At 30.3% G+C, this 57,671-nt stretch carries 56 protein-coding genes and 3 pseudogenes (2 of these 59 running past the window's edge); 31 read left to right on the forward strand and 28 right to left on the reverse strand.

Going from position 1 to position 57,671, the window contains the following annotated elements; translation table 11 throughout:
* The 12 genes in view from AJN64_RS03445 to sstT are tightly spaced (at most 10 nt apart) and all read right to left on the reverse strand, a layout consistent with a single transcriptional unit that may run on beyond the window.
* Positions 1-1,568: the 5' portion of an AAA family ATPase gene (locus AJN64_RS03445; protein ID WP_070261237.1), read on the reverse strand. Its footprint begins 562 nt before the window's first position; the window shows 1,568 of its 2,130 coding nt (coding positions 1-1,568); it begins with the start codon at positions 1,566-1,568; the stop codon falls past the left edge of the window.
* Entirely contained in the window at positions 1,565-1,855 is a 291-nt protein-coding gene (locus tag AJN64_RS03450; RefSeq protein WP_002856038.1) for an ATP-dependent Clp protease adaptor ClpS, read from the reverse strand. The genes AJN64_RS03445 and AJN64_RS03450 overlap by 4 nt, the downstream gene beginning before the upstream one ends.
* Positions 1,855-2,457 (reverse strand): TlpA disulfide reductase family protein, encoded by a 603-nt coding sequence (locus AJN64_RS03455; protein WP_002856169.1) that lies wholly within the window; start codon positions 2,455-2,457, stop codon positions 1,855-1,857. Before AJN64_RS03455 ends, AJN64_RS03450 begins: the two co-directional genes overlap by 1 nt.
* Positions 2,458-2,467: 10 nt before the next feature.
* The gene (gene smpB / locus AJN64_RS03460) at positions 2,468-2,920 is read right to left on the reverse strand and encodes an SsrA-binding protein SmpB (RefSeq protein ID WP_070292685.1); all 453 of its coding nucleotides are present in this window, start codon (positions 2,918-2,920) and stop codon (positions 2,468-2,470) included.
* On the reverse strand, positions 2,920-3,684 hold the full coding sequence (locus AJN64_RS03465) for a 4-(cytidine 5'-diphospho)-2-C-methyl-D-erythritol kinase (RefSeq protein WP_070277533.1): 765 nt from the start codon (positions 3,682-3,684) through the stop codon (positions 2,920-2,922). The genes smpB and AJN64_RS03465 overlap by 1 nt, the downstream gene beginning before the upstream one ends.
* Complete coding sequence (gene csrA, locus AJN64_RS03470; RefSeq protein WP_002852854.1) at positions 3,681-3,908, reverse strand: carbon storage regulator CsrA; 228 nt, start codon at positions 3,906-3,908, stop codon at positions 3,681-3,683. Before csrA ends, AJN64_RS03465 begins: the two co-directional genes overlap by 4 nt.
* Positions 3,902-4,720 (reverse strand): tRNA pseudouridine(55) synthase TruB, encoded by an 819-nt coding sequence (gene truB, locus AJN64_RS03475; RefSeq protein WP_002899493.1) that lies wholly within the window; start codon positions 4,718-4,720, stop codon positions 3,902-3,904. The genes csrA and truB overlap by 7 nt, the downstream gene beginning before the upstream one ends.
* A complete protein-coding gene (locus tag AJN64_RS03480) occupies positions 4,717-6,792 on the reverse strand; it encodes an ATP-dependent helicase (protein WP_070292686.1) in 2,076 nt (691 codons plus the stop codon). Before AJN64_RS03480 ends, truB begins: the two co-directional genes overlap by 4 nt.
* On the reverse strand, positions 6,789-7,226 hold the full coding sequence (locus tag AJN64_RS03485; protein ID WP_070292687.1) for a hypothetical protein: 438 nt from the start codon (positions 7,224-7,226) through the stop codon (positions 6,789-6,791). The genes AJN64_RS03480 and AJN64_RS03485 overlap by 4 nt, the downstream gene beginning before the upstream one ends.
* On the reverse strand, positions 7,220-8,941 hold the full coding sequence (locus tag AJN64_RS03490; protein ID WP_070292688.1) for a M3 family oligoendopeptidase: 1,722 nt from the start codon (positions 8,939-8,941) through the stop codon (positions 7,220-7,222). Before AJN64_RS03490 ends, AJN64_RS03485 begins: the two co-directional genes overlap by 7 nt.
* 3 nt (positions 8,942-8,944) lie before the next feature.
* Complete coding sequence (locus tag AJN64_RS03495) at positions 8,945-9,832, reverse strand: aspartate carbamoyltransferase catalytic subunit (protein ID WP_070292689.1); 888 nt, start codon at positions 9,830-9,832, stop codon at positions 8,945-8,947.
* 9 nt (positions 9,833-9,841) lie between these two features.
* Positions 9,842-11,065 (reverse strand): serine/threonine transporter SstT, encoded by a 1,224-nt coding sequence (sstT, locus tag AJN64_RS03500; protein ID WP_044780199.1) that lies wholly within the window; start codon positions 11,063-11,065, stop codon positions 9,842-9,844.
* 139 nt (positions 11,066-11,204) lie between these two features.
* On the opposite strand from sstT, the gene metK reads away from it, so the two are divergent.
* On the forward strand, positions 11,205-12,401 hold the full coding sequence (gene metK / locus AJN64_RS03505; RefSeq protein ID WP_002861817.1) for a methionine adenosyltransferase: 1,197 nt from the start codon (positions 11,205-11,207) through the stop codon (positions 12,399-12,401).
* Positions 12,402-12,637: 236 nt separating this feature from the next.
* Here metK and AJN64_RS03510 read toward each other — a convergent pair.
* A pseudogene (locus tag AJN64_RS03510) lies at positions 12,638-13,964 on the reverse strand (apolipoprotein N-acyltransferase).
* On the opposite strand from AJN64_RS03510, the gene yajC reads away from it, so the two are divergent.
* The 15 genes and pseudogenes from yajC (at position 13,937) to AJN64_RS03585 (ending at position 29,872) form a co-directional block, all read left to right on the forward strand.
* Positions 13,937-14,209 (forward strand): preprotein translocase subunit YajC, encoded by a 273-nt coding sequence (gene yajC, locus AJN64_RS03515; protein WP_002786346.1) that lies wholly within the window; start codon positions 13,937-13,939, stop codon positions 14,207-14,209. The pseudogene AJN64_RS03510 and the gene yajC overlap by 28 nt on opposite strands.
* The gene (gene secD / locus AJN64_RS03520) at positions 14,202-15,782 is read left to right on the forward strand and encodes a protein translocase subunit SecD (protein WP_002880810.1); all 1,581 of its coding nucleotides are present in this window, start codon (positions 14,202-14,204) and stop codon (positions 15,780-15,782) included. Before yajC ends, secD begins: the two co-directional genes overlap by 8 nt.
* On the forward strand, positions 15,782-16,753 hold the full coding sequence (gene secF, locus AJN64_RS03525; RefSeq protein ID WP_070292690.1) for a protein translocase subunit SecF: 972 nt from the start codon (positions 15,782-15,784) through the stop codon (positions 16,751-16,753). The genes secD and secF overlap by 1 nt, the downstream gene beginning before the upstream one ends.
* Before the next feature lie 9 nt (positions 16,754-16,762).
* Positions 16,763-19,192, forward strand: a complete 2,430-nt coding sequence (gene leuS / locus AJN64_RS03530; protein ID WP_053872430.1) for a leucine--tRNA ligase — start codon at positions 16,763-16,765, stop codon at positions 19,190-19,192.
* Positions 19,189-19,701: an LPS assembly lipoprotein LptE gene (gene lptE / locus AJN64_RS03535; RefSeq protein ID WP_053872429.1), complete on the forward strand. Its 513-nt coding sequence runs from the start codon at positions 19,189-19,191 to the stop codon at positions 19,699-19,701. The genes leuS and lptE overlap by 4 nt, the downstream gene beginning before the upstream one ends.
* On the forward strand, positions 19,685-21,082 hold the full coding sequence (locus tag AJN64_RS03540; protein ID WP_070292691.1) for a hypothetical protein: 1,398 nt from the start codon (positions 19,685-19,687) through the stop codon (positions 21,080-21,082). The genes lptE and AJN64_RS03540 overlap by 17 nt, the downstream gene beginning before the upstream one ends.
* Positions 21,072-22,232, forward strand: a complete 1,161-nt coding sequence (locus AJN64_RS03545; protein ID WP_070292692.1) for a folylpolyglutamate synthase/dihydrofolate synthase family protein — start codon at positions 21,072-21,074, stop codon at positions 22,230-22,232. Before AJN64_RS03540 ends, AJN64_RS03545 begins: the two co-directional genes overlap by 11 nt.
* Positions 22,219-23,121, forward strand: coding sequence for a M23 family metallopeptidase (locus AJN64_RS03550; RefSeq protein ID WP_002861810.1), 903 nt, complete (start codon positions 22,219-22,221; stop codon positions 23,119-23,121). The genes AJN64_RS03545 and AJN64_RS03550 overlap by 14 nt, the downstream gene beginning before the upstream one ends.
* The gene (locus tag AJN64_RS03555) at positions 23,058-23,453 is read left to right on the forward strand and encodes a polymer-forming cytoskeletal protein (protein ID WP_002861809.1); all 396 of its coding nucleotides are present in this window, start codon (positions 23,058-23,060) and stop codon (positions 23,451-23,453) included. The genes AJN64_RS03550 and AJN64_RS03555 overlap by 64 nt, the downstream gene beginning before the upstream one ends.
* Complete coding sequence (locus AJN64_RS03560; RefSeq protein WP_070292693.1) at positions 23,453-26,389, forward strand: DEAD/DEAH box helicase; 2,937 nt, start codon at positions 23,453-23,455, stop codon at positions 26,387-26,389. Before AJN64_RS03555 ends, AJN64_RS03560 begins: the two co-directional genes overlap by 1 nt.
* Position 26,390: 1 nt before the next feature.
* Positions 26,391-27,151: pseudogene (locus AJN64_RS03565) on the forward strand (ATP-binding protein).
* Positions 27,148-27,834 (forward strand): endonuclease III domain-containing protein, encoded by a 687-nt coding sequence (locus tag AJN64_RS03570; RefSeq protein WP_070292694.1) that lies wholly within the window; start codon positions 27,148-27,150, stop codon positions 27,832-27,834. Before AJN64_RS03565 ends, AJN64_RS03570 begins: the two are co-directional and overlap by 4 nt.
* Positions 27,831-28,643: a bifunctional hydroxymethylpyrimidine kinase/phosphomethylpyrimidine kinase gene (gene thiD, locus AJN64_RS03575; protein ID WP_002861805.1), complete on the forward strand. Its 813-nt coding sequence runs from the start codon at positions 27,831-27,833 to the stop codon at positions 28,641-28,643. Before AJN64_RS03570 ends, thiD begins: the two co-directional genes overlap by 4 nt.
* Complete coding sequence (thiE, locus tag AJN64_RS03580; RefSeq protein ID WP_002861804.1) at positions 28,633-29,265, forward strand: thiamine phosphate synthase; 633 nt, start codon at positions 28,633-28,635, stop codon at positions 29,263-29,265. Before thiD ends, thiE begins: the two co-directional genes overlap by 11 nt.
* Entirely contained in the window at positions 29,243-29,872 is a 630-nt protein-coding gene (locus tag AJN64_RS03585; protein WP_070292695.1) for a uroporphyrinogen-III synthase, read from the forward strand. The genes thiE and AJN64_RS03585 overlap by 23 nt, the downstream gene beginning before the upstream one ends.
* Here AJN64_RS03585 and AJN64_RS03590 read toward each other — a convergent pair.
* From AJN64_RS03590 to fliW, 5 genes are read right to left on the reverse strand one after another with little or no spacing between them, the layout of a single operon-like run.
* On the reverse strand, positions 29,869-30,321 hold the full coding sequence (locus tag AJN64_RS03590) for a hypothetical protein (protein ID WP_002870542.1): 453 nt from the start codon (positions 30,319-30,321) through the stop codon (positions 29,869-29,871). The two genes, AJN64_RS03585 and AJN64_RS03590, sit on opposite strands and share 4 nt — an antisense overlap.
* Positions 30,318-30,980, reverse strand: coding sequence for a hypothetical protein (locus tag AJN64_RS03595; protein WP_070292696.1), 663 nt, complete (start codon positions 30,978-30,980; stop codon positions 30,318-30,320). Before AJN64_RS03595 ends, AJN64_RS03590 begins: the two co-directional genes overlap by 4 nt.
* The gene (locus tag AJN64_RS03600; RefSeq protein ID WP_002861801.1) at positions 30,977-31,279 is read right to left on the reverse strand and encodes a hypothetical protein; all 303 of its coding nucleotides are present in this window, start codon (positions 31,277-31,279) and stop codon (positions 30,977-30,979) included. Before AJN64_RS03600 ends, AJN64_RS03595 begins: the two co-directional genes overlap by 4 nt.
* Positions 31,276-32,007 carry a pyrroline-5-carboxylate reductase gene (locus AJN64_RS03605; RefSeq protein ID WP_044779160.1) on the reverse strand — a complete coding sequence of 244 codons (732 nt, stop codon included), beginning with the start codon at positions 32,005-32,007 and terminating at the stop codon, positions 31,276-31,278. The genes AJN64_RS03600 and AJN64_RS03605 overlap by 4 nt, the downstream gene beginning before the upstream one ends.
* Positions 32,007-32,396 (reverse strand): flagellar assembly protein FliW, encoded by a 390-nt coding sequence (gene fliW, locus AJN64_RS03610; protein ID WP_002852982.1) that lies wholly within the window; start codon positions 32,394-32,396, stop codon positions 32,007-32,009. Before fliW ends, AJN64_RS03605 begins: the two co-directional genes overlap by 1 nt.
* Positions 32,397-32,557: 161 nt before the next feature.
* On the opposite strand from fliW, the gene bamD reads away from it, so the two are divergent.
* On the forward strand, positions 32,558-33,205 hold the full coding sequence (gene bamD, locus AJN64_RS03615; protein WP_002861799.1) for an outer membrane protein assembly factor BamD: 648 nt from the start codon (positions 32,558-32,560) through the stop codon (positions 33,203-33,205).
* Positions 33,206-33,221: 16 nt separating this feature from the next.
* Positions 33,222-35,597 carry an endopeptidase La gene (lon, locus tag AJN64_RS03620; RefSeq protein WP_070292697.1) on the forward strand — a complete coding sequence of 792 codons (2,376 nt, stop codon included), beginning with the start codon at positions 33,222-33,224 and terminating at the stop codon, positions 35,595-35,597.
* A gap of 60 nt (positions 35,598-35,657) precedes the next feature.
* On the opposite strand, the gene rpsR is transcribed toward lon, so the two are convergent.
* From rpsR to rpsF, 3 genes are read right to left on the reverse strand one after another with little or no spacing between them, the layout of a single operon-like run.
* On the reverse strand, positions 35,658-35,918 hold the full coding sequence (rpsR, locus tag AJN64_RS03625; protein ID WP_002853032.1) for a 30S ribosomal protein S18: 261 nt from the start codon (positions 35,916-35,918) through the stop codon (positions 35,658-35,660).
* 10 nt (positions 35,919-35,928) lie between these two features.
* Positions 35,929-36,480, reverse strand: a complete 552-nt coding sequence (locus tag AJN64_RS03630; RefSeq protein ID WP_002921394.1) for a single-stranded DNA-binding protein — start codon at positions 36,478-36,480, stop codon at positions 35,929-35,931.
* 8 nt (positions 36,481-36,488) lie between these two features.
* Complete coding sequence (gene rpsF, locus AJN64_RS03635) at positions 36,489-36,866, reverse strand: 30S ribosomal protein S6 (RefSeq protein ID WP_002812868.1); 378 nt, start codon at positions 36,864-36,866, stop codon at positions 36,489-36,491.
* Positions 36,867-37,080: 214 nt separating this feature from the next.
* Between rpsF and AJN64_RS03640 the strand changes: the two are divergent.
* Positions 37,081-38,354, forward strand: a pseudogene (locus AJN64_RS03640) (MFS transporter).
* Complete coding sequence (locus AJN64_RS03645) at positions 38,351-39,352, forward strand: sugar phosphate isomerase/epimerase family protein (RefSeq protein WP_070292698.1); 1,002 nt, start codon at positions 38,351-38,353, stop codon at positions 39,350-39,352. The pseudogene AJN64_RS03640 and the gene AJN64_RS03645 overlap by 4 nt, the downstream one beginning before the upstream one ends.
* On the opposite strand, the gene AJN64_RS03650 is transcribed toward AJN64_RS03645, so the two are convergent.
* The 7 genes from AJN64_RS03650 to AJN64_RS03680 form a co-directional block, all read right to left on the reverse strand.
* Positions 39,345-40,205 carry a VirK family antimicrobial peptide resistance protein gene (locus AJN64_RS03650; protein WP_002921400.1) on the reverse strand — a complete coding sequence of 287 codons (861 nt, stop codon included), beginning with the start codon at positions 40,203-40,205 and terminating at the stop codon, positions 39,345-39,347. The genes AJN64_RS03645 and AJN64_RS03650 overlap by 8 nt on opposite strands.
* Positions 40,198-41,304, reverse strand: coding sequence for an RIP metalloprotease RseP (rseP, locus tag AJN64_RS03655; protein ID WP_070292699.1), 1,107 nt, complete (start codon positions 41,302-41,304; stop codon positions 40,198-40,200). The genes AJN64_RS03650 and rseP overlap by 8 nt, the downstream gene beginning before the upstream one ends.
* Positions 41,301-41,837 (reverse strand): CDP-diacylglycerol--glycerol-3-phosphate 3-phosphatidyltransferase, encoded by a 537-nt coding sequence (gene pgsA / locus AJN64_RS03660; protein WP_002921409.1) that lies wholly within the window; start codon positions 41,835-41,837, stop codon positions 41,301-41,303. The genes rseP and pgsA overlap by 4 nt, the downstream gene beginning before the upstream one ends.
* A gap of 124 nt (positions 41,838-41,961) precedes the next feature.
* Positions 41,962-42,567 carry an NAD(P)H-dependent oxidoreductase gene (locus tag AJN64_RS03665; protein WP_002921411.1) on the reverse strand — a complete coding sequence of 202 codons (606 nt, stop codon included), beginning with the start codon at positions 42,565-42,567 and terminating at the stop codon, positions 41,962-41,964.
* Positions 42,567-43,187: an NAD(P)H-dependent oxidoreductase gene (locus tag AJN64_RS03670; protein WP_070292700.1), complete on the reverse strand. Its 621-nt coding sequence runs from the start codon at positions 43,185-43,187 to the stop codon at positions 42,567-42,569. The genes AJN64_RS03665 and AJN64_RS03670 overlap by 1 nt, the downstream gene beginning before the upstream one ends.
* A gap of 64 nt (positions 43,188-43,251) precedes the next feature.
* On the reverse strand, positions 43,252-43,677 hold the full coding sequence (locus tag AJN64_RS03675; protein ID WP_002921415.1) for a GNAT family N-acetyltransferase: 426 nt from the start codon (positions 43,675-43,677) through the stop codon (positions 43,252-43,254).
* Between the two features lie 12 nt (positions 43,678-43,689).
* Positions 43,690-44,778 (reverse strand): CinA family protein, encoded by a 1,089-nt coding sequence (locus AJN64_RS03680; protein ID WP_002861788.1) that lies wholly within the window; start codon positions 44,776-44,778, stop codon positions 43,690-43,692.
* A gap of 98 nt (positions 44,779-44,876) precedes the next feature.
* Here AJN64_RS03680 and ileS point away from each other — a divergent pair, with 98 nt between their 5' ends.
* The 11 genes from ileS to AJN64_RS03735 all read left to right on the forward strand — a co-directional run.
* Positions 44,877-47,630 carry an isoleucine--tRNA ligase gene (gene ileS, locus AJN64_RS03685; protein ID WP_070292701.1) on the forward strand — a complete coding sequence of 918 codons (2,754 nt, stop codon included), beginning with the start codon at positions 44,877-44,879 and terminating at the stop codon, positions 47,628-47,630.
* On the forward strand, positions 47,624-47,734 hold the full coding sequence (locus AJN64_RS03690) for a membrane protein (RefSeq protein WP_002869114.1): 111 nt from the start codon (positions 47,624-47,626) through the stop codon (positions 47,732-47,734). Before ileS ends, AJN64_RS03690 begins: the two co-directional genes overlap by 7 nt.
* Entirely contained in the window at positions 47,731-49,092 is a 1,362-nt protein-coding gene (gene gatA / locus AJN64_RS03695; protein WP_070292702.1) for an Asp-tRNA(Asn)/Glu-tRNA(Gln) amidotransferase subunit GatA, read from the forward strand. The genes AJN64_RS03690 and gatA overlap by 4 nt, the downstream gene beginning before the upstream one ends.
* A 9-nt stretch (positions 49,093-49,101) precedes the next feature.
* Entirely contained in the window at positions 49,102-50,559 is a 1,458-nt protein-coding gene (gene guaB, locus AJN64_RS03700; RefSeq protein ID WP_002921420.1) for an IMP dehydrogenase, read from the forward strand.
* Positions 50,556-50,729: an exodeoxyribonuclease VII small subunit gene (gene xseB, locus AJN64_RS03705; RefSeq protein ID WP_002853034.1), complete on the forward strand. Its 174-nt coding sequence runs from the start codon at positions 50,556-50,558 to the stop codon at positions 50,727-50,729. Before guaB ends, xseB begins: the two co-directional genes overlap by 4 nt.
* Positions 50,722-51,498: a carbon-nitrogen hydrolase family protein gene (locus tag AJN64_RS03710; protein ID WP_070292703.1), complete on the forward strand. Its 777-nt coding sequence runs from the start codon at positions 50,722-50,724 to the stop codon at positions 51,496-51,498. Before xseB ends, AJN64_RS03710 begins: the two co-directional genes overlap by 8 nt.
* Positions 51,499-51,509: 11 nt before the next feature.
* Positions 51,510-53,483, forward strand: a complete 1,974-nt coding sequence (locus AJN64_RS03715) for an LTA synthase family protein (RefSeq protein ID WP_070288233.1) — start codon at positions 51,510-51,512, stop codon at positions 53,481-53,483.
* Between the two features lie 63 nt (positions 53,484-53,546).
* Positions 53,547-54,845, forward strand: coding sequence for a UDP-N-acetylmuramate--L-alanine ligase (gene murC, locus AJN64_RS03720; RefSeq protein WP_079264292.1), 1,299 nt, complete (start codon positions 53,547-53,549; stop codon positions 54,843-54,845).
* Positions 54,838-55,188, forward strand: a complete 351-nt coding sequence (locus AJN64_RS03725; RefSeq protein ID WP_002869116.1) for a membrane protein — start codon at positions 54,838-54,840, stop codon at positions 55,186-55,188. Before murC ends, AJN64_RS03725 begins: the two co-directional genes overlap by 8 nt.
* Positions 55,178-57,388 carry an endonuclease MutS2 gene (locus AJN64_RS03730; protein WP_083271912.1) on the forward strand — a complete coding sequence of 737 codons (2,211 nt, stop codon included), beginning with the start codon at positions 55,178-55,180 and terminating at the stop codon, positions 57,386-57,388. Before AJN64_RS03725 ends, AJN64_RS03730 begins: the two co-directional genes overlap by 11 nt.
* On the forward strand, positions 57,385-57,671 hold the 5' portion of the coding sequence (locus AJN64_RS03735; protein WP_002921448.1) for an SIR2 family NAD-dependent protein deacylase. 415 nt of this gene lie beyond the right edge of the window; 287 of the gene's 702 nt are visible here — the first part of the coding sequence; the start codon lies at positions 57,385-57,387; the stop codon falls past the right edge of the window. Before AJN64_RS03730 ends, AJN64_RS03735 begins: the two co-directional genes overlap by 4 nt.

The following is a 57,671-nucleotide window of genomic DNA, read 5'->3' on the forward strand; positions in this document are numbered from 1 at the left end:
CGGATAGCATTGCTTAAAAGTCCACCCTCTTCAAAACCTATATATCCAGCTGGAGATCCTATTAGTTTACTTATAGCATGTTTTTCTGCATATTCACTCATATCAAAGCGTTCTAAATTTAAACCTAAAAATTCAGCTAAAGCTTTGCAAAGTTCTGTTTTTCCAACTCCACTTGATCCAGTAAACAAAAACACTCCGCGTGGTGTATTGGAATTTTTAAATCCTGCGAAACTTTGCTTAAGTGATGAAACAAGGCTATCTATAACTTCATCTTGGCCAAAAATTTTTGCTTTTAAATTTGCTTTTAAATTCATTAAAGCTTTATTTTGATCGAATTCAAACATTTTGTGATGGTGGGTCATTTTTGCTAAAACATTTTCTAAATCTTTTAAATTGGCATTTTTTTTAGCTTTTGGATTTAAAGCAAAAGAAGCACCAAGTTCATCGACCAGATCTATAGCACAATCAGGTAAAAATTTATCATTAAAAAATTTTTTACCCCAAATTACAGCATATTGAAGAATTTCATCGTTTAATTTTATATGATGAAATTCTTCATATTTGTTTTTTAATCCTTTCAGAATTTGCAAGCTTTCTTCTTGGCTTGGTTCATCTACATTTATTTTAGCAAAACGGCGACTTAGGGGTTTATTTTTATCAAAAGTATTTTTATATTCCATAAAAGTTGTTGCACCTATGCATTTTAAAGTTCCATTGCTTAGAGCTGGTTTTAAAAGATTGGAAAAATCAGTATGAGATTCTCCTGTACTTCCAGCTCCTACTATAGTGTGAATTTCATCAATAAATAAAATAGCATTAGGTATTTTCTCAAGTTCATTTAAAATTTCTTTAATTCTTTTCTCAAAATCTCCACGGTATTTTGTTCCCGCAAGTATACTAGCCATATCAAGACTAAAAATTTTTGCATTTTGTAAGTTTTTAGGCACCTTTTTTTCCGCAATAGCCAATGCTAATCCTTCTACAATGGCCGTTTTGCCAACTCCTGCTTCTCCTACTAAAATAGGATTATTTTTCTTGCGACGTGAAAGAATTTGCATCATTCTTTCAAGTTCAAATTTTCTTCCTATTAAAGGATCAATCTTGCCATTTTGAGCTAAAAGTGTTAAATCACTTGTGTGGTTGCTTAAATTTTGTATATTTTCATGATTTTGAAGTTCTTGAATTTTGTTAAGATTTATGTTGTGTTTTTTTAAGAGATAGCTAGAATAACTTCTTGAATCGTGTATGAGCTTTTCTAAAAAATCTATAATTTTAATTTCATTATTTTTATTTTTAGATGAAAGTAAGATTTCATCTAAAACAACAGATATTGTAGGTTCTATTTCTTGTTTAATAACTTGATTGTTTTGAGAAATGTAATTTTTTAATTCAGTTTCTAGAAGTTCAAGATCTCCATCTGAAAATTCTTCAAATATATCCTTAAAATCAGTGCTTAGTTTTAGTAATGCAAACAGCACATGCTCACAGGTGACAAATTCATGGTGGTTTATTAAGCTTAGATTTTTGGCATTATCAAGATATTTTTGTAAATTTTCTTGGTATTTCATTCTTCTTCTACCTTTGCTTGTAGCGGAAAATTAGCAAGTTTAGCCGCATCTATAACTTTTTTTTGTTTTGAAAGAGCTATTTCTTGAGTGTAAATGCCACAAATTCCAGAACCATTGTGATGAATTTCTAACATTGTTTGACTTGCTTTTTCAAGGTTTTGATGAAAAATATTCATCAAAATTTCTATGACAAAATCCATGGTTGTTACATCATCATTTAAGAGTATAACTTTATACATTTTTGGTTCACTAAGTTTTGTCTGCTCTAGAGTCTGGGTTTTTGGCATTATTTTCCTTTGTAGATTTTATTTAAATCTTCTTGCATGAGTTCTGTTGGAATTTTGCCAAGATAAAAATTTGTTGGAGCATTATTATTCCAGTAATCGCTTATTTTTTGATAAATTCCATTTTTTAAAACAACTTTAAAAGGAAGTTGCTCCATATTTTGATAGTCTATATCTTTTAAAATTTGAGCAATAATACGATCATTAGAACCACCATTGCTTAGAAAATAGTAAGCACCATAATCATCCGCGAATTTTTTAACTGTTTCATCGCTAACATCTTCAAAATGTGTAAGTCCTATAATGATAAATTTGCTAGAATTATTTTTCCAAAGTTTGCTAAGATCTAAAGCTTCTTCTTTGCATGGGGTGCAAAAAGTACCAAAAAAATCAAACATTAGAACTTTTCCTTCCTCTCCTTCTACCACAAAACCTTTATCTGTTCTTATTAAAGTTTTGCTTCCACCATTTACACTATTTAATACTATTTTATCTCCTTTGTGATACTCTTCAAACATAAAATCATTTTGAATTTCTTCTTCTTTGGAGCAAGCATTAAGAAAAAATGCTAAACTTATTAAAAATAGGGTTAAAATTTTTTTCATTTAATTTCCTTTATTTATAATTTTTCATAGCAGCTCTAGCTTCTAAATCGGCTTGCTTTTTCTTTAAAGTTTCACGCTTGTCGTGCAAATTTTTCCCTTTAGCTAAAGCAAGAGTGGCTTTTACTTTATTTTTTGTGTTAAAATAAAGATCTAATGCAACGATAGTATATCCTTCTATACTTACTTTACCTAATAATTTATCAATTTGCTTTCTATGTATTAAAAGCTTTCTAGCGCCTCTTTCTTCGTGTTTATAGAAAGAATGTGTAGTATGAAGCAATGAAATATGAGAATTAAGTAAAAAAATCTCATTTTTTATAATGCGAACAAAAGAGTCTTTAAGATTTGCTCTTCCTGCCCTTAAGGCTACAACTTCACTTCCCTTAAGGACAATTCCGGCTTCAAAGCGTTCTATAATGCTATAATCAAATAAAGCTTTTTTATTTCTTGCAATAATTTTCATCAATCAACCTTAAAAACACTACTACCGCTACCGCTTAGAAAAAAATCTTCTTGTAAGTAAGACTTCATTTTAGGATATAAAGTTGCACAAGAAGTAAATAAATCATTTAATTCTTTGTTTTTAAAATTTTGTAACAACTCTTTTGTGCTGAGTTTTTTGTAGATTTGCGCTTGATTATTGTTTTTTTGAAAGTCAAATATTCCTCTATCAAATTCATCATAAACAGCTTTAGTTTGGCAAGATATTTGTGGAAAAGTCCATTTTAAATTAGGTATGTCATCTTCAAATTCTTTTATAATTTCACCACAGCCACTTACATCAGCAGAGTGAAAGCCACTTAAAAAAAAGGCAATATCACTTCCTAGTTGCATGCTTAAATTTATAAGTTCTTGTAGGTTTAATTTTAAATTTAGGGTTTCATTCATTAGCAGTAAAAAACTCGCACAATCGCTACTTCCACCGCCAAGTCCAGCACATACTGGGATATTTTTTGTGAGTTTTAGGCTTTTTTTGCTAAATAATTCTTTTAATTCATTATTATATCTTTTAGAAAGTAGTAAATAAGCCTTTTGAATAATATTATTTTCGCATTTAAAATTACTAATGATTTCAAATTCTTTTTTAGAATCTGATTCTTTATCAACAAGCTCAAGCTCATCAAAAAGATCTTTTAAAAGTATAAATCGTGATTCTAAAAGATGATATTTTCTTGAGTCAAAACCGGTAAGTTTTAAAAAAATATTTGCTTTAGCGTAAGCTTTCATTTGATTAGTTTTTTGCTTAAGTCATCAAGTTTAATATCATTCTGAACAACAGAATGCAAATTTTCATCCTTTACTTGTTGAACAAGTTCTTTTCTAAGTATCATAAGGGATTTTGGAGCTTCTATGCCTATTTTGGCATATCCTTTCCCTGTTTGAACGACTTTGATTTCTATACCTTCTCCGATAATTATACTTTCATTTTCTTTTCTTGATAATATTAACATTTTTCAACCTTATTCAGAAGATATTTTACTGTATTTTCTTTAATATTAATTATGCTAAAATATTTTTCTGTTTCAATATAATAATCTCCTTCATCATGAAATTCTAATTCTTCGACAAAAATTTTAGCACCATTTTCGAGTTTATTTAAATCCTTGATAAAATTTGGCTTTAGGTTAATGTATTTTAACACATTTAAGCTTTTCTCATTATTATAAACAAATTTGCCTTCTTTAATGCGCTCTAAAGAGCTTAAAGTCGCATTAATACCTAGTTTTCTAGCAAAAAGTTCACAATAAGATCTTATATAAGCACCTTCACTGACTGTGATTTCGATATTTAAAAAAGGATGATTATAGCTTAAAATCTTGCAATCAAATACTTCCATTTGACAAGGTTTTAAATTTACTTCTATACCTTTTTTTGCAAGTTCATAGGCGCGAGTTCCATTGATTCTTTTGGCGCTAAATTGCGGTGGTGTATAGGAGATAATTCCTTGCATTTGATCAATGATTTGTTTTAAATTTGTAAGATCAAATTCTTTTATATTTTTAATTTCTTTTATATTTTGATCATCAAGACTTAAGGAGTAAACTCCAAGCCATAAAGTAGCTTTATAGGTTTTTGGAGTTTTTTTTAAAAAACGGAAAAGTTTTGTGTATTGTCCAAATGCAACGATTAAAACCCCTTTGGCGAAAGGATCAAGAGTGCCAGAATATCCTGCTTTTTTATTTTTATATTTTTTCTTTAAAGTGCTTAAAAAGGCGTTAGAGCTCAAACCCCTTGGTTTAAAGGCTGCAAAGATCTTGTTCATACTGCTTTTTCCACAAAGCTTGCCATGATTACACGCATTATGCCACTAAAATTAATATTAAGCTTTTCCTCTTTTCCGCTTTTATTAACTTCAACAACCCTGCCAATGCCAAAAATTTTATGTTTAACTAGATCTCCTTTGCAAAAACTAGTTTTTTGTATATTTTGATTTTTTGATTTTTCATTGATTAATTTACTTTCTTCTAAGAAGCGGCTAGGATTGATGTTTGCTCTTGAACCATGATAAAAACGAGAATTTGCAACACTTATTGTGAGAAATTTCTTGGCGCGAGTGATGGCAACATAAGCAAGACGGCGTTCTTCTTCGAGATTTTCTTCGCTATTTAAAGGAAAAAATCCTTCATCAAAGCCTATTATAAAAACATAATCAAATTCCAAACCTTTGCTAGCATGAATACTCATCAAGCAAACACATTCTTCATCTAAATTATCTTGATCACTTAATAAAGAAATTTCACTAAGTAGATCTTCTAAAGAAGCTTCGGGATCTTCTTTGAGTTTTTCTCTTAGATTAGCATAAAACTCATCAAGATTTCTGATTCTTTCATCTCCATCATCTTGCTCTGAAAAATAATCTTTGATTTTAAATAATTCTTCTATATTGTCAAAAACTTTTTTTGCATTATCGTAGCTTTTTAGAGTGTGAATATTTTGTATAAAAATATTTGCTTCATTTTGTGCTTTTTTTGTTGTTAAAATTCCTACACCGCCATCGCTTTCACATAAGGCATCAAAAAGTGAAATTTGACGTTTTTTTGCATATTCTTCTAAATTTTTTAAGGCTTTTTCTCCTATGGATCTTTTAGGGCGATTAATAATACGCCTAAATGACAAATCATCGTTTGGATTTAAGATAAGTCTAAGATACGAGATTAAATCTTTTATTTCTAATCTCTCATAAAAACGCATACCGCTAAGCAGTTTATAAGAAATTTTTTCCTTCATAAATGCTTCTTCTATTGCTCTTGATAGTGCATTAACTCGAAATAAAACGGCGATCTCTTTAGCTTCTACTCCGGAATTTAGCAATTTTTTTACTTCTTGAGCGATATATAAACCTTCATCTTTTTCGTTTTCGTTTTTTAATATTTTAATATTTTCCCCAGTATCTTTAGTGCAGATTAAAGTTTTTCCAAGTCGTTGCTCATTGTGAGATATGAGATTATTTGCTGCTTGTAAAATAGTCCCTACTGAACGATAGTTTTGTTCAAGTTTTACAAGTTTAACATTTTTAAAATCGTTTTGAAAATTTAAAATATTTTCAATTTTTGCTCCACGCCAACTATAAATACTTTGATCATCATCGCCAACAACTGTGATATTTTCATGCATACAACATAGATTTTTTAGAATTTTATATTGCAAGGTATTAGTATCTTGATACTCATCAACTGTAATGTAATTATAAAGTAAGCTTTGTTCTTTGGCAAAATTTATATCATTTTCTAAAATGAGATTGCTTAGCAATAAAAGATCATCAAAATCTACAAAATTTTGCTTTAATAAGTATTCTTCATAAGCACGGTAATAGTTGGCAAATTTGTATTCATTTTGATATTTTTCAAAATTATGTTCTTTTAGTAAATTTAAATCTTCAAAGACATTGCTTACTCTTTTGCCTTCATTTTTGCAATAAGATATGTATTTGATAATATTATAGACATTATCTTTGTTTTTATCATGGATTAAGTCTTTAATTATTTTTTTTGTATCATCTGTATCGATAACAATAAAACTATTTTTACGCTCCAATCTTTCAAAATGGAGTTTTAAAAATAAAAGTCCAAATTTATGAAAGGTGCAAAGCAAAGGATTGTGATTGCCTTGTAGAAAATTTAATGCTCTATGACGCATAACACTAGCTGCTTTATTTGTAAAAGTAAGAGTAAGAGTGTTATGCGAGGGGATGCCTACTTCACCGATAAGATAAGCAAGACGAGTGGTGATAGTTTTGGTTTTTCCACTACCTGCACCCGCTAGGATAAGCATAGCTCCATCAATGTGACTTACCGCTTGTTTTTGACTATCATTTAAATCTTCAAATAGATTCATTTTTTGAAAATATCTTTATTTTTTGGATTATTTAAAAATATATTTTTAGATTTTTGTAAATTTTTACTATCTTCGCGTTTATAAAGGCTAAAATTAACAAATAAAATGCTATTTTCTATTTGAATTTGCGTGATAGCTCCTAAATCAACCTTTACAAAACTATCAAAATCATCATTTCCAAAACCTGCGTGAAATTGAATGAAATCTTTATTTAGTTGTATGGATTCAAAGGTGTATCCTCCAAGAGCAAAAAGAGCATAAGGATTTTGTTTAACATCAAGCTCTTTGGGAAGTTCAGGGTTAAAATCTATGAAATTTGTATTTGCAACTATGGAAAATTCTATATTTTCTTCTATAAGGTGTGAAATAACTTCATAGCAATGCTTTTGCATGGTATAGATAAAATTTTCATTTTTTAAGATTGTTTCTAGCATGATTGTAACTCCATAAATTCATTGATGAGTTTTTGAATTTCTTTTATGCCTATTTCCCAAAAATTTTCATCTTCTATATCAAAGCCAAACATTCCTACTAGTTCTTTTGGACTCACGCTTCCACCTAAAGAAAGCATTTTGATATAAAGTTCTTTAAAATTTTCACATTTTTTACTTTTGTAAAGCCCATAAAGAGCTAAAACTAAAAGTTGCGCATAAGCATAAGCATAGCAGTAAAAAGGAGAATGGATAAAATGAGGAATATAACTCCACCAAGAAGCATAATTTTTTGTAAGTTTTACGCTGTCTTGAAACATCTTTTGAGATTCTTCCATCCAAATTTTATTGATTTCTTCGGTGCTAAGTTCATTTTCTTGAGCATGTAAGCGTCTTTCAAAACAAGTAAAATTAATTTGTCTATAAAAAGTTGCAAAAATATCTTCGATTTTATTTGCATATAAAGATAGGAGTTCTTCTTTTTTTAACTTATCTTTAATAAAATCAAATACGAGCATTTCAGCAAAAACTGAAGCTGTTTCTGCGGTGGTTAAAGGCGTGTTTTGATTTAAATAGCTTACATTATAAGAAAGTTTTTGATGGATGGTGTGTCCTAATTCATGTGCAAGTGTAAAAAGATCACGCCTTTTATCGGTGTAGTTTAATAAAACAAAAGGATGTGCATCAGAAGTTGCAGAATGTGAAAAAGCACCCCCTTGTTTATTTTCTTGTGGATAAACATCAATCCAGCCTTGATTAAAAGCATTTTTTGCTATATCATAAAATTGCGGAGAAAAAGCTTGAAATGCCTCTAAAACAATATTTTTACTTGTTTTAAAATCAAAACTTGCTTCTTTTCCTATGGGTGCATATCTATCATAGTCTTTAAGCTCATCATAGCCCAAAATTTGTTTTTTTCTTTTGTAAAATTGCGATACTAAGTTAAAATGTTTTTGCGCACTTGTTATCAAGGAATCAACGCTTTTTTGCGAAATTTGATTGCTGATATGTCTTGAAATTTCAGCATTTTCATAACCTCTTAATAAGCTTATATTTTTTCTTTCTGTTTTTATCATATTGATAATAAAACTTAAAAGTCTGCTATTTTTTTGCAAAACTTTACTGAATTTTTTAGCAGCTTTTTTGCGTATTTTTCTATCTTCGTCATACATTTTGCTTAGAATTTCTTCTTCGCTAAGTTTTTTACCTTCAAAAGGGATTTTTAAAGCACTCATACTTTCATCAAAAAGCCTACTAAAAGCATTTGCACCTGTATTTGAAAGATAGAGCATAATGCGTTCTTCGTTTTTGCTAAGATTATAGCGTTTGTTTTGCAATAAATTAGAAAGATAAAAATCATAATCTTTACAAAAAGTTGTAAATTCTTGACTTTTTTCAGGAGTTAACTCACAAAATTCAAGCTCGAAAAAGAGTAAATTTTCTTCTATTTTTTTGCATTCTTCTTCGTATTGTGCGTAAAAAGAACCATTTTGAGTGTTTTTAGCAAAAAGCAAATAAGCATAAGTCATGATTTTACCAAGAGCTTGATTTAAATTTTCATAATCTTTTAAAGCTTGCAAAAACTCATTAGTATTTAATGTATAAAGTTTATTTTCATAGTTTTTTTTGAAATTTAAACTTTGTTGGATTTGATCTTGTGTAAAATTTTGTAATGTTTCTTTATCGTGAAATAAAGCGCTTAAATCCCATTCTAACATTTTTTATCCTTCATTTTCTAGTATGAGTTTTTTAAGAACAGCCATTCTAATAGCCACTCCATTTTTAACTTGTTTTAAAACTAAAGTTCTTTCATCACTCATCATTTCATCACTTATGTCAATATTGCGATTTACAGGGCCTGGATGTAGTAAAATAAGCTTTTTATCTTTTACTAAGCTTTTTTGAATGCAAAAATCATTTGCGTAGTCTTTAAGTGAAGCATAAACGGTTTTATTATGTCTTTCTGTTTGTGTTCTAAGACTCATAATAATATCTGAATTTGCTATGATATTCTCATCAAGCTTATAATGTTTTTTAAGATGAGTATTGGGCATAAAATGTGGTGGAGCTACTAGGGTAATATCAAGATTAAATCTGCTTAAAAGTTCTATATTGGACGCTGCAACACGGGAATTTTTAATATCACCTACGATGCAAATTTTCTTACCTTTGACATCGCCTTGAAAATGATTATAAATAGTGAATAAATCTAGCAAAGCTTGGGTAGGATGGGCGTGTTTTCCATCTCCTCCATTAACAACTGGACAATGCATATGCTTTGCCAATATCAAAGGAGCTCCTGAGTTTGCGTGTCTTATAACAATAGCATTAGGACTCATGGCATCTAAATTAGCAGCAGTATCATAAAGAGTTTCTCCTTTGCTAGAGCTTGATCTTGAAACATCAAGGCGTAAAACCCTAGCACCTAATCTTCTTGCAGCGCTTTCAAAAGATGAAAGGGTGCGTGTAGAGTTTTCAAAAAAAATTGTCGTGATACTTTTTCCTTTAAGAAAAGTTCTAGGTTTTTCATCTAAGAAATCACTTGCTTCTTTAAAAAGCTCCATAATTTCGACTTTATTAAAATCCTTTGTAGTGATGAGATGACGCATGCTTTTACCTTATTTGATATTATAATTTAATTCATTTTTAGAACAAATTGCTGTAAAAAGAACATCTGTAGAACTATTTAAAGCAGTTTCAACACTATCTTGAATAACCCCTATAATAAAACCTATGGCAACTACCTTCATAGCAATATCATAGTCTATATTAAATAAAGAACAAGCCAAAGGTATAAGCAGTAAGGATCCACCCGCAACTCCGCTAGCCCCGCAAGCTGCAAAGGTGGCAATAATGCTTAATAAAAGGGCTTGCAAAAGACTGATTTCTATACCAACGGTATTGGCTGTAGTAAGACTTAAAATAGCTATAGTAACTGCCGCTCCTGCCATGTTGATAGTAGCTCCTAAAGGTATAGAAATGCCATAAAATTCTTTATCTATGCCAAGTTTGGCGCAAAGTGCCATATTAACAGGGATATTTGCCGCTGAACTTCTTGTGAAAAAAGCAAAAAATGCACTGTGTCTTAAGCAGATAAAAATCAAAGGAAAAGGATTTTTTCTTGTATAAAAAAAAACTATTAAGGCATTGATAACAAAAGTAACAAAAAGCATAGTAGCTACAAGTAAAAATAAAAGTTTTATATAGCTTAGTAAGCCTTGTGCTCCTGTTTGTGCTACAGAATTAGCCACAAGTCCAAAAATTCCAAAAGGAGCAAGTTTTACTACAAATTTAACAATTTTCAAAACCCCTTCATTGATATCTATAAAAACTTGTTTTACTTCGTTAGAGCAGTGTTTTAATGCTATGCCTCCAGCTATTGCCCAGGTTAAAATTCCTAAATAATTCCCACTTGAAAGAGCATTTATAGGATTATCGACAATTTTAAATAAAAGATCTTTAAAAATCTCACTCATGTGGGTTGGAGATGAGTTTGTAGCGGTTTGAATTCCATCTAAAACAAGCTTTACAGGAAAGAAAAAATTAGCAAGAACCGCACAAGCTGAAGCAAGAAAGGTGCCTACTATATATAAAATGATAATATTTTTGATCTTAGCACCACTTTGAGAAAAATCTTTAGTGCAAATTGAAGTTAAAATCAAAACAAAAACAAGCATAGGAGCGATAGCTTTTAAGGCACTTGTAAAAAGTATTCCGAGTAAATTTGCAATTTCAGATATTTCTTTAGAACTAATGCCTATAAGTATTCCTAGTACTATACCTATGCAAATTTGAACTATGAGGTTGCCTTTAGCGTAGCTTTGAATGATTTTAGAAAACATAAAAACCTTTTAAATATTTTTTATATCAGAAGTTGATTTTAGCTAATTTTTGCTTAATTTTAGAGAATTTTTAATTTATCAAGCTTTGATAAGTTTATTTGGATACAATTGTGGTTCATTTTAAATGAAAGGACTTTTTATGTATCTATTCACTTCAGAAGTCGTAAGTGCAGGTCATCCAGACAAGTGCGCTGATATAATCGCTGATACGATAGTGGATATACTCTTGAAAAATGACAAAAATTCAAGGGTGGCGAGTGAGGTTTTTGTCGCAGGAAATAAGGTTGTGATAGGAGGCGAAGTTAAGTCAAATCACAAACTTAGTAAAGCTGATTACGATAATTTAGTTAAAGATGTTTTAAAAAACATTGGTTATGATGGGGCAGGGCATTTTAACAAAGAGCAGTGTTTGCATCCTGATGAAGTTGATGTTATGGTGTTTTTAAATGAACAAAGCCCTGATATTAATCAAGGTGTTGATCAAGAAGATGGCGAAACAGGGGCAGGTGATCAAGGCATTATGTTTGGTTTTGCAAGTTGTGAGGCTGAAGAATACATGCCAGCAGCCATTAGCTATGCAAGAATGCTATGTGATAAAGTCTACGCTTATGCAAAAGCAAATCCACACGAACTTGGCGTGGATATTAAAACTCAAGTAACTATTGATTATGGCACTAAGGCGAATTTTGAAAATTGCAAACCGCAAAGTATTCATACTATAGTAGTTTCTGCGCCTTGTGTTGAAAGTATGAAAATAGAAGATTTAAGATCTTTGGTGATGAAACTTATCTTAGATAGTAATTTACCAAAAGAACTTTTTGACCCTAATAAGACTAGAATTTTAATCAATCCAACTGGTAAATATATTAATCATTCTTCTTTACATGATAGTGGTTTAACAGGAAGAAAACTTATAGTAGATAGTTTTGGAGGTTATTCTCCAATAGGTGGTGGCGCACAATCGAGCAAAGATTATACTAAAGTTGATAGAAGTGGACTTTATGCAGGTAGATGGCTAGCTAAAAATATAGTTGCAGCAGGGCTTGCTAAAAAATGTATTGTTCAACTTAGTTATGCTATAGGTGTTGCAAAACCTACTTCGGTAAGTGTGGATTGTATGGGCACAAATACCAGTGTAAATGATGATGTTTTAAGTGATTTTGTTATGCAAAACTTCTCTTTAACGCCAAATTGGATCCGTGATAAATTTCATCTGGATAAACCAAGTAAAGAAACTTTTCTTTATGCGGATGTAGCGGCTCGTGGGCAAGTAGGACAAAAGGACTATCCTTGGGAACAACTTGATGCTCTAGAACAGTTTAAAAAGCTGCTTTAAAAAATTAACAATATTATACAAGCTTAAATAAGGCTTGTATAATTATAAAGAATTAATGAAGTTGTATTAATTTTTGACTTAGAGGGATATTTTTCAATATCCCCCATAAATATAAAAGTTAGGAAGGAAGCTAAATTAATTTAGCTTTGGGGTAAAAACCCCTCTAAGTCAAAATATTATTTGACAGAATTATAATATAAAATAACTTAAATTACTTTAAAATTAAAATTTTAATATTATTTTTTATCATTAAATATTTCTTTGGATAAATTTTTTCCAATCTTTACTTAAAAGCTTTTTAGGGAGTATAACTATATTCTCTTTACCATTTGTAGCATGATAAACACTAACTCCATATTTACTTGCATAAAATTTCATTAAGAGTTGTTGGAGTTTGTATTCGCTGCTATTATTAAACCAAGCATTGTTGCTTAGAGCTATAATAATTTGTGAATTTTGATAGTTTTGTTCTTTGGTAGCTTCATAACAAATTGCATTTGTAATAATTTGATTGTCTAATTTATATTTGCTTTGTATAGGACCTTGGGAAAATTCTTCAATATTTTTAAGAAAATATTTTTTTATTAAGTCTTTAAAAAATGGAATTTTTTCACCAAAGGGAACTAAAAAATGCTTATTTAAAATATAGACATTGCCTTTTTTAAAGATATACGTGCTATTGTAAGTATGCTCTTTTTCAGTATAAAATGCTCCCGTAATAATGGTAATTTTATAAGATAATTCTTTAAGCATAAGTTCATATTTGGTATTTTTTAAATCAAAAGCAAAAGCGGTTTCAGGCAAGATTACAAGTTCTTTTTTTTCATTTATAGCTTGAAATATATCTTGAATTAGGATATCAGAATTTGATTTTAAATTTTCTTGTAAAAATTTTTGATCTTGAGAGATATTAGTATTGATGAGTTTGTAGTTTAAATTAAGAGTTTGAGCTTGTTTTTCATTATATTGAAATCCACTAAAGAATAAAACAAGAACAATTGCTATTTTATAATATCTTGATATATAACCCTCATAGATGAAATATGCTATTAAAAATATGCAAATAATACCACGATAACTTGGGTCAAAAAAACCATAAACTGTAAAAATTCCCCAATTAAGCCAATCAAATCCTAAAGGATGGATAAAACTTATGCAAAAAATTCCACAAAGTCTTAAAAAATCAAATTTTAATAAATAACATAATCTAAAAAGTAGTCCATAAATAAAACCAATGATAATTGGTATAATTGGTACTAAATAGTTTAGATTAAAATAAATTGAAGATAAACCAATCCACCAAAACCAAAGAATCCCTACAAAAAAACCTATCCAAAAATATTGTTTAGAATTTTTACTTTTTAGAAGTAAAACTAACCCGTAAATAGCTAAAAATGGGCTAATGGTTTGTGTAAAAATATTTTCAAAAAATGATAGATAAATAGAATTTGAAAGTAAAATTGCAATAAAAAAGACTTTTATTATTTTAAAAATGATAGAATTAGTGTTTAATTTTTTTGGAATAAAGGAAAAATATGGCAGAAAATTCAATTTTAACTTCATTATTACCTCTTGTAGTGTTATTTGCAATTTTTTATTTCTTGGTGATCAGACCGCAACAAAAACAAGCAAAAGCACATAAACAAATGCTTGAGTCTTTGCAAAAAGGAGATAAAATCATCACTAATGGCGGACTTATTTGTGAAGTCGTAAAACCAGAGGAGGATTTTATCAAAGTTAAGCTTAATGAAGACAATGTTACTGCAAAAATTTCAAGAGAATTTATAGCAAAGAAAATTGATGCGTAATTCTAAAATCAATTATCGCTTGATTATTTTTATAGCGGTATTTATTTTTGGAGTGGCTTTTTCACTCCCTTCTTTTTTGCAGTCAGAACGTGGTGCGAAGATTAATTTAGGGCTTGATTTGCAAGGTGGGCTTTATATGCTCTTAGGTGTAGATAATGAAGAAGCTGTAAAATCTAAAATAAAATCAATTGCATCTTCATTGAGTTATTCTTTTAATAAAGAAAATATTTTAAATGACGGCTTAAATACCCATGATGATATTTTAGAATTTACTTTGCTTGATAATGCGGATATTGCAAAAGTTGAAAATTTGCTTAAAGAAATAAAAGGAATTAATATACAAAGTGAAAATATGCACTATAAAATTTCTTTTACCTCAGAAGAAGTAAAAAATATAGAAAATTTTGCACTTTTGCAAGCAGTTGAAACCATAAGAAATAGGCTTGATCAATTTGGTTTAGCAGAGCCAACAGTTGCTAAACAAGGTAATGATAAGATTTTGGTTGAACTTGCAGGGATTAAAACCAAAGAAGATGAACTAAGAGCAAAAGAACGCATCACAAAAGCAGCACATTTACAACTTATGGAAGTTGATGATTCTAAAATGGGTCAAGCTTCCACAATGAGCGACGCTGAGGCTGCGAGTTATGGACTGATTTTAGTGCCTGATTCTAGAAATCCAAATTTAAAATATACCTTAAAAAGTATACCTATTTTAGATGGATCTATGCTTACTGATGCTAGAGTAGGGATTAGTGATAAGAGTAATTATCCTGTGATTAATTTTACTTTAAATGCCGAGGGTTCTAAAAAATTTGCTGATTATACAGGAGCAAATGTTGGAAAGCGTCTTGCTATTGTACTTGATAATAAAGTATATTCTGCTCCATCTATCAATGAACGCATAGGCGGAGGTAGTGGGCAAATCAGTGGAGCTTTTACTCAAGAAGAAGCACGCGATGTGGCGGTAGCTTTAAGAAGTGGAGCTTTGCTTGCGCCTGTAAAATTACTTGAACAAAGAAGCATAGGACCATCTTTAGGTGCTGATAGTATTAAAATGAGTATGATAGCCTTAATCGGTGCATCGGTTTTTATTGTAGTATTTATGATGATGTATTACGGTGTGGCAGGAATTTTTGCAAATATTGCAATGCTAGTTAATGTTTTGGTAGTAGTTGCTGTTATGGCTATGTTTGGAGCAACTTTAACTTTACCAGGGATGGCAGGACTTGTTTTAACTGTGGGTATGGCAGTAGATGCAAATGTGATTATCAATGAGCGTATACGAGAACTCTTGCGAGATGGAGTAAATATAAGAGTTAGTATAGAACAAGGTTATAAAAATGCTATGAGTGCGATTATAGATTCAAATATCACTTCTTTAGTTACTTCGGTAGCACTTTATGCCTATGGAACAGGAGCAGTTAAAGGTTTTGCTGTGACTTTGGGAATTGGTATCGTTGTTTCTATGATTACAGCTATTTTAGGAACTCACGGAATGTTTGATTATTTTATGCAACGCATAGAAAAAAATAATAATACAAGATTTTGGTTTGGCTATAGGAGAAGATAATGCAGTTTTTTAGCGAAAAGAAAATTTATGATTTTATGAGAATGCGTTTTGCTGCTATTTCCCTTTCTTTTATTTTGTTTTTTGGTTCTATTTATTTACTTTGGGATAGGGGTTTACAATATGGCATTGATTTTAGCGGAGGAACTTTAGTTCAGCTTAAATATGAAAATGCAGCTCCTATAACGCAAATTCGAGAAATTTTAGAAAATCAAGGAACTTTTCAAAATTTATCTGTAACTGAGTTTGGAAGCAATGAAGAAATAACTATACGCTTTTTAGGAAGTAATGATAATGTAAGCAATGATATAGGCGAGCATATAAGCACTCTTTTAAAGGATACGGGAAAATTTGAGGTGCGTCGTGCTGATGTGGTAGGACCAAAAGTAGGTGATGAACTTAGAAATAAAGGACTTATGGCTATAGCTGTATCTTTGATAGCAATTTTAATTTATATAGCGTTGCGTTTTGAGTGGCGTTTTGCTCTTGCGGCTATAATCAGTGAAATTCATGATGTTGTGATTACTTTAGGAGCAATTTCTTTATTTAAAATTGATGTCAATTTAGATACTTTGGCTGCTGTTTTAACTGTGCTTGGATACTCTTTGAATGATACAATTATTATTTTTGATAGAATCAGAGAAGGTATTAAAACAAGTAAAAAAACCGAACTTGCACCTATTATTAATGAAAGTGTTTCAGCAACTTTATCAAGAACGGTTTTAACTTCAGGGTTGACTTTAGCAACCGTTGTGATACTTTATTTCTTTGGCGGGGAAATGATACAAGGATTTTCTTTGGCTTTAATTGTAGGTATTATAGCGGGAACTTTAAGCTCTATCTTTGTTGCAAGTCCGACATTATTATGGTTTAAATTTAGTGTGCTTGAGTTTAGAAATAAAGAAATTGAAAAAGCAAAAAGAAAACAAGATAAAGAACGCAATCGTGCAATGTATGAAAAAGGAACTGTGTAAGGAGAATTTATGGCTTATGAAGCAAGTTTAATAGAAAAAAAATGGCAAAAAATTTGGGATGAAAATGAATATTTTGAGCCAAAAGATGACTTAAATTTGCCTAAAAAATATATTTTATCGATGTTTCCTTATCCTAGTGGACGCATTCATATGGGGCATGTAAGAAATTATACTATAGGTGATGCTTTGGCAAGATATTATCGCAAGATAGGTTTTAATGTTTTGCATCCTATAGGTTTTGATAGTTTTGGCATGCCTGCTGAAAATGCAGCTATTAAACATAAAATTCATCCTAAGTCATGGACTTATGAAAATATAGCTTATATGAAAAAAGAACTTTTTTCTTTAGGTTTTTCTTTTTCTAAAAAAAGAATGCTTGCTACTTCAGATCCACTTTATACAAAATTTGAGCAAGAATTTTTTATTAAGATGTTTGAAAAAGGTTTGATTTACACTAAAGAAGCAAATGTAAATTGGTGTGAACAAGATCAAACGGTTTTGGCTAATGAGCAAGTTGAAGACGGAAAATGTTGGCGTTGTGGTCATGAAGTGGTGCAGAAAAAAATGCCAGGTTATTATGTAAAAATCACTGCTTATGCTGAGGAACTTTTAAAAGATTTAGAAGAATTAAAAGATAAATGGCCTAATCAAGTTTTAACTATGCAAGAAAATTGGATTGGTAAAAGCGAAGGTTTGGAATTTTCTTTAAATTTAGACGAAGAAAGCAAGCAAAAAACCAAAGAAAGTTCTTTAGAAGTTTTTACTACAAGAGCAGATACAATTTATGGAGTTTCGTATATCGCTTTAGCTCCAGAACATAAAATTGTTCAAAATTTGCTTTCGCAAAATTTATTAAATCAAGATGTATTAAATAAAATCAAAACTATTCAAAATCAAAGCCCAAGAGAAAGACAAAGTTCTGAAAAAGAAGGTTATTTTCTAGGAATTTATGCCATTCATCCTTTAAGCGGAGAAAAAATTCCTTTGTGGGTGGCTAATTTTGTCTTGGCTGATTATGGTAGTGGAGCGGTTATGGCTGTTCCAGCTCATGATGAAAGAGATTTTGAATTTGCAACAAAATATAATCTTGCCATCAAACAAGTTATTCAAACTCAAGAAAATTTACCTTATACGCAAAAATTAGGAAAATTAATTAATAGTCAAGAATTTGATAATCTTGATTGTAATGAGGCAAGATTAAAAATCATTTCTCAGTTTGAAGCTAAAAATATAGGAAAAAGGGTTGTAAATTTTAAAATTCGTGATTGGGGTGTTTCACGCCAAAGATATTGGGGTGCGCCTATTCCTATGATTAAATGTCAAATTTGTGGTATAGTGCCTCAAAAACTAGAAAATTTACCTATTACCCTACCTGAAGATGTGCAAATTACAGGTGAGGGTAATCCACTTGATAAACATCCAACTTGGAAAAATTGTATTTGTCCCAAATGTGGCAAAGAGGCTCAAAAAGAAAGTGATACTTTAGATACTTTTTTTGAAAGTTCTTGGTATTTTGCACGTTTTGCAAGTGATGAGAGAACTTGGCAGGAAAAAGCTTTAGATGAAAAAAGTGTAAAGTATTGGATGAGTGTGGATCAATATATAGGTGGTATTGAACATGCAATCTTGCATTTACTTTATGCGAGATTTTTCCAAAAAGCTTTAAGAGACTTGGGTTATTTAACACAAAATGAACCTTTTGATAGACTTTTAACTCAGGGTATGGTGTTAAAAGATGGTGCTAAAATGTCAAAATCAAAAGGCAATGTTGTAGATCCTGATGAGATTATAGAAAAATACGGTGCTGATACCGCAAGACTTTTTATACTTTTTGCCGCACCTCCGGCTAAAGAGCTTGAATGGAATGATGATGCGGTTGAAGGGGCTTATAGATTTATTTGTAAACTCTATGATAGGGCGCAAAATATTAAAAAAGGTGAGCTTGTAGAATTAAAACAAGAAAATTTAAATAAAGAAGAAAAATATGCAAGATTAAAGGTATATGAAGCTTTGAAAAAATCCTTTGAAGTTTATCATCAAAGTTTTGCTTTCAATACTTTAATTGCAGCTTGTATGGAGGCTTTAAATGCTTTAGCGCTTTGTAAAAATGAAGCTTTGGAGCAAGAGGCTTTTTATATTATTTTAAATATCTTAGAGCCTATCATTCCTCATGTTTGTTTTGAGCTTAGCGAGGAGCTTTTTAAATGTAAAAATTTCAAAAAATTAGAACTCAAAGAAGAGGTTTTTGTAAAAGATACTTTAAATTTAGCTGTAAGTATTAATGGTAAAAAAAGGGCTGAATTTGAAATTTCAAGTAGTGCGAGTAAAGAAGAAATTTTAGCTTTTGCAAAAGAAAATACTGCTAAATGGCTTGAAGGTAAGAGTATAGTTAAAGAAATTTATGTGGAAGGAAAGCTAGTTAATCTAGTGATTAAATGAAAAAGATTTTAATTTTTTGTATAGGTTTATTTTTAGGTGCTTGTGGATATGTTCCTACATCAAAAATCGCTAATAATATTTTCGATGAGAAAGTTTATGTTAATGTTGAATTAAGTCAACAAGACCCAAAAAATAGTATCTATGTTGCCGATACTTTAAAAGAAATGGTAATTTCAAAATTAGGGCGCAAGCTTGCTTTAAAACACGAGGCAGATGATGTAATTAATGTTAAAATGAATAATTTAGAATTTATTCCTTTAGCTTATGATAAAAATGGCTATGTCATTAGTTATAAAGCTAAATTAAATTTAGATTTTAATGTTGTCTTTAAAGATGGTTCAAGTCAGGCTTTTAGTACAAGTGGAAGTTATAATTTTGAAATTTCTCCAAATAGTATTATTAGTGATTCTGCAAGGTATGAGGCTATTCGAGCAGCTTCAAGCGAGGCATTTGATGAGTTTATTTTCGTAATTGCTATTAAAGGGCAAAAACGTGATTCCAAATACTAATGAAATAGCAAAGCAAACTTTAATTGCATTAAAAGAAAGAAAACTAAAACCAACTCCTGAAAATTATACGGAAATTTTTGAAGAACTATCTTTAAAATATGGTATCACAAGCTCAAATAAAGCTAAACTTGACAAATACAAAACCTTACTTTTACCGATTTATCAACAAGAATTAAATTCTAAAACTATAAGAAGTTTAGAAGAACTAATTAGTTTTTTAATTTCTGTTTTAAATAGACAAAGCGGAAAACAATTTAGTGAATTTTTTGATTTTTTATATACCATATCTAAAACTTTGCAAATAAGTAAGGATAAAAAGATAAGAGATTTGGCTAAGGTGACTTCGATTAGAATTTCTAAAACTATGGATAGTGAAAGTATTTACTTGCTTACCAAAAAATGGAAAGAGCTTGAAAGAAATTATGATGAAAATAATTTAGAAGAACAAGCTCGTAAATATGGCATTAGTAAATATGATGATTATGATAGCGTGATTAAAAAACTCTTAGTTAAACTTGAAGAGCGTAGTTATGAGCACTTTAGTGAATTATTATGCTTGGGTTTAAATCCTTCATTGGTGGAAGATTTAAAAATTCAAGGTTTTATACAAAATTTAACACAAAAGCCTTTTGTAATAGGCGAAGAAAATTTTAAGAACGAATTAATGGAATTTATCAATCATCGCATAATGGTTGATAATATGTATGTCCAAAAAAATTTAAATTTTTTTAATGATAATCTAAAAAAAATCTATGAATTGCTTGTTTTGCTTAATAAATCGAATGAACAAAACATGGATTTTATTAATACCTTAAAACCAGATGAAAATGGGGAAGTAAAACTTAGTTTTGAGGATTTAAAACTAAAATTTAAACAACTTGGAGAAAAAATTACATCTTTAAATAATCAAATTGAATTCACGCAAAGTTTGGAGGAGAGAGAGGCTTGGAGTGTTCTTAAAGAGCTTGATAAAATGGATGAAAATTTTAATAAGTATAAAGTTAATTATTCTTTAGCTTTATTTTCTATAGTAAATTACCGTTTCATTATGGAAAAATATGGTATGGGAAGTTTGAATGAAATTTTTGTTCGATTTAAAAAAATTTTAAAAGATTCTTGTAGCGAATTTGATGAACTGTGGATGATAGATGAAAAGAGTTATTTGATTGTTTCGCCAGGAAAAAGTAAAGATGAAATTACACAGCTTGTAAATACAAATCTTAAAACTATAGAAAATTTTAGATTTATTTATAAGCAAGATATTATAACTCCTAAAATTCAAGTGGCTTATCTTGATAAGCAAAGTAAGCCAAGTATTAATATTTTAGACGAGTTAATAAAGCAAATTACAGCGGTTAATGAGCAATATAATGAAAGTTGAGAATTTTTTAGCCCAAAAAAGTATAAATTACGATAAAATTGACCGTTTTTTGATGTTTAGAATGTATGAAAAATATAAGAAATGTTTTAAAAATATTCCTATAATCCAACTTATAGGCACAAACGGTAAAGGTAGCACGGGCAGATATTTAACTCAACTTTTAGAAAATTTAAATTATAAAATAGGGCATTATACTAGCCCGCACATTTTCAGTTTTAATGAAAGATTTTATCTTGATGGTAAGATTGCAAATGATGAAGAATTAGATCAAGCGCATATAAGACTTGAAGAAATTTTTAAACAAGACTTGCAAAAATTAAGTTATTTCGAATATGCTACTTTTTTAGCTATGATTTTATTTCAAAAATGCGATTTCATTGTTTTAGAAGCAGGGGTGGGTGGAGAATATGATGCTACTTCTGTTTTTGAAAGAAGAATGAATATTTTTACAAGAATTGGATTTGACCATGTTCAAATTTTGGGTAATTCTTTAGAAGATATTGCAAGAACCAAGCTTAAAATTATGGCACCTATAGCACTTATAAGTGATGAGCAAGAGCAAAATGTTTTAAACTTAGCAAAAAAAATTGCTTTTTTAAAAAAAGCTGATTTGCAAGTTTCTTCCTTAAATCCTTTTTTGAAAGAAAATTTTGAGATTTATTGTAAAAAGTTTGTTTTACCTTGTTTTTTAAAGCATAATTTAAAGCTTGCATTAAAGGCTTGTGAAATTTTAACTTCGCAAGAAAAAACCTTAGAAGCTTTAAAAAAGTTACAAGAGTTAAATTTACAAGGAAGATGCCAAGAAATTTCTCCAAATTTTTTTGTTGATGTGGGTCATAATCCCATGGCTGCTAAGGCTATGCTTGATAAATTTCAAGGAGAAAAAATAAATCTTATTTATAATACTTATTTGGATAAGGATATTTTTCAAATTTTAAATGTATTAAAGCCTATTATTGATACAATACAAATATATAAATATAAAAGTTCAGAACGAAAGCTGGCTGATGATGAAATTTATAGTATTGCATCAAAGCTAGGCATACAATGTAAAGAATTTGTAAAATTAGAAGAAAATAAAAAAAATCTAGTTTTTGGCTCTTTTATGCTGGTAGAAAATTTTTTAAAGGAGTGGTGTGGTAAAAAATAAATTCACTATTACCATTACAGATATTAACGGTTCAAGACATTTTTATTTAAATCAAATAATCAAAAAAATAGTTTTTTATACTATTGCTTTTATTGTTTTATTTTTAGTTTTTAGTGGTTTTTATATCAAATATCTCGATAGCAAACTTAGTGATATCAGCGAAAAGCGTGAGGAGCTTTTGAAAAAAAGCAAAGAATTGGAATTATCTAATTCGCAAATGCAAAAAAGCATAGAAGAAAAAACTCAGCAGTATGCAGCTATAGAAGATAAAATAGCTTCTTTTGAAGAGGCTTTGGGCTTAGAAGCAGAAAATAATCTTACAATTAGTGCAAGACTTGATAATCTTCAGCTTACCAATGAGCAGCAGCTTGGAATTTTGGGGCAAATTCCTAATGGATGGCCTATTGAAAATAAAGGCATTACAGGAAATTTTGGCTGGAGAGAGCATCCGCTTTTAAAAAGAAGGGAATTTCATCCTGGTATTGATTTAAGAGCAGAAATTGGTACTCCTATTTATGCACCAGCAAGTGGAGTAGTGGAATTTTCAGGTTATAGTGATAATGGCTATGGCTATAATGTAATTTTATTGCATAATTTTGGTTTTAAAACAGTATTTGCTCATATGATGCGCAAAGAAGTAGTCAAAGCAGGTCAATTTGTTAGCAAGGGGCAGTTGATAGGTTATAGTGGCAATACAGGTCTTTCTACGGGACCGCATTTGCACTATGAGGTAAGGTTTATTAATAAAACTTTAGAACCTTTGTATTTTTTAAATTTGCAAAGAAAAAATATGAATGATTTTTTTAATCAAGAAAGGAGAGTTCCATGGCAATCTTTAATAAAGGCGGTATCAGCCCAACATCCAGTCCTAGCTCAGAAACAACAGTAATTTCTTCAGGTGCGAGAATTGAGGGTAAATTTTATTTTGCTTCTATGCTTCATGTCGATGGAGAGTTAAGTGGTATTATTCATTCTGAAAGCATTGTAGTTATCGGAAAAAATGGAAATTTAAAAGGTGAATTACAAGCAGATAAAATTGTAGTAAATGGGTATTTTGAAGGGCAACTTGAGGCCAATAGTTTAGAAATTTTAGCGGGCGGAGTTGTTAATGGCGATATTTCAACGCAAAAAATTTCTATAGAAAATGGCGGTCGCTTTAATGGAACTAGTAAAATTAAAGAAGATACTATCAAACTTATTGAAAATAACAACGAAGAATAATGCAAGCTTCATTTTATGAATACCTACAAAATCCAAAAATTTGTGAACTTTTGCTTTGTAAAGATGAAAAACAAGCAGATTTGCTCGCTCAAGTTTCACGATTTAAGGGTTTAAAAACCTTTGTTTTACCTGATTTTAGAGCGCAGTTTGGAGATGATTTAAGGGCTTTTTCCAAAGAACTTTTTGATCTTTGCAAGATTTTAAATGCTTATCATAAAGAAGAAGAAAAAAAAATCCTTATTTCTCCTTTAAATACTGTTTTAAAAAAACTTCCTTCAAAAAAACATTTGCAAAATTATTATATCGATAAAAAACAAAATTTTGATTTGAAATGTTTTGAAGATGAAATTTCAAGATTGGGATACGAATTTGTAGATATAGTTCAGGATAAAGGTGAAATTTCAATTCGTGCGGATATTATTGATATTTTTTGTATCAATGAAGAAAATCCTATTAGAATTTTACTTTTTGGCGAAGAGATTGAAAGCATAAGATATTTTGATTTGCAAAGTCAAAAGTCTATTCCTAATGAACTAGAACATTTTGAAATTTGTCCTTTTTTAAAATATTTTGACAAAGAAAATTATGAAATTTTTAAGGACAAATTAGAAGATTTTCAAAGCGATACTTTAATACATGATATCAATTCTTTAGGGTTTTGGTGTATTGATGATTTTTTTGATTATTTAGAACTTGATTTTTTAGCTTGTGAAAAGTTTGATATTAATGAATATGAAAAAGATATAAGTTTTGTGAATGCAAAAATTTTACCTCAAGCTAAAAAATTTAAAGAATTGCAAAGTTCTTACAATAAAGATTTTTTTGAATTTCATAAAAATAAAAAAATCACACTTTTAGCTAAAAATGAAGCTTTGTTTAAAGCTTTGGAGCTTGAAGATACTCAAAATATCCATTTTGTAAAAAGTGATTTAAGGCTTAATCTTATTAGTCCTGAAGAGCTAATCATTTCTTTAAATCAAAAAGAAAAACAAAAAACAAGAAAAAAAGCTAGTTTGATTATAGATGAGCTTAAAAATGGGGATTATATAGTACACGAAGATTATGGGGTAGGTAAATTTTTAGGTCTTGAGATGATAGTGATAAGCGGAGCAAAAAAAGAGTTTGTTGCTATAGAGTATCAAAATTCTGATAAGCTTTTATTGCCAGTGGAAAATCTTTATTTAATTGATAAATATTTGGGCGTGAGTGGATCTATTCCAAGTTTAGACAAACTAGGTAAAACAAGCTTTATTAAACTTAAAGAAAAATTAAAAACTAAACTTTTAGCCATAGCTTCTGAAATTGTTATTATGGCAGCTAAAAGATCTTTGGTGCAAGCAAAAAAAATCACAGTGGATTTAAATAGACAAGCTGATTTTATAACTAGTGCGGGTTTTATTTATACAAGCGATCAAGAGAAAGCTTGTCATGAAATTTTGCAAGATTTTCAAAGTGGAAAAGTCATGGATAGGCTTTTAAGCGGTGATGTGGGTTTTGGAAAAACTGAAGTTGCCATGAATGCTATTTATCCAGTGGTTAAAAGTGGATTTTGCGCATTTTTATTTGCGCCTACAACTTTGCTTTCTCATCAGCATTATAAAACCTTAAAAAAGCGTTTTGATCCTTTTGGTATAAAGGTTTTTAAACTTGATCGCTTTACAAGTAGTGCAGAAAAAAAACAAGTTTTACAAAATTTAAAAGAAAATAAAGCTTGTGTAGTTGTAGGAACTCATGCGCTTTTAAGTGTAGAATGTGAAAATTTAGCTCTTGTTATTATTGATGAAGAGCATAAATTTGGAGTGAAGCAAAAAGAAAAGCTTAAGGAAATCACTCAAAATTCACATATTTTATCTATGTCAGCAACTCCTATACCAAGAAGCTTAAATCAAGCTTTAAGCTCTATAAAATCTTATAGTGTTTTGCAAACTCCACCAGAAGATAGGATGGATGTAAGAACCTTTGTTAAAGAAAATGATGACGCGCTTTTAAAAGAAGTTATAGCAAGAGAGTTAAGACGTGGTGGGCAAATTTTTTATATTCATAATCATATTGCAAGTATAGAGCAATGCAAAAAACATTTATTAGAACTTTTTTCTACTTTGCGTATTTTGATTTTACATTCTAAAATCGATGCCAAGGTGCAAGAAGAAGAAATGTTGAAATTTGAAAACAAAGAATATGATTTGCTTTTAAGCACCTCTATCGTAGAAAGTGGGATTGATTTACCTAATGCAAATACTATCATAGTAGAAAAAAGCGATCGTTTTGGTATGGCTGATTTGCATCAATTGCGTGGGCGTGTAGGAAGAAGTGATAAGCAAGGTTATTGTTATTTTTTAATCGAAGATAAAAATGCTATCACAAAAGATGCTTTAAAGCGTCTAGTTTCTTTAGAAAGCAATTCTTTTTTAGGCGCAGGTTCTGTTTTGGCTTATCATGATCTTGAAATTCGTGGCGGTGGAAATTTATTAGGCGTAGATCAAAGTGGACATATCGAGCAAATTGGATATAGTTTATATCTTAAAATGTTAGAAGATGAACTTAATGCTTTAAGTAAAAATGAAGTGGATCAAAAAGAAAATAAACTTGATTTAAAACTCAATGTTAATGCCTTTTTAAATAGTGAGCTTATCAGCGAAGATCGCCTAAGATTAGAACTTTATAGAAGACTTAGCAAGTGTGAGCAAGTTCATGAGGTTTATGAGATCGAAGGTGAAATTGAAGATCGCTTTGGAAAACTTGATGTTTATACTAAGCAATTTTTATCTTTGATTATTATTAAAATTTTAGCTTTAAATAAATTTAAAAGTATTAGCAACTATGAGCAAAATATTCAATTTACTGCTTTAAATGATGAAAAAGAACTCATCAAAGCAAAAAGCAAAGACGATGATGATATTTTAGAGGCAATTTTAACGCATTTAAGAAAGGCTTAAAATGGATTGGAATAAAACTTATGCAGCAATTTATAGGGCAAGAAAAGACTATTTAAAGCCTATTTTTGAAATCGATCCTATCACTTTAAAAGATTTAGTAGGTATGGAAAGTCAAAAAAAAGCACTTTATGAAAATACTTTAAATTTTATTCAAAATAAAGGGGCAAATCACGCACTTTTATGGGGATCTAAGGGCACTGGAAAATCAAGTTTAATTAAAGCTACATTTAATGAATTTAAAGAACAGGGCTTAAGACTTGTCGAATTAAATAAAGAAGATTTATTTGCCTTAGTAGATATCATCGATGAAATCAGATTAGAAAATTTTAAATTCATACTTTTTTGTGATGATTTTTCTTTTGAGAAGGGAGATGATAGTTATAAATTTTTAAAACCTTTACTTGAGGGAAGCATAGAAAAAGCCCCAAATAATATAATTATTTATGCAAGTTCAAATCGTAGGCATTTATTAAGTGAAAGCATTATTGATAATCTTAATACGCAAATTGCACATACAGAACTTCATTTAAGCGATGCTGCTGAAGAAAGATTAAGCTTGAGTGATAGATTTGGTTTGTGGTTAAGTTTTTATCAGGGAAATTTAGAAGAGTATTTAAAGATGATAGATTTTATTTTAAAGATTATTCTTGTGATAAAGAGCTTTTACACGCTAAAGCTAAAGAATTTGCTACTCTAAGAGCAAGTAGAAGTGGTCGTACTGCAAAGCAATTTTATTTGGCTTTTAAGGAGAATTTTAAATGACTGGAGCGCAAATTTTTACCAAGCTTTTAAATTTGGATTTAAATTATCATGATTTTGATTGGCTTGAAAATCAAGGATTGAGTGAATTTGAGCTTTTAATTTCTGTGATTTTAACTCAAAATACAAATTGGAAAAATGTCTTAAAAGCTTTAGAAAATTTAAAAAAAGAAAATATTACAAGTTTAGAACAAATCAATACTTTATCCAATTTAGAACTTGCAACTTTAATTAAGCCTAGCGGATTTTATAATACCAAAGCCAAGCGTTTAAAAGGCTTAGTAGAAAGTATCATAAACACTTATGAAAATTTAGAAAATTTTAAAACAAATGTAAGCAGAGAGTGGCTTTTAAATATCAAAGGTTTGGGTTTTGAAAGTGTTGATGGTATTTTAAATTATCTTTGTAAAAGAGAGATTTTGGTTGTAGATAATTATAGTTTGCGTTTGGCTTTTCACTTAGGCTATGAGTTTGAAAATTATGAAGAATTAAGAGAATTTTTTCAAAGTGGTATAGAGAGTGAGCAAGAAAATTTGTGTAAAATTTTAGGGAGAAAATGCGAACTTTACGAACTTTATCAAATTTTTCATGCTTTGATTGTAGCTTTTGCAAAACAGAGTTTTAAAGGACAAAAATTAAGCCCTAAGGGTGAAGAATGGATCAAAATTTTAAAGGAAGATTTATGAAAGCAAAAGGAAGCGAACTTATACCTGTTTTAACTATAGCAGGGAGTGATTGTAGTGGTGGAGCAGGGATACAAGCCGATCTTAAAACCTTTAGTGCGCACAATCTTTTTGGTATGAGTGTGGTTTTAAGTGTGGTAGCTGAAAATACCGCAAGGGTGATTTCTGTACACGATATACCTACTCAAAGCGTAGATGAACAAATGCTTGCCGTATTTGAAGATATAGTGCCAAAGGCAACTAAAATCGGAATGATAGGTTCTTGTGAATTAATGAGCTGTGTAGCTAAAAATTTAAGCGAGTTTAAACCTCAAAATGTAGTGATCGATCCTGTAATGTTTGCTAAAAATGGCTATGCTTTAATGCCGCAAGAAAATTGTGATTTTTTCAAGCAAACCATAGTAAAATTTGCAGACATTCTTACGCCTAATATTCCTGAAGCAGAGTTTTTATGCGGTTTTAAGATCGCTAATGAAGAGCAGATGATAAAAGCAGCTAAACATTTATGCAGCTTGGGGGCTAAGGCGGTTTTACTTAAAGGCGGACATAGTGAAGAAAATGCCAATGATGTGCTTTATGATGGAAAAGAAATTTATATTTTAAAAGGCGAACGCATAGAAACTAAAAATACTCACGGTACAGGTTGTACGCTTTCTTCGGCTATTGCTGGTAATTTGGCTAAAGGCAAGGATTTATTTCACGCCGTTAGTGAAGCTAAAGAATATGTAAGAAATGCGATTTATTATTCACTCAATCTTGGAAAAGGTTGTGGTCCTACAAATCATTTTTTCAAGTTTTTAGATGAAAAATAAATTAGATCTTAGTCTTTATCTAGTTGCTTCTCAGGGAAATAAAAGCGAGGAGTGTTTTTTAAATACTTTAGAAAATGCTATAAAAGGCGGAGTAAGTATCATACAACTTCGTGAAAAAGAGCTTAATGCAAGAGAATTTTATAAACTAGGCTTAAAGGTGCAAAAACTTTGCAAGGCTTATAAAATACCTTTTTTGATTAACGATAGAGTGGACATAGCTTTAGCCTTAGATGCTGATGGGGTGCATTTAGGGCAGGAAGATTTAGAAGTAAAACTAGCTAGAAAGCTTTTAGGAGATGAAAAAATCATAGGCTTAAGCCTTAAAAAGCTAGAACAACTTGAGTTTATACAAGGAGCAAATTATCTAGGTTGTGGAGCCATTAAGGCAACACCTACTAAAGAAAGTTCGCTTTTAAGCCTTGAGCTTTTAAGCCAAATTTGTGATAAAAGTCCTATAGGGGTTGTAGCCATAGGAGGGATTGATAAAGAAGCACTTATTGAGTTAAAGGGTATAAATTTAAGCGGCGTGGCTGTGGTTAGGGCGATCATGGATGCTAAAGATGCTTTTTTGGCAGCTAAAGAGTTAAAGTGTAAAATCTATGAAAATTTATCTCTTGAATGAAACTCCTTTTAAAGGGGTGGAAAATCTTATTTTAAATGAGATTATTTTTTACGATTTTAGTGTGGATTTAAGTTTATATGATGCTTTAATCTGTACTTCAAAAAATGCTTTAAAAGCTTTACAACATGCAAAAATCACTTTAAATTTTAAACTCAATTTATACGCTGTAGGACAAAGTACAGCTCAATACGCTAAAAATTTAGGTTTTAAAAAGATTAAAATTCCATCAAAGGCTTATGGAAAAGATCTTTTTCTTGAATTTAAAGAGGAATTAAAAACGCAAAAATGTTTATATTTAAGGGCTAAAAATATTGTTTCAACTTTAAATTTGGATCTTAAAAATGTAGGTGTGGATTTAGATGAAATGATTGTTTATGAAAATGTTTTTAAAAAAGGCGACAAAAAACTTACTCATCCTGCTATTTTTATATTTACCTCTCCTTTAAGTGTAGAAAATTTTTTAAAATTTTATAGCTTAAAAGAAGAAGATAAGGTTGTAGTTATAGGGCAAAGCACAGCAAAGAAGCTTTTAAATTTTAAAAATCTTTATATATGTGAAAACCAAAGTCTTTTAGAGTGTGTTAAGCTTGCTAAGACTTTGGTTTAATTTTTTAAATTCCAAAAATTTTCTTTGGGATAAATGATAATGCTTTTTGTAAGTAAAATTTCATCATTGACATTTTTATCACGATTTAAAGCAATGCTAATGTGGGCTATAATAACACCATCTTTGCTTAAATTTGCATCGGGATTAAAGTTGGAAAATTTAAAATTAACACATTGTGCAATAGGATAAAAGTATTTTATTTTAATCAAAGCTTTTGCGTAATTAAAATATATATTATCTAAACATTCTTTATTTTCTTGCTTTGCTTGATATAAAAAATATTTAGAAAATTGTGTTGCATTATGACTTAAAATTTGAGCTTGAAGGTAGTAATAACTATCTTGGATTATTTTTGGAGTGTAGCTAGATATGTTTAAGGTCAAGCTCATCCATAGACTTATTAGTAATATTAAAAAAATTGTCCAAATTAAAACATAAGCTTTTTTCATAGTAAAATTCTTTTTTCAAGGCAATATGTTGTTTGTCTTTTTAGGCAAATTTTTAATTTATTGTTTTGCAGGTTAAATGAGCTTATGTTTTTAGAAATTAATCCTTGTTGGTTTAATTGTTCATTAAATTTTGGCTTTATTTCATATATAAGTCCTTCATTTTGCAATTTGATAACTAATTGAGCTTGCAAAGGAATAAAACTACCTGTAAAATTTGCAGATATACCATTTTCCAAGATGGATATTTTTTCAATCTTATTAATTTTATAAGCATAGCTAATATGCTCATTGTCGTTATATAAATCTTTTCTGTTTTGGAGTTGTGTTTTAAAATCAGAATGAGGTGAATAAAGTGTATGATTATTTTCTAAAATAAGAGCAGAATTAATAAGATAAAGTTTATTATCTTTTAGGCTAATTAACTCATCTTTTAAAAGACATTTTAATGTATTTTGTGAAAATGTAATATTAATACAATTTTGTATTAATTTTTCTATTTTAAGCAAGTTTAAATGTGTTTGAGTGATAAGATTGTTTGTATGTAAAGCAGTGAAATTTAAATGATAAAAATCCATTAAAGGTTTTGAAAGTAAGCTAGCTATAAAAGTAAAAAGTATTAGCGATAATATAAGTTCAAAAAGTGTAAAAGCTTTGCTCATTCTTTAAAATAAACACTATAATTTTGATCTTGAAAATATAATTTTTGAAATTGAAATATACCATCATTAACAAACTGTTCTTGTAAAATTATAGGTTTTAAGGCTGAAGTTTGAAGTATGATGGTTTTAAAAATGGGCTTTTCATATAATTCTTCTTGAAGTTTATAGAGTCTTTCAAAAATATTTAAATTTTCATAGTTTTTGTAAAGTTGAGTATAATAATAAAAAATGCCAATGAAAATTAAAGATATGATCGTTATAGCACTAATACTTTCTATAAGTATGAAAGCCTTTTTCATTTAGCGCTGCTAGCATTTATGGCTTCAAAAAAACTTCCGCGAATTGCTTTTTGTTCGAGTATTTTTATGCCTTTTATTGTAACTCCGCCAGGAGAGCAAATATTTTCTTTGATAATAGCTGGATGTTCATGTTCTAGTAAAGCACTAGAGCTTTTAAATAAAGAGCGCGTAAGATTGAGACTAAGTTCTTTTGACAAACCTTCATAAACTCCAGCATTAGCAATACTTTCTGCTATAAGTGCTAAAAAAGCAGGAGCGCAGCCGCTAATCGCCATAGCTGCATTCATTTGTATTTCATTATCTAATTTATAAGCCGAGCCAAAAGTTTTTAAAATGTCTAAAATTTCATTTTCAAAATGAGAGTTTTTAAGTATATATGGTGTGGTTGAAGCCTTATATTTAGCTGCTGTATTAGGCATTATTCTAACATAATTTTGAGCTTTGATGGTTTGTAGTTTTTCAAAATCAACATTGGCTAAAACAGAGATTAAGATACGTGCTTGTCCTTTTAGCATTTGAGCAATATTTTCTAAAGCATAGGGTTTAAATGCTAAAATAACATCTTTACCTTCTATGTTAAAATCTTTGTAAAGTAAGGTTTTAAAGCCTTCTTTGGTGAGGGCTTGAAGTTTTTCTATACTTCTTCCTACTATACAAATTTCATAATCATCTTTTAATCCATAGGCTAAGGCTGTTGCCATAGCTCCATTTGCAAGTATATAGAGCATTATTTTTTAATATAATTAGCAATTTGATCAGCTTGAAAAAAGTCCGGATAATTAACTGTATCTAGTATCACTTGTACCATAGTATTATTATCAAGATTAATGACTACTGGAGCTAGAAAATTCACTGTCGATTCTTCAATGCTTTTTGCTATGGCTACTATATTAAAAATTTTCATATTAGATTCAGGTGTTAAAGAAAGAAGCTCTTGATAATAAGTTGGTATATCAAATTCATAATCAGGTCTAATTAAATAAGGATTAATTAAAACAAAAGAAAAGTCTTTACCATCAAGACTTTTAAGTCTTACAAATACTTCATCGATAGTTGAAAATTCCATATTTTTGGTTTCTTCAAAACCTAAGATAGGGCATTTAACAGCTAGGGTCATGTTTTCTCCTCAAGTTATAATGTTTAATATTTTAACATAAAATAAGCAATAATCATTCCAAAAATTTTAAATTATTTAATTAATTTTATTATAATTTTAGAAGAACATAATTATAAAATCGTTAAAATATAGATTTTTGAGAATATAAATCAAGGTGAAGTATGAAAAAAGGTATTTTTTTATTGGTTTTTTTAAGTGTTTTTTTTAATGCGTGTAGTACGAAAAATGATGAAGGTTTATACAATCTTAGTGCTAGTGAGTGGTATAAGCAAATTATTAAAGATTTACAGGACAAGGATTTGGAAAAAGCCGATGATCATTATAATGGCATGGCAAGTGAGCACATTGCCGATCCTTTATTGGAAACTACTTTAATTATTTTAGCACAAGCTCATATGGATGAAGAGGAATATAAGTTAGCTGAATTTTATTTAGATGAATATAATAAAAAATTTGGAAATTCACGCAATGCTGATTATATTCGCTATCTTAAAATTAAAGCAAAATTTGATGCATTTGCAGTGCCAAATCGTAATCAGGCTTTAATGCTTGAAAGCCAAAAAGAAATAGATACTTTTTTGAAAGATTATCCTTATACAGAATATGAACCTTTGGTTCAGACAATGCTTACAAAATTTAATTTAGCGGTTTTTTATCTTAATAGTACTATAGAAAATCTATACCAGCGCATAGGGCATGATGAAAGTGCACAAATTTATAAACAAAGACTTCAAGAAAGTGAATTTTATCAGCAAAGTATTATCAAACCTGAGCTTCCTTGGTATAGAAGTATATTTGAAAGATTTTAATAAACAAGGAAAATAAATGCAGATTGAAGAGATACAAAATTATCCAGCAAATTTACCAGTATTGGTTGAAGATGAATTATTTTTATATCCTTTTATGATAACTCCTATTTTTATTAACGATTCATCCAATATGAAAGCTTTAGATCTTGCGATTAAAAATGATAGTATGCTTTTTGTTGCGCCTTCAAGGTTGGAAAATGGAAGAAATTTTGATGAAATTTATAATTGTGGAGTGATTGGGACTATCATGCGAAAAGTTCCTTTACCTGATGGAAGGGTGAAAATACTTTTTCAAGGATATGCTAAGGGTAAAATTATAGAGCAAATTTCTAATAAACCTTTAGAAGCCAAGATAGAACTTATAAAAGAAGACTTTTTAGAAGGAACTAAAAAAGAAGCACTTCTTGAAGTTTTAAAAGAGAAGGTAAAAAATTTGGCAAATATTAGTCATTATTTTTCTCCGGATCTTTTAAGAACAATTGAAGAAGGTTTTGATGCATCTAGGATTTGTGATTTGATTTTAAATACTGTGCGTATTAAAAAACAAGTTGCTTATGAGTTTTTTGTTTTAACAGATCTTGAGCAAAAATTAGTAAAATTAATAGATTTAATTGTTCAAGAAATAGAAGCCAATAAAATTCAAAAAGAAATTAAAAACAAAGTACATTCTCGTATTGACAAGGTAAATAAAGAATATTTTTTAAAAGAACAATTAAGACAAATTCAAAAAGAGCTTGGTTCTGATACACAAAAAGAAGATGAGGTTAGAGAATATCAAAAGCGTCTGGAGTTAAAGAAGAAATTTATGCACGAAGACGCTTATAAAGAAATCAAAAAACAAATTGAAAAATTCGAACGCATTCATCAAGATAATTCCGAGGCATCGATGATTCAAACTTACATAGAAACAGCATTAGATGTTCCTTTTGAAAAAATTTCTAAGAAAAAACTTGATATTAAAGAAGTTTCAAAACAGCTCAACCATGATCATTATGCATTAAATAAGCCAAAAGAACGCATAGAAGAATATTTTGCAGTTAGGGAGCTTTTAGAAAAAAGAAAAATAGCAGAAAAAGATGGTGCTAAAGTTATACTTTGTCTTTATGGGCCTCCTGGCGTGGGTAAAACTTCACTGGCAAATTCTGTTTCAAAAGCTTTAAAAAGAGAGCTTATTCGTATAGCCTTAGGCGGACTTGAAGATGTTAATGAGCTGCGTGGTCATCGTAGAACTTATATAGGCGCTATGCCTGGACGTATTACCCAAGGACTTATAGAGGCAAAACAAATTAATCCTGTAATTGTATTGGATGAAATTGATAAATTAAATCGCAGTTTTAGAGGAGATCCAAGTGCGGTGCTTTTAGAAATTTTAGATCCAGAGCAAAATTCTAAATTTAGGGATTATTATTTAAATTTTAATATTGATTTAAGTAAAGTCATTTTTATAGCAACGGCAAATGATATTAGCAATATTCCTGCACCTTTAAGAGATAGAATGGAATTTATAGAACTTAGCTCTTATACTCCAAGTGAAAAATTTCATATAATGAAAAAATATTTAATTCCAGATGAGCTTAAAAAACATGGCTTAAAATCCAATGAATTATCTATTGATGATGAAACTATAGAGTTAATCATTAGTGATTATACTCGTGAATCAGGAGTTAGAAATTTGCGTCGCAAAGTGGCAGAGTTGTGTCGTAAGAGTGCTAAAAAACTACTTTTAGAAAATATTAAAAAAGTCATTATTAATACAAAAAATTTGAATGAATTTTTAGATAAAAAAGTTTTTGAAATAGAAAAAAATAATGGAGAAAATCAAGTAGGTCAGGTTAATGGTTTGGCTTGGACAAGTGTAGGTGGAGATGTTTTAAAAGTAGAGGCTGTAAAAATTAAAGGTAAAGGAGAATTAACGCTCACGGGAAGTTTGGGTGATGTAATGAAAGAATCAGCTAGAATTGCTTTTAGCATGATAAAAGTTTTAATCGATGAAGGAAAAATAAAAATACCTAAAAAAATAATTATCGATCCTAAAGTTAATGTTTATGATAGTTATAATATTCATATACATGTGCCAGATGGAGCTACTCCAAAAGATGGCCCAAGTGCAGGCATTACGATAAGCACAGCTATTGCTTCTATTTTTAGTGATAAAAAGGTTAAAGCAGATGTTGCAATGACAGGTGAAATAGATTTAAAAGGAAAAGTTTTACCAATAGGCGGATTAAAAGAAAAATTAATTGCAGCTTATAAAGCAGATATAAAAACAGCTTTAATCCCAAGAAAAAATTACGAAAGGGATTTAAAAGATATTCCTAGTGAGGTTAGAGACAATATGGAAATCATTGCTGTTGATACTTTTAGTGATGTTTTAGAATATACTTTGGTTTAATTTTATTTTGAGAATAAATGTATAAGAAAGCAAACTTTTTACAAGTTTGCTTTTAAAAGATTATAGTCCTTCAAAAGGATTATTGATTACTTCTTTTCTATCTACTATATAAGGGATAAGAGCTACATGTCTTGCACGTTTGATTGCAACTTCTACCATTTCTTGGTATTTTTTGCTTGTACCTGTTAAACGGCGTGGCATGATTTTAAATCTTTCAGATAAAGCATGTTTTAACATTGCTGTATCTTTATAATCAATAAATTCAACTTTTGCTTCAGTGTATTTGCAATATTTGCGAGAGTATTTTCTTTTTTCTGCCATAGTTTATCCTTTAAAATGGTAAATTAGTATCATCGCTATCATAAGCATCGATATCAATTTCTTTTAATTTTTCTTCGTGTTGTGGGTTTTGGTTTCTTTGTGGAGCAGGGTTTGCTTTTGCTTTATTAAAATTTTGATTTTCACTCATATAAGGATCATAGCTTTGATTTTCATAGTTTCCACTATAATTGTTGTTTGAAAAGCTATTATTGCCAAAATTTCCGCCTTGTTGTGGAGCATTGGAATTGCCAAGCATTTCCATATTTTCAACTTGAATGCTATGTTTAGAGCGATTTTGTCCATTTTGATCACTCCATTGTTCAAATCTCAAACGTCCTTCTATGAGTACTTTTGAACCTTTTGTAAGGTATTGGTTTGCAACTTCTGCGGTGCGACCATAAAAGCTTATATCAATAAAGCAAGTTTCTTCTCTTTTTTCTCCATTTGTGGTAAATCTTCTTGTTACTGCTATAGCGGAAGCTCCAATAGCACTACCGCTTTGTGCATAACGCATTTCTATATCACGTGTAAGATTTCCAACCAAAACAACTTTGTTAAACATCTTTTTCCTTATTGAATTTCAGGAGCATCTAAAGGTTTGATTTCTTTTTTAGATTGCTTAATCCCGTGGCTTAGTTTTTCCCAAGCTGCAATTTCTTTTTTATTTTCATATTTTACGATTAAAAATCTTATTACTTCTTCAGTGATTCTTAACACCCTTTCAAGCTCAGCAATCAAGTTTGTAGGAGCTTTGAAATAAATCACAAAATAAGTTCCTCTTTCGTATTTTTTGATTTTATACGCTAATTTTCTAGTGCCCATTGGAACAACAGTTTCAATTTCTGCACCATTTTTGGTTAGGACTTCTTTAACGAATTCCAACTTCGCATTCACTTCCTCTTCGGTAAGTGTTGGTTTTAAGATAAATAAAACCTCATAATGTTTCATCTTTTCTCCTTATGGATATTAAAGCCCATTTTATGAGCAAGGATTTTGCATAAAGCAAGACTAGATTATATCAAAATATACTTAATTTATACTTCAATAAGTGTTGTAACTTTTTGTAATTACCTGTTTATAATTTAAAGGTGAATTTTAACCTTTTATCTTAATCCGTGATATAATTAATTTAAGTTGCGAATTATTAAAAAGGAGGGTGGATATGAATAGTACAAAACCTATTCGTTGGTTTACTTTTATTGTTTTAGTTATTGGTGGGGGAACTGTTTTTAAACTTTCCTCTTTAAAAGATGCTTTTTATGTGCCTATGCAAGAATTTATGAATCTTAGCAATACACAAATTGGACTTGCACTTTCAGTTTATGGCATAGTGCAAACGGTAGGAAATTTTGCATCTATTTATATAGCAGATAGATTTTCTAAAAAAATACTTATTCCTTTTTCATTGGTTTGCGTGGGTTTGGTTGGAATTTATATTTCTACTTTTCCTTCTTTTTATGGAATTTTAATAGCTTGGGGTTTGCTTTCTTTATTTGGAGAAGTTGTGTATTGGCCTGTTTTGCTTAAAGCCATTCGCTTGCTTGGAGATTCTACTCAGCAAGGGAGACTTTTTGGATTTTTGGAAGCAGGGCGTGGAGTTATAGATACTATAGTTGCTTTTAGTGCTTTGGGAATTTTTTTACTTTTAGGTTCTGGCGCAGGTGGACTTAAGGCCGCTATATTATTTTATAGTGCTTGTGTAATTATAGCAGGTATTTTGGCATATTTTCTACTTGAAGATGACAAAATCAAAACCCAAGATGAACAAGGAAATGAAATCAGCAGAAACAAAGCTGCTTGGAATGGAGTTATTAAAGCGATTAAAACTCCTGAAATTTGGGTGGTATCTTTGACTATTTTTACTATTTATTCTGTGTATTGTGGTTTGACTTATTTTATTCCATTTTTAAAAGATATTTATGGTATGCCTGTGGTTTTGGTCGGTGCTTATGGTATTATCAATCAATACACTTTAAAATTAGTAGGTGGACCAATTGGGGGATATTTAGCAGATAAAACCTTTAAATCTTCAACAAGATATTTGCGTTTCGCTTTGATTTTAGCAGCCTTGGCCATATTAATTTTTGTTTTTATGCCCCATGAGAAATTAAATATTTATTTTGGTATGAGTTTAACCTTAGGTTTTGCCGCTCTTGTTTTTACTATGCGTGCAACATTTTTTGCTCCTGTGGATGAGATAGAAATACCTAGGGAAATTAGTGGAGCTGCTATGAGTATAGCTTGTATTTTTGGTTATTCTCCACAACTTTTTTGTTTTGCACTTTATGGTTTTATGATCGATCGTTTTAAGGGTTTATTAGGCTATCAAATTGTTTTTGTGTTAATGGGGATTTTTGCTATTTGTGGTGTGATTGTAACTACGATTTTCTTAAGATGATAGCTAGAAAAAAAGCATTAAAAGGAGTGGCATCATGAAAATAGGTTTAGAAACTGAAAGCATGCATTTATGGTTTCAAAATGGCAGGATGGATATATTTTCTTATATCGATTTTGCTAAAAATTTGGGCTGTGAGGGTGTGATTATAAATATCATTAAAGACTTTGGTTTGGATGAAGAATGGGGATGCTTAGGAAGCGATGACGAAAATCATCTTAAAAAAATTAAAGCCAAATTGGATGAATACAATATGTATTGTGAGATTGACTCTAAGGGTTTTAATAGGGATAAATTTGAAAAAATTGCTAAAGCAGCTTCTATTTTAGGCGCTAAAATTATACGCTCTTATGTGCCCTTAACCGATAAAAATAAAAAGGTTAAACATGCTAGCGATGGGGCTTATGATGATTCTAAAATTACTGCTAGATTCGATAAAGAAGATTTTTTAGCTACAAAAGATGAAATAAAAGCTTTGATACCGATTTTGGAAAAATATGATTTAAAACTTGCTATAGAAAATCATGAGTATCAAACTTCAGAGGATTTGCTTGATTTGTTGAAATTGATCAATCATCCTAAAATAGGATTTTTATATGATTTTGGAAATTCCATGATGGCCTATGAAGATCCTATAAAAGCTTGCAAAGACATGGCTAAATATACTTTTAGCACGCATTGTAAGGATCATATAGTTTTCATTGAAGAGGGTGTAGAATATGTTTGCGGCGTTCCTTTGGGAGAAGGAAATTTAGACATTAAAACTTGTGTAGAAATTCTTAAAAAAGAAGGACTTGACCGTATTAATGTAGAGCAATGTTATCCTTATTGTGCGACTTTTAAAAGAGAAAAAGGAACAGGTGAGGTTAAAGAATTAGGCAAAGGGGCTTTTAAGATAGAAAAAGCTTTGTTTGAAGATTTAAAAGCTATGCAGTATTATTATCCTCAAGAAGTATCTCAAGAATGCTTAGAGAGGCTTTTAAAACTTCAAAAAAAAGGTTGTGAGAAAAGTGTAGAATATTTAAAAAGTATTATTTAGATAAAATTTGAAATAAATTTTGTTTAATATTTTCAAGCATAGCAAAACGTTTTTTATACATGGAGCGTTTTTGCGAAGGGATTTCTTCTAGGTTTTTTTGAGAGTGGTGGAGTTTATAGTATTTGTGTTTATTGATTTTTATTAATTCTCCACCATTTTCTAGCCAAATTTTTTGATAATCTACAAAATAGCCTTTTTCCTTTCCTTTTTGAGAGCGGATTTGATTTTTTTCATGTACACCTAAAGTAGCTTGAAGTTTTAAAATTTCACAAAGCATCTTAGAGCATTCTATAAGTAAAGCAACAGGGCGCAAACCATGACATTTTTTAGTTAAAATTTTATTAATTTCTAAAATATTAAAATCTTTGTATTTATACCCTTGTATACAAGAAAGTAGAAGATTGTTTTCTAAAGTAAAGCAAAAATTACATTGTAAGATTGTGTATTTTTTAAATTTTAAAGAAAAAGCCCAAAAACCTTCTTCGCAAACATTATAGTTATATCCTAAAAAAAGCTCAAAATCTTCATCAAAAGAAAAAATTATTTGTTCTTCGGGAAGAAATTTAAAACAAGCAAGTCCCTTATCAACATCATAAATAAGTGTTTTAACGCGTTCATTTGCTTTAAAACTTTTATCGCAAAATCTTCTTGTAGCATTGTAACAAGCATAGGGTCTTTGAGAGAAAAAGTCTTTTAAATGTTTATTTTTTTCTTCATTAAGCGTTTTTTCTAGAAGTCTTACTTGAGGAAAATATAAAATTTTTCTTGCTTGAAAACGCAAATAGCGCCAAAAGATTATACTTTTTCTTCTATCAGTAAAATTTGGAATAGGGTAGGAAAATTTTTTATTCACCTATAATCCTTGATATATCATTATAAGTTGCAAAGAGCATTAGACTTAAAAGTATTGCCATGCCTGTATAGCTTAAATATTCAAAAGCACGCTGTGGAACTTTGCGTCTAAAAATCATTTCATAAATATTAAAAAGTATATGTCCTCCATCAAGCATAGGAATAGGTAAAAGATTTAAAATGCCTAAATTTATAGAAATTAAAGCAGTGATAAATAAAAGTAAAGTAAAGCTATTTTGTGCAGCCTTTGAGGTAATTTCAGTCATGGTGATAATACCGCCTAAATTTTTTGCTTCAACTTCACCACTTATGAGTTTTACAATACCCTTGATGATAAGTGTGGAAGCTTGAAAACTTTCTTGTGAGGCATATTTAAAACTTTCTAAACCTTGGTGTTTTACAAGAGTGCTTACCCCATTTGGACTGACTCCAAGTTGAGGTTTTTCAACGATTTGTCCAAAGTCATTATATCCTTGTCCTATTTTTGGAGTTAAAATAAATTCTAAATTTTTTCCTTCTCTATCGATTAATATTTTCAAAGGCTCTAAACTTAAATGCTTTGAAATTTCATCAAAGCTTTGAATTCTTATACCGTTAATTTCTAAGATAGTATCATTTTTTTGAAGTCCTATGTCTTGTGCAGCAGAGTTTGGCGCTATGCTTCCTATTTGCGGAGCAAGTTTGCTTAGACCTAAATTTCCTATGACAATATAAAGAAAAAAAGCTAAAATCAGGTTAAAAAATGGTCCAGCAAAAAGAATATAAATCTTTTTTAAAGGACTTAAAATACTATAGCTATCTTTGTCTAGATTTTCAAAACCAGGACGCATATCATCTTGTCCTTTAAGTTTAACATATCCTCCAAGTGGTAAAGCGCTTAAGCGATAGTTTGTGCCTTTAAATTCACGTTCTATAAGACTTTTTCCAAATCCTATGCTAAAGACTTCAACTTTTACACCCAAAGATCTTGCAGCTAAAAAATGTCCTAATTCGTGAAAGAAGATTAAAAATGAGATGACTAAAACAGTTGCTAAAAATTCAATAGAATAAAATTTAATTCCCAAAATCAAAATAACAATTAAAAACAATAAAGATCTCATTTTTCTCCTTTTTTTTGAGCTTTTGTATAAGTATAGATGTATTCAAATCCAGAATAAAGAGTTAAAATCAAAGCTATGTAAAGTAGAATTCCTCCGCCTATCCACTCCATGATTAAAAATCCTATCGCAGTCATTTGAAAAGCGGTTTTAAGTTTGCCTGCAAAAGAAGCATTGACATTTAAATTTTCGCTAATCATCACAACTCTAAAACCTGTGATAAAAAATTCCCTTACTAGTATAATATAAATTACCCATTCATTAGCTTTTCCTGTAAGTAAAAGCCCTAAAAAAGCTGCTAATACAAGCATTTTATCAGCTAATGGATCTAAGATTCCACCCAGTTTTGTAGTTTGCTTCCAAGTTCTTGCGATGTATCCATCAAAAAAATCACTTAAAGCCGCTAATGAAAAAGTTAAAGCAGCAAAATAGTTAATCCAACTTTGATGAATATTTTCAAATTTATGAATTAGTAAAAAAAATAATAAAGGTGCTAAAACCATTCTAAAAATCGCCAAGATATTGGGTAAATTCATAACAAGCCTTGTGAAATTAAATGTAAAATTATAATCAAAATTGTATAAAATTTAAGCAAAGACTTAGTAAAAATACAAAAAAGAATCAGTTTATTTTTATTTAAATTTTGCTTTTAAGCAAAATTTAAATAAATTTTACAACTTCATCAAAACTAAAACGATTTTTTTGAGGATTTTTTTCATCGTTGCAATATCCTAAAGCCACCACCAAACTTGATCTTTCTTTTTGAATATCAAGTGATAAATAAGAATCAAGCTTTTCTTTATCAAAACCACCTATAGTGCAGCTTGCTATATTTAAAGCATTAGCACTGTAAAGTATGCTAGCTAGAGCTATATGAGCTTGTTCTCTTGCATAAGATATTTTTTGTTCTTGATTTAGAGATTTTAAAAAAGGCATATAAGTATGTAAGCGTTTTTGAATTTCTGTTTCACTCATATCTCTTTTTCTAAGTTTTTCTTCAAAATAATCTAAAAAATCAAGTCTTGAAATGATGATAATTAATGCAGCACAATCTTTTACATGTTTTTGTTGGTTGCAAATTTTAGAAAGTTCTTCTTTTCTTTTTTCATCTTGCACTGCTATAAATTTCCAAGGTTCCAGTCCTAAGGAGCTGGGGCTTAATCTTGCTATTTCTAAAATAGAATTTAAATCCTCTTTATTGAGTTTTTCATTTTTAAAATTTCTACAAGAATATCTTGTGCTAAAAATTTCAAGTTCTTTTTTCATTATTTTTCCTTGTAAAATTCGACGACTTCATTAAAATTTAAGCGTTGAGTAGAATATTTTGGTTCGTGGGCTTTATATCCTAAGGATAAAATTACAGCAGTTTCAAAAGGATAAGTTAAATTAAGAAAATTATCAATCTTAGCTTTTTCAAATCCACCTATCATACAAGAATCAATACCCAAGCTCATTGCAGCTAGCGACATTTGCATCATAGCAAGATAGCATTGAAGTTGTGCGTAATGATAGAGTTCATTATCATTCATTGCATTGGTTTTATGGGTGTAAATTTCTAAAATTTTTTGAAAATTTTCTTCGCTAGAACCTGAGAAACGACGCACTTGTTTTTGTACAAATTCATCTTTGCTTTGGAGATCTTTTCTTGCTAGAAAAATGATATTATGACTCGCACTTGCTACATTTTGTTGATTGTAACATAGGGTTGAGAGTTTAAGATTGTGTTCTTTTTGTTCCAATACTACAAATTTCCAAGGCTCAAATCCATGTGAGCTTGGGGCTAAGACTCCACTTTCTAAGATAAAATGCAAATCCTTTTTATTGATTTTTTTATCATTAAAAAGTTTACAAGCTCTGCGTTTTGAAATTAGTTCTTTAAAATTCATTTTATTCCTTAAAATCAAAAAATAATAATATTAATTATAAAATGCAAAGCTTAATCAAAAAATATTATAGTTTGATATTTTTCTTAAAAACAAAACCGGATTTTTCAAAACCCATTTTTTGGATATAAAATTCATGAGCTTGTGTTCTAAAAAAACTTGAACTTAGTTCTAATTCTTCATATCCTTGATCTTTTGCCCAAATTTGGATTTTTTTCAAAAAAGCTTGACCTATACCTTTTCCTCTTAAAGCTTCATCTACGACAAAATCACAAATATAAAGACAATGGTTATGATAAAGTACATTAAAAGGCATGACTCCACAAGCTGCTTTGTAGCTTCCCTCATTTTCATAGGCAAAAAGTTTATAATGTTGAGTTTGTGTAGCAAGTTGGAATTTGTCTAAAAAATCTTTCAAAGATAGGTTATTTCTTAATTGTTTTATCAAGGGATAAATTTTTTCCAAGTCTTCTTTTAGCTTAATTTCTTTCATTGTTTAAATCCCTTAAATTTCAAAAATCTCAGGTTTTAATTTTAAAAGTAGGCAAAAAGTTGCCAAAACAGCTTGTTCTTGCATAAATTCACGATCTCCATCTAAATAAAGCGTTTCTTGGATAAAAGTTCCATCTCTAAACATTGCACCTATATAAATAGTGCCCGATTTTATTTTTCCCTCATCTTTTTCGCCAACTACTCCGCTAATAGCTAAGGCAAAATCAGGATTAGCTGTTTTAAAAATACCTTTTAGCATAAAATAAACACAACGTTCACTGTATTCGCCATTATTTTCTAAGACGCTTTCGCTAATTCCAAGCCATTCGTGTTTGATGCGGTTGGAATAACTTATAATAGATCCTTCGAAAATTTCACTTACACCTGAAATTTTGGTTAAGGTGCTTGCACAAAGTCCGCCTGTGCAACTTTCAGCAAAAGAAATTTTTAATTTTTTTTCTAAAAGTTTAGAGCTTATAAAATGTATAGGATCTTTACCTAAAAACACCTTTTGTCCAAAAAGATTTTTTACGCTATTTAAAAAACCATCAAGTTTTCCAAAATTAGCGCAAGTGGCCTTAATAAGCACAAGATTATCTAAAAGCTTGGTTGATTTTATGCTTATCTCATAAGATTTTGTTAGGGTTTGCAGTAGTAATATAGCGCTTTCATCATCCATGCCAAAAATGCAAAAATATGCAAAATTTAATTTTATATGCCCAAGAAGATTGGGTAATTTTTCGCTTGGATTTATTTTAACGACATTGATTTTTGAATTTGAAAAATTACACACAAAGCTATTTTTACTAAATTCTGCTTTATCTGGAACCAAGGTATCATCTTTTAAGATAAGATTATCATCATTTAAAGTTGCTAAAATTTTAGCAACAGTCGCATAATGCAAAGGGCTTGTAAATAAAGTGATAAAATCATACTGATTTAAGAGGTTTTCAAGCAAAAAGGGTAAATCTTTATCGGTTTTATTTTGTATGCGAATTTCGTTAATTTCTTTAAATTTTTCTTCATAAGTTCTATAAATATAATTTTTGAATTTTTCGTTTATAGTAAGCTCATCTCCTATAAGATAAAGCAAATGTTTCATAAATTTTCCTTTTTTTCTTATAATTATAGCCAAAAACAAAGTAGAAATTAAAGCTAATTTGAGTAGAATTTAAGATTATTAAAAATTAGGTGGAAAAAATGGACTACAAAGAAACTCTACTTTTGCCCAGCACTACTTTTGCTATGCGGGCGAATTTAGCGGAACTTGAACCGCAAAGATTTAAAAAATGGTTTGAGCAAAATTATGCTTATGAAAAAATGAAAGAAAATCGCAAAAATGCGAAAAAAAGTTTTACCTTGCACGATGGCCCCCCTTATGCTAACGGACATATTCATATAGGACATGCTTTAAATAAAATTTTAAAAGAAACTATTATCAAAACGCATTATTTTAAAGGTGAGAGTGTGCGTTTTACTCCAGGGTGGGATTGTCATGGTTTACCTATAGAACAACAAGTAGAAGTAAAGCTTGGAGAAAAGAAAAAAAGCTTAAGCAAGAAAGAAATTCGTGAGTTTTGCAGACAACATGCGAGTGAATTTGTAGATATCCAAAGAGAAGAATTTAAAAATTTAGGCATTATTGCGGATTGGGATAAGCCTTATTTGACTATGAAATTTGAGTTTGAAGCAGCGATTTATAGAACTTTATGCGAGATTGCTAAAAAAGGCTTACTTTGTGAGCGTTCTAAACCTGTTTTTTGGAGTTGGGCGGCAAGGTCAGCTTTAGCGGAAGCTGAAGTAGAGTATCAAGATAAAGAAGATTATTCTATCTTTGTGGCTTTTGATTTAGATGTAAAAGCTTGCGAAAAATTAGGCGTTTCAAAAGCAAGCGCAGTGATATGGACAACTACGCCTTGGACTTTGGTGGCTAATCAAGCTATAGCCTTAAATCCTAACGAAAATTATGTGATCACTAAAGAAGGTTTGATTTTTGCAAGTGCTTTGCTTAAAAGCATGGTAGAAAAAGGACTTACAAGTGGAGAAATTCAAAAAGAACTCAACGCAAAAGAATTTGAAAAACTTGAAGCTATCAATCCTTTAAATGGAAGAAAATCTGTTTTAATTATGGGCGAGCATGTATTGATGGATGGTGGAAGTGGACTTGTACATACTGCACCAGGACATGGCGAAGATGATTACTATGCTTGTTTGAAATACGGTATTGAAGTTTTAATGCCTGTTGATGATAGTGGATGTTATGATGAAACTTTAAGAGCTAAAGGGCTTTTGCCTTCTCATTTGCTTGAAGAGTTTATAGGTCTTCATATTTTTAAGGCCAATGAAAAAATTTTAGAACTTTTAGGCGAAAAACTTTTACATTCTTCTAAATTTATACACTCTTATCCATTTTGTTGGAGAACGCATAAGCCTGTGATTTATAGAGCTACTAAACAATGGTTTATTTTAATGGATGAACCAAAACTTCAAGGAAAAACTTTAAGAGAGTGTGCAAAAGAACAACTTTTAAAAACAACCTTTTATCCGCAAAGTGGGGTAAAAAGAATAGGTTCTATGGTGGAAAATCGCCCAGATTGGTGTATTTCAAGACAAAGGGACTGGGGAACGCCTATAGCCTTTTTTAGAGATAAAAACACTAAAGAAGTGATTTTTGATGATGAACTTTTTGACTTTGTAGCAGCTATTTTTGAAAAACACGGTGCTGATGCGTGGTGGGAGTTTGAAATCAAAGATTTAATTCCTACAAATTCAAAATACAAAGCTGAAAATTTAGAAAAAGTATATGATATTTTAGATGTTTGGTTTGATAGCGGAAGTACTTTTAATGCAGTTTTAAATAGCGGACTTTATGACGCAGGAGAAAAAAGAGCAAGTATGTATTTAGAAGGAAGCGATCAGCATCGGGGTTGGTTTCAAAGCTCTTTGCTTGTAGGTACAGCGATCAATGAAAGCGCACCTTATGAAAGCATTTTAACTCATGGTTTTACCACCGATGAAAAAGGGCAAAAAATGTCTAAATCTAAAGGCAACGTGATCGCTCCTGAATATGTAGCAAAAACCTATGGAGTTGAAATTTTAAGACTTTGGATACTTTTAAGTGATTATTCAAGTGATTTAAAAATTTCAGACAATATCTTAAAACAAGTGGGCGAACAATACCGCAAAATAAGAAACACTATAAGATTTTTACTTGCTAATACCAATGATTTAAAAGATTTAGAAGTTAAAGAATTTAGTTTTATTGATAAATGGATATTAAGTCGTGCAACCAAAGTTTTTAAAGCAAGTAAAGAAGCATTTTTTGCTTATGAATTTGCTAAAGGTTTTAGTTTGCTTTTAAATTTTTTAAGTGCGGATTTAAGTGGGATTTATCTTGATATCAGTAAAGATAGACTTTATTGTGATAGCGAAAATGCTCAAAGAAGAAAATCTGCTCAAGTGGCTATGGCTTTGATAGCAAAAGAGCTTTTAAATTTACTTGCTCCAAATTTAAGCTATAGTGTAGATGAGGCTTTAGAACATGCTAATGTTTTAATCAAAGGCGATGCAAAAGATGTATTTGATCTAAGTTTAACTCAGGATTTTGATTATGATTTTGGTATAGATGATACATTTTTAATGAGTGCTAGAGAGAAATTTTTTGAACAAATTGATATGCTTAAAAAAGATAAAATCATTAAATCTACTTTGGAATTAAATTTAAACATCAGTTTTAATAAATTCCCAAATGAGGAATTAGCCGATTGGTTTATGGTAAGTCAAATCAGCAATGAAAATGAAGAAATTTTGGCTGAATTTGAAGTAGAGAATGAGAAATTTAAAATCACCAAAGCTTCACTTTGTAAATGCCCAAGATGTTGGAAACTTCAAAGTAAAAATGAAGAAACACCTTGTTTAAGATGTGAAGAAGTTTTAAAAGGAGTTCAATGCTAGAAAATCCGATTCCAAATAGTATTATCATCACAACTATAGCGGTGGTTTTGGCTTTTAGTGCTTTAGCAGTATTTTTGATCAAAAAAACAAAGGAAAATAAATGATAACTTTAAAAGAAGCTTTAAAATACTCCAAAGAAGAACTTGAAAATTTAAAAAAAGAACTCAATGAAAAAGCAAAAAAAGAAAAAAAATTAGGTGCTTATATTGAACAATTTTTAGATAAAGACTTAAGTGTTTCAGGTGAAGGTGTGCCTGTAGCTATAAAAGATAATATCAGCGTAAAGGGCTGGGAGCTTACTAGTGCGAGTAAGATTTTACAAGGTTATATTGCTCCTTATGATGCAAGTGCGATTGTTAATTTAAAAGCTAATGGTTTTTCTCCTTTTGGGCGTTGCAATATGGATGAATTTGCTATGGGAAGTTCAACAGCGAGTTCTTGTTATGGAAAAACTTTAAATCCTTTAAATTTTGAGCGTGTTCCAGGTGGGTCAAGTGGTGGAAGTGCTGCTGCGGTAGCGGGTGGCTTGGCTTTGGCAAGTTTGGGTTCTGATACAGGTGGATCTGTACGCCAACCTGCGGCTTTTTGTGGTTGTGTAGGATTTAAACCGAGTTATGGAAGAGTGAGTCGCTATGGCTTAGCTTCTTATTCTTCAAGTTTGGATCAAATCGGGGTTTTAACGCAAAATGTAGAAGATGCGGCAATTTTATATGATGCGATTGCAGGATATGACAAAATGGATAGCACAAGTGCAAATATCGAGTTTATCAAAACCGTTCCAAATTTAAATGCAAATAAAAAATTAAAAATCGCAGTGATTGAAAATTATGTCAATGATGCAGATAGTGAAGTAAAAAACGCACTTTTAAAAACCATAGATATGTTAAAAGCTAATGGACATGAGATTGTATATAAAAATTTGCTTGATTCTAAGTTTGATATCGCAGCGTATTATATCATCGCAACAGCTGAAGCAAGTGCAAATTTAAGCCGCTATGATGGGGTGCGTTATGGTAAGCGTTCTGAAAATATCCAAAATTTAAAAGAAATGTATGTAAATACACGCAGCGAAGGTTTTGGCGAAGAAGTAAAAAGAAGAATTTTGTTAGGAACTTTTGTTTTAAGCAGTGGATATTATGATGCGTATTATATCAAAGCGCAAAAAGCTAGAGCTTTTATCAAGGCAAAATATGAAGAAATTTTGCAAGATTGTGATCTTATTTTTATGCCTGTAACTCCTACAACGGCTTTTAAATTTGATACTCAAAAAAGCCCTATGCAAACTTATTTAGAAGATGTTTATACTATCTCTGTAAATTTAGCAGGGCTTGGAGGCATTAGTGTGCCTGTTGCAAAAGATAAAAAAGGGCTTAATATATCAGCACAACTGATTTGCAAAGCTTATGATGAACAAACCTTGTTAGACGGGGCTTTAAGTTTAGAACAAATGATTAAAAATTAAGGATGAAAGATGAAAATTGTAAAAAGAGCTTTAACTTTTGAAGATGTATTATTGCGTCCTGGGTATTCTGAAGTTCTACCTAAGGAAGTAAAAATTCACACTAAACTAACAAAAAATATCACTTTAAATATGCCTTTAATCTCTGCGGCTATGGATACTGTTACTGAACACAGAGCTGCTATCATGATGGCAAGACTTGGAGGGCTTGGAGTGATTCATAAAAATATGGATATAGCTTCACAGGTTAGAGAAGTAAAAAGAGTGAAAAAAAGCGAAAGTGGGGTGATTATCGATCCTATTTTTGTAAGTCCTAAGGCAAGTGTTGCGGAGGCTTTAGAAATTATGGCAGAGTATAGAATTTCAGGTGTTCCTGTAGTAGATGAAGATAAGAAACTAATAGGCATACTTACCAATCGTGATTTAAGATTTGAGAGCGATTTTTCAAATTTGGTTGAAAATGTTATGACTAAAATGCCTTTAATCACTACTCCAAAGGGTTGTACTTTAGATGATGCGGAAAAAATTTTCAGTACCAACAAAGTAGAAAAACTTCCTATAGTTGATGAACAAGGACGCTTGGAAGGACTTATCACTATAAAAGATCTTAAAAAACGCAAAGAATATCCTGATGCCAATAAAGATAATTTTGGAAGATTACGCGTGGGTGCGGCTATAGGAGTAGGGCAAATGGATCGTGTGGATGCTTTAGTTGAAGCTGGCGTTGATGTTGTTGTGCTTGATTCTGCGCATGGACATTCTAAGGGTATTATTGATACAGTAAAAGCGATTAAAACCAAATATCCAAATTTAGATCTTATCGCAGGAAATATCGCTACTGCAGCCGCAGCAAAAGCACTTTGCGAAGCAGGGGTGGATGCGGTTAAAGTAGGTATTGGGCCAGGAAGTATTTGTACTACACGTATTGTTTCAGGTGTGGGTGTGCCTCAAATTTCAGCCATTGATGAGTGCGTGGAAGAAGCAAATAAATTTGGCGTTCCTGTGATAGCTGATGGCGGGATTAAATATTCAGGTGATATTGCAAAAGCTTTAGCTGTAGGTGCGAGTTCCGTTATGATAGGATCGCTTTTAGCTGGAACAGATGAGAGTCCAGGAGAGCTTTTTACTTATCAAGGAAGACAATATAAGTCTTATCGTGGTATGGGTTCGCTTGGGGCTATGCAAAAGGGAAGTTCAGATAGATATTTTCAGCAAGGTACCGCTCAAGATAAACTCGTTCCTGAAGGTATAGAAGGGCGTGTTCCTTATGTGGGAAGTATAAGAAGCGTGGTGCATCAACTTTTAGGAGGTTTGCGTTCTTCTATGGGTTATGTTGGAGCTAAAGATATAGAAGATTTTCAAAAAAGGGCTGAATTTGTTGAAATTACTACCGCAGGGCTTAAAGAAAGTCATGTACATGATGTTACTATCACTCATGAAGCACCAAATTACAAGGTCAATCATCAATGAGTTTTGAAGAAAATTTAAAACACGCTAATGAATCTTTGGAAAAATTAAACAATCAAGAGCTTGCCTTAGATGAAAGTGTAAAAATTTACAAAGAGGGTTTAGAAAGTATCAAAAAAGCAAGACTTGAGCTTGAAAAAGCAAAATTAGAAGTGGAGCAAATCGATGAGTAAAATAGCGGCTTTACAGTTTCCAACTTTAGCTTTAAGTGAATCAAGGCTTGATTATTATCTCAAAGCTTCAAAAGACAATGGGGCAAATTTAGTAGTTTTGGGCGAATATGTGATCAACAGTTTTTTTACAGAACTTTTGCATATGCCAAAAAATATGATAAAAGAACAAAGTGAAGCTAAAAAAGAAAGCTTGATTAAACTTGCTAAAAAATACGAATTAGAAATCATCGCTCCTTATGTAAGCGTTGAAGCTAAAAGTTATAAAAAACTTTGCTTAAAAGTGACTCCAAATGGTGTTAAAAGTTATGAACAGCAAATTTTAATGCCTTATGAACATTGGAATGAAGAAAAATTTTTCAGCAACAAAACTCCATCAGAATTAAAAATTTTTACTTTTAATTATGAAAAATTAAAATGTGCTTTACTTTTTGGTTTTGAGACGCATTTTGATATTTTTTGGCAGCAGATTATGGCGAAAAAAATTGATTTGGTTATCGTTCCTAGTGCTTGTACCTTTGAAAGTAAACAAAGATGGGAAGAACTTTTAAAAACAAGAGCGTTTTTAAATTCCACTAGCATTTTAAGAGTCAATCGCATAGGCAAAACAAAAGATGAATGGAATTTTTACGGCGATACTTTGTTGATCAATGCTTTTGGCGAGATAGAAAGTAAATTAGGTTCTGAAGAAGAAATGCTTATTATAGAGCCTAAAAAAAGTGATGAAGCAAGAAAACTTTGGGGTTTTGATAAAATTCTTAAGAATTTTTAAAGAAGGTAAATATGAGAAAAATTTTACTTCAAATTTTTATTTTTAGCGTATTATTTATAGTAACTTTTGCCATTAATCGTATTTTAATGCAAAATTCTTTCATCCCTACAGGTTTAATTAGTGATAAAAATGAAATCTTTTTAATGTATCTTTTGGGTGTTTTTCATGATATAAGATTTTTAAGCGCAGCGTTTTTACCATTCTTGCTTTGTGGTTTTTTAAGTTTAATTTTTTCTAATATAAAAATAAATAATAAGTTAGTAATATATAGTAAAAATTTTTATTTCATTTTTTCAAGCGTTTATATAATTGTTCTTTCTTGTCTTTGTATAGGATTTTCTTATGCAAAATACTATTATTACGAAATTTACAAGACTAAATTTGATATTTTTATGTTTACTCTAAAAGATGATAATACAAAAACTATTTTAAGTATTATTTATCATGATTATCCAATTTTAAAAATTTTAGCTTTAATGTTGATTTTTGGAGTTTTTGTATTTTTTTTAAATTTGAAAATATTAAATTTAAAGCTAAAACCTGTTAATTTAAGATTATTTCCCTTAATAGCTTTAAATTTAATATTAATTATTGTTTATGTTATAGCCTTAAGGGGTCCCTTTAAGCATGTGGCTATAAATGTGCAAAATTATTCTTTTAGTGAATATAGTGTTGTAAATGATACAATGTTAAATCCAATTATGGCATTTTCTTGGGCTTTAAAACAATATAAAGAAGAAGCGGCTTTGAAGGTTATCACACCTTTGAAAGCACAAGAACTTAAAGAAAAACTTTTTGATTATTTGCATCAAAGTCCTATAAATCTAAAAGCTGAAAAGAATCATCCTAGTGTATTTGTTAACTTAATGGAAAGTTTTGGGCTTAATTTGGCTGATTTTGCAAATACAGAACATAATTTTTTAGGTTCGTTAGATAAACATTTTAAGCAAGATTTTTTATTCAAACGCTTTTTGAGTTCTAGTAATGGAACTATACCAAGTTTTGCAAACTTATTTTTTGTAAGTCCATTTTCTAATATTTCTACAAGCAAATTTCAGAAAACTTATTTGGATTTAACACCTATTGCTGTTTATAAGAAAGCAGGATATAAGGTGATTTTTGTAAGTGCAGGTAATGGATCTTGGCAAAATATTAAAAATTATCTCAGTATTTTGGGAGTAGATGAGATTATAGATGAAAATATTTTAATGAAAGAATATAATGGAGCAAAAGATAGTGAAAATGGTTATGGGGTAGCTGATGAGTTTTTATATAAAAAAGTTTATGACTTGCTTCAAAAAAATCTACACAACACCCTTATAATTGCTCTTACTATTTCTAATCATCCACCTTATAAAATTCCACAAAATGATTTGCCAAAATTACAAAACATTCCGCAAACTTTACTTAATATGCTTCCTTATGAAAAAGATAAACAAGATAATATTATCAAAGCTTATACTTATGCAAATAATGAATTTGGAAAATTTCTAGATAAAGTAAAACAAAGTCCATTCAAGAATAGTGTTATTATAGCAGCAACTGGAGATCATAGAGTACGCGAAATGAGTATAGATTTAAATTCCCAAAAAGCTTTTGCTTATAGTGTACCTTTTTATCTTTATATTCCTAAGGATTTACAAGATAATATTTATTATGATAAAGATCGTGTAGGATCTCATAAAGATATTTTTCCAACTCTTTATGCTTTAAGTTTAAATAATGTTAAGTATTTAAGCGTAGGCGGAAGAAATATGTTAGCAAGGCCAAGTGATGAGAAATTAGAATTTGGGATCAACGATGCTGTATGGATTGATAAAAAAGGTATTTATAGTGGCGGTAAAGGGTACTATTTTGAAAGTAATGATACTTTAAAAGATATGAATAAAGCTTTTAACCTTGATGGTTATACTAAAGACTTTGATAAATTTTATAGAGAGTTAAATTTATATCAATTAGCCGAGCGTTTAGGCATTTCAAAATAGGATTTATATTTTCTTTTTAGTAAAAAAGTGCTAAAATTTAGCCTTTAAAGTATAAAGGTTTAAATGATGCAAAATATCCATTTTATCGGCATAGGCGGTATAGGAATTTCCGCTTTAGCAAGATTTTTAAAAGAAAAAGGTTTTAAGATTAGCGGAAGTGATCTTAAAGAGAGTAAAATCACTAAAGAACTAGAAAAAGAAGGGGTTAAGGTCAGTATCCCTCATCATAAAGACAATATTTTAAACAAAGATTTAGTTATTTATTCTGCCGCTATCAAAGAAGAAAATCCTGAATTTAAACATGCTAAAGAATTAGGCATTAAATGCCTTTCACGCAAGGAAGCCTTACCTCTTATTTTAGAAGATAAACGTGTTTTTGCAGTTGCAGGAGCACATGGAAAAAGCACAACTTCAAGTATTTTAGCTTCTTTACTTGATGATGCTTCTGTGATCATCGGAGCGATTTTAAAAGAATTTGGTTCAAATATGATTTATAAAGAAAGCCAAAACCTTGTTTTTGAAGCTGATGAGAGCGATAGTTCTTTTTTAAATTCAAATCCTTATTTGGCTATAGTTACTAATGCAGAAGCAGAGCATTTAGATCATTATGGTAATGAAGTTTCAAAACTCCATCATGCTTATGCGGAGTTTTTAGATACAGCTAAAATTCGCGTGATTAATGCTGAAGATGAGTTTTTGAAAAATTATAAAAATGAGTCAATCAAGCTTTATCCGAGCAAAGATATCAAAAACTGCACCATGTGTATAGAAAATTTCAAACCTTTTACAAGTTTTGAGTTAAAAGATTTAGGTGAATTTAAGGTTTTTGGTATGGGATATCATTTAGCTCTTGATGCGTCTTTGGCGATTTTGGCGGCTCTAAATTTTTTAGATATAGAAACGATAAGAACTAGGCTTAAAAATTATCAAGGTATTAAAAAGCGTTTTGATATTTTACATGCTGATGAAAATTTGGTTTTAATCGATGATTATGGTCATCATCCTACTGAAATAAAAGCGACTTTAAGCGCAGCACAAGAATACGCAAAATTAGGTGGATATAAAAAAATCACAGCTATCTTTGAACCTCACCGCTACACGCGTTTGGCTACAAATTTAAAGGAATTTGCAAAGGCTTTTGAAGGTGTTGATGAGCTTGTAATTTTACCTGTTTATGCCGCAGGAGAAGAGCCTATAGAACTTGATTTAAAAGCGGTTTTTCCTAAGGCTTTATTTGTAGAAGATATCAAAAGAGAGGGTAAATTTTTAGTAGCTTCCAAGGGACAGGTTTTTGAAGAAGGGCTTATTATAGGTTTTGGTGCAGGAGATATCAGCAACAAATTAAGGCAAAAAAATGAGTAGGGTTTTTTTATATTTTTTAATTATTTTAATTTTAGCCTTAATCACTTTTGCTTTGCGTGAAAAATTAGGCAAAAAAACTAAACCTTTTTTTGGTATTTTGCTTGTGATTTTTATTGTTTTAGCAGTATTTTTTGAATTTGAAAACACACAAAAAAGTCATTTAAGAACAGATATTATCGTAGCTTTTAATCAAAATAAAAATATTTTATGTAAAGATATCAATGTTTCTAAGGCGTATTTTAATTATGAATTTGGTACAGGAAGTTTTATTTCAAAAGATAATAATCAAAGTTTTAATTCTTTAATCATAGATATTAAAGATTGTAGGTTAAATGATGAATGATACAAAAGAAGAATTGATCTCAAAGCTTGATTTAAACAGCTATTTAGAAGAGTTTAAAGCCCTTTTTGCAAGAGATAAGGAGATTTTTTTACAAGGAGATTCTAATCTTCATTTTAAACGCATACATGAGCTTTGCGAGGTGGAATTTCCTACTATGCCAGAGCTTAGCAATCTTGATAAAGCCTTAGTTCATTTAAGCAAGCAAGGAATTTTACATTTAGATGAAATTTTTGAATTTGTAAAAATTTTTCGTTATTTTGAAAAGCTAAAAAAATTAAAACTAGGAACAAATTTAGACTCTTGGTTGCAAAAGATAGAATTTGTTAGCGGAGCTTTGGAGCTTTGTTTGAATTTCGATGAGAAAGGGGAATTAAAAGAAAGTTTAGATGAAAGACTTGTAAATCTTAATACTGCTTTAAGATTAAAAAATGAAAGCATAATAGCTGAGTTTAAGAAATTTTGCTACACAAAAGCTTTGATGCCTTATCTTATCGATACACAAATCCATCTTATAAACAATCTTGAAGCCTTGCTTGTAAGAGGTGGGTTTAATCACGCCATTAAAGCAAAAATCATAGGTAGAAGTAGTGGCGGTGGCTTTTATATCGTGCCTTTAAGCGTTGAAAATTTGCAAAATGATATAGAAAAAATCAAAAATCAAAAAGAAGAAATTTATTATGAATACGCTAAAAATTTCTCAGCTTTTTTAGCAAAAAACCTACCTTTTTTAAAATTTATCAATACAGCCTTTGATCTTTTTGATCATTATAGTGCTAGGGTTTTGCTTGCTAAAAAAAGGGATTTTGAATTTGTTTTGTGTGATCAAAGTACGGATTTGGTTCTTAAAAATTTCGCCCATCCTGCTTTAAAGAATCCAAAAAGCGTGAGTTTGGAATTTAAAAAACAAGTTTTAATCATCACAGGGGTAAATGCAGGTGGAAAATCCATGCTTTTAAAATCCATGCTAAGCGCAGCATTTTTAGCTAAACATCTTTTGCCTATGCATATAAAAGCAAGTGAAAGTAAAATCGGTACTTTTAAAGAATTTGATGCCATCATAGAAGATCCGCAAAATGTTAAAAACGACATTTCAACTTTTGCAGGAAGAATGTTGCATTTTTCTAGACTTTTTTCTAAGAAAAATTTGCTTTTAGGTATAGATGAAATAGAGCTTGGAACAGATTTTGAAGAAGCGGCTTGTTTGTATAGCGTGTTAATTTCAAAACTCATAGCTAATAATCTTAAAATCATTATCACCACACACCACAAACGCCTTGCCATGCTTTTAGCAAAGAATGAGCAAGTTGAACTCATCGCTGCTCTATATGATGAAGAGCTTTCACGCCCAAAATATGAGTTTTTAAAAGGTACTATAGGAAAATCTTATGCCTTTGAAACCGCTTTGCGTTATCAGATTCCGCCGAATTTAGTTAGCGAGGCTAAAAAGCTTTATGGCGAGGATAAAGAAAATTTAGAAGAGCTTGTGGGTAAAAATATCAATCTTGAATTAGAACTAAAAGCTAAGCTTGAAAATGTCGAGAAAAAAGAGCAAAAAGTCGATGAAATTTTACTTTCTTTAAAAGATCAAAAAGAAAAAAATGAACAAGAATTTCGTACGAGTTTGAGAAATTTAGAATTTAAATTTCACAAAGCCATAGAAGAAGCTAAAAAAACTATACAGCTTAAAGACACAAAAGATAAGCAAAGAAGTCTTAATAAAGCCAATGAGCTTAAAAAAGAAATCATTTTGCCAAGTATGGAGCAAAACGAAGAATTGCGTGCGGGGGATTTTGTAAAATATGAAAAAATTAAGGGTAAAATCATAAGCATTTCTAAAAACGATGCTATGGTTGAAAGCGATGGGATCAAACTTCGTGTGCCTTTAAAACTGCTTAAAAAAAGCACTCCTACACCTAAAATAAGTCCAAAAACAAGCATTAGTGTGGTAAAACCGACTAATCTTAGCGTTAGCTTGGATTTGCACGGGCTTAGGAGTGATGAGGCTATTTCAAGGCTTGATAAATTTATTTCAGATGCTTTGCTTGCAGGATTTGATGAGGTTTTGATCTATCATGGCATAGGCACAGGAAAGCTTGCCTTTGCGGTAAGAGAGTTTTTAAAAACTCACAAAAGTGTCAAAGGCTTTAATGACGCACCGATCAATCAAGGTGGCTTTGGTGCTAAGGTGGTGAGATTATGAAAAACATTATGATATTAAGCGGAGCGGGTTTGTCTGCTCCAAGCGGGCTTAAAACTTTTAGAGATAATGATGGACTTTGGGAAGAATACGATGTGATGGAGGTTTGCTCTGCAACAGGTTTTAGAAAAAATCCTAAAAAAGTACTTGATTTTTACGATGCAAGAAGGGCACAACTTCAAAATGTAAAGCCAAATCATGCTCATGAAAAAATCGCACAATTAAAAGAAAAATGGGGTAAAAATCTTTTTGTCATCACGCAAAATGTAGATGATTTGCTAGAGCG

The sequence above is a fragment of the Campylobacter sp. BCW_4332 genome, assembly GCF_001763175.1.
Classification (GTDB): Bacteria; Campylobacterota; Campylobacteria; order Campylobacterales; family Campylobacteraceae; genus Campylobacter_D; species Campylobacter_D jejuni.

Excerpts from the sequence above, each read along its gene's own strand:
- AJN64_RS03450 (WP_002856038.1), bottom strand. The coding sequence starts at position 1,855 with ATGCCAAAAACCCAGACTCTAGAGCAGACAAAACTTAGTGAACCAAAA.
- AJN64_RS03455 (WP_002856169.1), bottom strand. The coding sequence starts at position 2,457 with ATGAAAAAAATTTTAACCCTATTTTTAATAAGTTTAGCATTTTTTCTT.
- smpB (WP_070292685.1), bottom strand. The coding sequence starts at position 2,920 with ATGAAAATTATTGCAAGAAATAAAAAAGCTTTATTTGATTATAGCATT.
- AJN64_RS03465 (WP_070277533.1), bottom strand. The coding sequence starts at position 3,684 with ATGAAAGCTTACGCTAAAGCAAATATTTTTTTAAAACTTACCGGTTTT.
- csrA (WP_002852854.1), bottom strand. The coding sequence starts at position 3,908 with ATGTTAATATTATCAAGAAAAGAAAATGAAAGTATAATTATCGGAGAA.
- truB (WP_002899493.1), bottom strand. The coding sequence starts at position 4,720 with ATGAACAAGATCTTTGCAGCCTTTAAACCAAGGGGTTTGAGCTCTAAC.
- AJN64_RS03480 (WP_070292686.1), bottom strand. The coding sequence starts at position 6,792 with ATGAATCTATTTGAAGATTTAAATGATAGTCAAAAACAAGCGGTAAGT.
- AJN64_RS03485 (WP_070292687.1), bottom strand. The coding sequence starts at position 7,226 with ATGCTAGAAACAATCTTAAAAAATGAAAATTTTATCTATACCATGCAA.
- AJN64_RS03490 (WP_070292688.1), bottom strand. The coding sequence starts at position 8,941 with ATGTTAGAATGGGATTTAAGCGCTTTATTTCACGATAAAGAAACATTA.
- AJN64_RS03495 (WP_070292689.1), bottom strand. The coding sequence starts at position 9,832 with ATGCGTCATCTCATCACTACAAAGGATTTTAATAAAGTCGAAATTATG.
- sstT (WP_044780199.1), bottom strand. The coding sequence starts at position 11,065 with ATGTTTTCTAAAATCATTCAAAGCTACGCTAAAGGCAACCTCATAGTT.
- metK (WP_002861817.1), top strand. The coding sequence starts at position 11,205 with ATGTATCTATTCACTTCAGAAGTCGTAAGTGCAGGTCATCCAGACAAG.
- yajC (WP_002786346.1), top strand. The coding sequence starts at position 13,937 with ATGGCAGAAAATTCAATTTTAACTTCATTATTACCTCTTGTAGTGTTA.
- secD (WP_002880810.1), top strand. The coding sequence starts at position 14,202 with ATGCGTAATTCTAAAATCAATTATCGCTTGATTATTTTTATAGCGGTA.
- secF (WP_070292690.1), top strand. The coding sequence starts at position 15,782 with ATGCAGTTTTTTAGCGAAAAGAAAATTTATGATTTTATGAGAATGCGT.
- leuS (WP_053872430.1), top strand. The coding sequence starts at position 16,763 with ATGGCTTATGAAGCAAGTTTAATAGAAAAAAAATGGCAAAAAATTTGG.
- lptE (WP_053872429.1), top strand. The coding sequence starts at position 19,189 with ATGAAAAAGATTTTAATTTTTTGTATAGGTTTATTTTTAGGTGCTTGT.
- AJN64_RS03545 (WP_070292692.1), top strand. The coding sequence starts at position 21,072 with ATGAAAGTTGAGAATTTTTTAGCCCAAAAAAGTATAAATTACGATAAA.
- AJN64_RS03555 (WP_002861809.1), top strand. The coding sequence starts at position 23,058 with ATGGCAATCTTTAATAAAGGCGGTATCAGCCCAACATCCAGTCCTAGC.
- AJN64_RS03560 (WP_070292693.1), top strand. The coding sequence starts at position 23,453 with ATGCAAGCTTCATTTTATGAATACCTACAAAATCCAAAAATTTGTGAA.
- AJN64_RS03570 (WP_070292694.1), top strand. The coding sequence starts at position 27,148 with ATGACTGGAGCGCAAATTTTTACCAAGCTTTTAAATTTGGATTTAAAT.
- thiD (WP_002861805.1), top strand. The coding sequence starts at position 27,831 with ATGAAAGCAAAAGGAAGCGAACTTATACCTGTTTTAACTATAGCAGGG.
- thiE (WP_002861804.1), top strand. The coding sequence starts at position 28,633 with ATGAAAAATAAATTAGATCTTAGTCTTTATCTAGTTGCTTCTCAGGGA.
- AJN64_RS03585 (WP_070292695.1), top strand. The coding sequence starts at position 29,243 with ATGAAAATTTATCTCTTGAATGAAACTCCTTTTAAAGGGGTGGAAAAT.
- AJN64_RS03590 (WP_002870542.1), bottom strand. The coding sequence starts at position 30,321 with ATGAAAAAAGCTTATGTTTTAATTTGGACAATTTTTTTAATATTACTA.
- AJN64_RS03595 (WP_070292696.1), bottom strand. The coding sequence starts at position 30,980 with ATGAGCAAAGCTTTTACACTTTTTGAACTTATATTATCGCTAATACTT.
- AJN64_RS03600 (WP_002861801.1), bottom strand. The coding sequence starts at position 31,279 with ATGAAAAAGGCTTTCATACTTATAGAAAGTATTAGTGCTATAACGATC.
- AJN64_RS03605 (WP_044779160.1), bottom strand. The coding sequence starts at position 32,007 with ATGCTCTATATACTTGCAAATGGAGCTATGGCAACAGCCTTAGCCTAT.
- fliW (WP_002852982.1), bottom strand. The coding sequence starts at position 32,396 with ATGACCCTAGCTGTTAAATGCCCTATCTTAGGTTTTGAAGAAACCAAA.
- bamD (WP_002861799.1), top strand. The coding sequence starts at position 32,558 with ATGAAAAAAGGTATTTTTTTATTGGTTTTTTTAAGTGTTTTTTTTAAT.
- lon (WP_070292697.1), top strand. The coding sequence starts at position 33,222 with ATGCAGATTGAAGAGATACAAAATTATCCAGCAAATTTACCAGTATTG.
- rpsR (WP_002853032.1), bottom strand. The coding sequence starts at position 35,918 with ATGGCAGAAAAAAGAAAATACTCTCGCAAATATTGCAAATACACTGAA.
- AJN64_RS03630 (WP_002921394.1), bottom strand. The coding sequence starts at position 36,480 with ATGTTTAACAAAGTTGTTTTGGTTGGAAATCTTACACGTGATATAGAA.
- rpsF (WP_002812868.1), bottom strand. The coding sequence starts at position 36,866 with ATGAAACATTATGAGGTTTTATTTATCTTAAAACCAACACTTACCGAA.
- AJN64_RS03645 (WP_070292698.1), top strand. The coding sequence starts at position 38,351 with ATGAAAATAGGTTTAGAAACTGAAAGCATGCATTTATGGTTTCAAAAT.
- rseP (WP_070292699.1), bottom strand. The coding sequence starts at position 41,304 with ATGAGATCTTTATTGTTTTTAATTGTTATTTTGATTTTGGGAATTAAA.
- pgsA (WP_002921409.1), bottom strand. The coding sequence starts at position 41,837 with ATGAATTTACCCAATATCTTGGCGATTTTTAGAATGGTTTTAGCACCT.
- AJN64_RS03665 (WP_002921411.1), bottom strand. The coding sequence starts at position 42,567 with ATGAAAAAAGAACTTGAAATTTTTAGCACAAGATATTCTTGTAGAAAT.
- AJN64_RS03670 (WP_070292700.1), bottom strand. The coding sequence starts at position 43,187 with ATGAATTTTAAAGAACTAATTTCAAAACGCAGAGCTTGTAAACTTTTT.
- AJN64_RS03675 (WP_002921415.1), bottom strand. The coding sequence starts at position 43,677 with ATGAAAGAAATTAAGCTAAAAGAAGACTTGGAAAAAATTTATCCCTTG.
- AJN64_RS03680 (WP_002861788.1), bottom strand. The coding sequence starts at position 44,778 with ATGAAACATTTGCTTTATCTTATAGGAGATGAGCTTACTATAAACGAA.
- ileS (WP_070292701.1), top strand. The coding sequence starts at position 44,877 with ATGGACTACAAAGAAACTCTACTTTTGCCCAGCACTACTTTTGCTATG.
- AJN64_RS03690 (WP_002869114.1), top strand. The coding sequence starts at position 47,624 with ATGCTAGAAAATCCGATTCCAAATAGTATTATCATCACAACTATAGCG.
- gatA (WP_070292702.1), top strand. The coding sequence starts at position 47,731 with ATGATAACTTTAAAAGAAGCTTTAAAATACTCCAAAGAAGAACTTGAA.
- guaB (WP_002921420.1), top strand. The coding sequence starts at position 49,102 with ATGAAAATTGTAAAAAGAGCTTTAACTTTTGAAGATGTATTATTGCGT.
- xseB (WP_002853034.1), top strand. The coding sequence starts at position 50,556 with ATGAGTTTTGAAGAAAATTTAAAACACGCTAATGAATCTTTGGAAAAA.
- AJN64_RS03710 (WP_070292703.1), top strand. The coding sequence starts at position 50,722 with ATGAGTAAAATAGCGGCTTTACAGTTTCCAACTTTAGCTTTAAGTGAA.
- AJN64_RS03715 (WP_070288233.1), top strand. The coding sequence starts at position 51,510 with ATGAGAAAAATTTTACTTCAAATTTTTATTTTTAGCGTATTATTTATA.
- murC (WP_079264292.1), top strand. The coding sequence starts at position 53,547 with ATGATGCAAAATATCCATTTTATCGGCATAGGCGGTATAGGAATTTCC.
- AJN64_RS03725 (WP_002869116.1), top strand. The coding sequence starts at position 54,838 with ATGAGTAGGGTTTTTTTATATTTTTTAATTATTTTAATTTTAGCCTTA.
- AJN64_RS03730 (WP_083271912.1), top strand. The coding sequence starts at position 55,178 with ATGATGAATGATACAAAAGAAGAATTGATCTCAAAGCTTGATTTAAAC.